The organism is Laedolimicola sp. (assembly GCF_051972735.1).
GTDB lineage: Bacteria > Bacillota > Clostridia > Lachnospirales > Lachnospiraceae > Laedolimicola > Laedolimicola intestinihominis.
The window spans coordinates 115,343-166,626 of record NZ_JBOKYU010000001.1 but is presented as its reverse complement, the minus strand read 5'-3'; the positions used below and the strand labels follow the sequence as shown (position 1 = coordinate 166,626).

The 51,284-nt window shown below is 49.7% G+C and carries 51 protein-coding genes and 1 tRNA gene; 44 read left to right on the top strand and 8 right to left on the bottom strand.

Going from position 1 to position 51,284, the window contains the following annotated elements; all coding sequences use genetic code 11:
- The first annotated feature begins 230 nt into the window (after positions 1-230).
- From ACTRC3_RS00770 to ACTRC3_RS00720, 11 genes are all read left to right on the top strand, one after another.
- Positions 231-302, top strand: a tRNA-Gln gene (locus ACTRC3_RS00770).
- 130 nt (positions 303-432) lie between these two features.
- Positions 433-1,032, top strand: a complete 600-nt coding sequence (locus ACTRC3_RS00765) for a TetR/AcrR family transcriptional regulator (protein ID WP_440320816.1) — start codon at positions 433-435, stop codon at positions 1,030-1,032.
- Positions 1,033-1,177: 145 nt separating this feature from the next.
- Positions 1,178-1,423 carry a hypothetical protein gene (locus ACTRC3_RS00760; protein ID WP_440320815.1) on the top strand — a complete coding sequence of 82 codons (246 nt, stop codon included), beginning with the start codon at positions 1,178-1,180 and terminating at the stop codon, positions 1,421-1,423.
- Between the two features lie 12 nt (positions 1,424-1,435).
- Complete coding sequence (locus tag ACTRC3_RS00755; protein ID WP_440320814.1) at positions 1,436-2,806, top strand: right-handed parallel beta-helix repeat-containing protein; 1,371 nt, start codon at positions 1,436-1,438, stop codon at positions 2,804-2,806.
- A 190-nt stretch (positions 2,807-2,996) separates the two neighbouring features.
- On the top strand, positions 2,997-5,009 hold the full coding sequence (locus tag ACTRC3_RS00750; RefSeq protein ID WP_440320812.1) for a hypothetical protein: 2,013 nt from the start codon (positions 2,997-2,999) through the stop codon (positions 5,007-5,009).
- A 312-nt stretch (positions 5,010-5,321) separates the two neighbouring features.
- The gene (locus ACTRC3_RS00745; RefSeq protein WP_440320811.1) at positions 5,322-6,422 is read left to right on the top strand and encodes a TRAP transporter substrate-binding protein; all 1,101 of its coding nucleotides are present in this window, start codon (positions 5,322-5,324) and stop codon (positions 6,420-6,422) included.
- Between the two features lie 99 nt (positions 6,423-6,521).
- Positions 6,522-7,121 carry a TRAP transporter small permease gene (locus ACTRC3_RS00740; RefSeq protein ID WP_440320809.1) on the top strand — a complete coding sequence of 200 codons (600 nt, stop codon included), beginning with the start codon at positions 6,522-6,524 and terminating at the stop codon, positions 7,119-7,121.
- A gap of 17 nt (positions 7,122-7,138) precedes the next feature.
- Complete coding sequence (locus tag ACTRC3_RS00735) at positions 7,139-8,416, top strand: TRAP transporter large permease (RefSeq protein ID WP_440320808.1); 1,278 nt, start codon at positions 7,139-7,141, stop codon at positions 8,414-8,416.
- A 45-nt stretch (positions 8,417-8,461) separates the two neighbouring features.
- The gene (locus ACTRC3_RS00730) at positions 8,462-9,571 is read left to right on the top strand and encodes a mandelate racemase/muconate lactonizing enzyme family protein (RefSeq protein ID WP_178039982.1); all 1,110 of its coding nucleotides are present in this window, start codon (positions 8,462-8,464) and stop codon (positions 9,569-9,571) included.
- A gap of 3 nt (positions 9,572-9,574) precedes the next feature.
- The gene (locus ACTRC3_RS00725) at positions 9,575-10,483 is read left to right on the top strand and encodes a dihydrodipicolinate synthase family protein (RefSeq protein WP_440320806.1); all 909 of its coding nucleotides are present in this window, start codon (positions 9,575-9,577) and stop codon (positions 10,481-10,483) included.
- A gap of 6 nt (positions 10,484-10,489) precedes the next feature.
- Positions 10,490-11,320, top strand: a complete 831-nt coding sequence (locus ACTRC3_RS00720) for an SDR family oxidoreductase (RefSeq protein WP_178039980.1) — start codon at positions 10,490-10,492, stop codon at positions 11,318-11,320.
- Between the two features lie 68 nt (positions 11,321-11,388).
- On the opposite strand, the gene ACTRC3_RS00715 is transcribed toward ACTRC3_RS00720, so the two are convergent.
- The 5 genes from ACTRC3_RS00715 to ACTRC3_RS00695 form a co-directional block, all read right to left on the bottom strand.
- The gene (locus ACTRC3_RS00715; RefSeq protein WP_440320804.1) at positions 11,389-12,138 is read right to left on the bottom strand and encodes a FadR/GntR family transcriptional regulator; all 750 of its coding nucleotides are present in this window, start codon (positions 12,136-12,138) and stop codon (positions 11,389-11,391) included.
- A 94-nt stretch (positions 12,139-12,232) separates the two neighbouring features.
- Positions 12,233-13,072, bottom strand: a complete 840-nt coding sequence (locus ACTRC3_RS00710) for an energy-coupling factor ABC transporter ATP-binding protein (protein WP_440320802.1) — start codon at positions 13,070-13,072, stop codon at positions 12,233-12,235.
- Positions 13,073-13,104: 32 nt separating this feature from the next.
- Positions 13,105-13,881, bottom strand: coding sequence for a cobalt ECF transporter T component CbiQ (gene cbiQ, locus ACTRC3_RS00705; RefSeq protein WP_440320800.1), 777 nt, complete (start codon positions 13,879-13,881; stop codon positions 13,105-13,107).
- Complete coding sequence (locus ACTRC3_RS00700; protein WP_440320798.1) at positions 13,878-14,177, bottom strand: energy-coupling factor ABC transporter substrate-binding protein; 300 nt, start codon at positions 14,175-14,177, stop codon at positions 13,878-13,880. The genes cbiQ and ACTRC3_RS00700 overlap by 4 nt, the downstream gene beginning before the upstream one ends.
- Entirely contained in the window at positions 14,178-14,924 is a 747-nt protein-coding gene (locus ACTRC3_RS00695) for an energy-coupling factor ABC transporter permease (RefSeq protein WP_440320797.1), read from the bottom strand.
- 187 nt (positions 14,925-15,111) lie between these two features.
- Between ACTRC3_RS00695 and ACTRC3_RS00690 the strand changes: the two genes are divergently transcribed.
- From ACTRC3_RS00690 to ACTRC3_RS00680, 3 genes are all read left to right on the top strand, one after another.
- Positions 15,112-15,813, top strand: coding sequence for an acyl-[acyl-carrier-protein] thioesterase (locus tag ACTRC3_RS00690; RefSeq protein ID WP_440320795.1), 702 nt, complete (start codon positions 15,112-15,114; stop codon positions 15,811-15,813).
- A gap of 39 nt (positions 15,814-15,852) precedes the next feature.
- Positions 15,853-16,689: a CvfB family protein gene (locus tag ACTRC3_RS00685; RefSeq protein WP_440320794.1), complete on the top strand. Its 837-nt coding sequence runs from the start codon at positions 15,853-15,855 to the stop codon at positions 16,687-16,689.
- A gap of 94 nt (positions 16,690-16,783) precedes the next feature.
- A complete protein-coding gene (locus tag ACTRC3_RS00680; protein ID WP_178039972.1) occupies positions 16,784-17,017 on the top strand; it encodes a polya polymerase in 234 nt (77 codons plus the stop codon).
- A gap of 186 nt (positions 17,018-17,203) precedes the next feature.
- On the opposite strand, the gene ACTRC3_RS00675 is transcribed toward ACTRC3_RS00680, so the two are convergent.
- On the bottom strand, positions 17,204-17,974 hold the full coding sequence (locus ACTRC3_RS00675; RefSeq protein ID WP_349164370.1) for a type III pantothenate kinase: 771 nt from the start codon (positions 17,972-17,974) through the stop codon (positions 17,204-17,206).
- A 33-nt stretch (positions 17,975-18,007) separates the two neighbouring features.
- A complete protein-coding gene (locus ACTRC3_RS00670) occupies positions 18,008-18,616 on the bottom strand; it encodes an ECF transporter S component (protein WP_178039970.1) in 609 nt (202 codons plus the stop codon).
- Between the two features lie 173 nt (positions 18,617-18,789).
- On the opposite strand from ACTRC3_RS00670, the gene coaBC reads away from it, so the two are divergent.
- The 29 genes from coaBC to ACTRC3_RS00525 all read left to right on the top strand — a co-directional run bounded on the left by coaBC (position 18,790) and on the right by ACTRC3_RS00525 (position 48,625).
- Positions 18,790-20,001, top strand: a complete 1,212-nt coding sequence (gene coaBC / locus ACTRC3_RS00665) for a bifunctional phosphopantothenoylcysteine decarboxylase/phosphopantothenate--cysteine ligase CoaBC (protein ID WP_440320791.1) — start codon at positions 18,790-18,792, stop codon at positions 19,999-20,001.
- 10 nt (positions 20,002-20,011) lie between these two features.
- A complete protein-coding gene (locus ACTRC3_RS00660) occupies positions 20,012-23,494 on the top strand; it encodes a DNA polymerase III subunit alpha (RefSeq protein ID WP_440320789.1) in 3,483 nt (1,160 codons plus the stop codon).
- Between the two features lie 83 nt (positions 23,495-23,577).
- Entirely contained in the window at positions 23,578-24,558 is a 981-nt protein-coding gene (pfkA, locus tag ACTRC3_RS00655; RefSeq protein ID WP_178037974.1) for a 6-phosphofructokinase, read from the top strand.
- A gap of 14 nt (positions 24,559-24,572) precedes the next feature.
- Positions 24,573-25,358, top strand: coding sequence for a TrmH family RNA methyltransferase (locus tag ACTRC3_RS00650; RefSeq protein WP_440320787.1), 786 nt, complete (start codon positions 24,573-24,575; stop codon positions 25,356-25,358).
- Between the two features lie 418 nt (positions 25,359-25,776).
- Positions 25,777-26,796, top strand: coding sequence for a cell wall hydrolase (locus ACTRC3_RS00645; RefSeq protein ID WP_349164375.1), 1,020 nt, complete (start codon positions 25,777-25,779; stop codon positions 26,794-26,796).
- Between the two features lie 178 nt (positions 26,797-26,974).
- A complete protein-coding gene (locus tag ACTRC3_RS00640) occupies positions 26,975-27,415 on the top strand; it encodes an NfeD family protein (protein ID WP_440320785.1) in 441 nt (146 codons plus the stop codon).
- 56 nt (positions 27,416-27,471) lie between these two features.
- The gene (locus ACTRC3_RS00635; RefSeq protein ID WP_435391121.1) at positions 27,472-28,353 is read left to right on the top strand and encodes an SPFH domain-containing protein; all 882 of its coding nucleotides are present in this window, start codon (positions 27,472-27,474) and stop codon (positions 28,351-28,353) included.
- 149 nt (positions 28,354-28,502) lie between these two features.
- Entirely contained in the window at positions 28,503-29,492 is a 990-nt protein-coding gene (gene argF, locus ACTRC3_RS00630) for an ornithine carbamoyltransferase (protein ID WP_178037979.1), read from the top strand.
- A 2-nt stretch (positions 29,493-29,494) separates the two neighbouring features.
- A complete protein-coding gene (locus tag ACTRC3_RS00625; RefSeq protein WP_178037980.1) occupies positions 29,495-29,779 on the top strand; it encodes a hypothetical protein in 285 nt (94 codons plus the stop codon).
- On the top strand, positions 29,779-30,759 hold the full coding sequence (locus ACTRC3_RS00620; RefSeq protein WP_440320821.1) for a biotin--[acetyl-CoA-carboxylase] ligase: 981 nt from the start codon (positions 29,779-29,781) through the stop codon (positions 30,757-30,759). Before ACTRC3_RS00625 ends, ACTRC3_RS00620 begins: the two co-directional genes overlap by 1 nt.
- Before the next feature lie 13 nt (positions 30,760-30,772).
- Positions 30,773-31,111 carry a DUF6145 family protein gene (locus ACTRC3_RS00615; protein WP_440320783.1) on the top strand — a complete coding sequence of 113 codons (339 nt, stop codon included), beginning with the start codon at positions 30,773-30,775 and terminating at the stop codon, positions 31,109-31,111.
- Positions 31,104-31,895 carry a prolipoprotein diacylglyceryl transferase gene (locus tag ACTRC3_RS00610; protein WP_440320781.1) on the top strand — a complete coding sequence of 264 codons (792 nt, stop codon included), beginning with the start codon at positions 31,104-31,106 and terminating at the stop codon, positions 31,893-31,895. Before ACTRC3_RS00615 ends, ACTRC3_RS00610 begins: the two co-directional genes overlap by 8 nt.
- Positions 31,888-32,160: a hypothetical protein gene (locus tag ACTRC3_RS00605; RefSeq protein WP_440320779.1), complete on the top strand. Its 273-nt coding sequence runs from the start codon at positions 31,888-31,890 to the stop codon at positions 32,158-32,160. Before ACTRC3_RS00610 ends, ACTRC3_RS00605 begins: the two co-directional genes overlap by 8 nt.
- Before the next feature lie 50 nt (positions 32,161-32,210).
- Complete coding sequence (gene dusB, locus ACTRC3_RS00600; protein WP_440320777.1) at positions 32,211-33,170, top strand: tRNA dihydrouridine synthase DusB; 960 nt, start codon at positions 32,211-32,213, stop codon at positions 33,168-33,170.
- A 194-nt stretch (positions 33,171-33,364) separates the two neighbouring features.
- A complete protein-coding gene (greA, locus tag ACTRC3_RS00595; protein WP_158362491.1) occupies positions 33,365-33,847 on the top strand; it encodes a transcription elongation factor GreA in 483 nt (160 codons plus the stop codon).
- Between the two features lie 24 nt (positions 33,848-33,871).
- Positions 33,872-35,833 (top strand): lysine--tRNA ligase, encoded by a 1,962-nt coding sequence (gene lysS, locus ACTRC3_RS00590; protein ID WP_440320774.1) that lies wholly within the window; start codon positions 33,872-33,874, stop codon positions 35,831-35,833.
- A gap of 304 nt (positions 35,834-36,137) precedes the next feature.
- Positions 36,138-36,458 carry a helix-turn-helix domain-containing protein gene (locus ACTRC3_RS00585; protein ID WP_440320772.1) on the top strand — a complete coding sequence of 107 codons (321 nt, stop codon included), beginning with the start codon at positions 36,138-36,140 and terminating at the stop codon, positions 36,456-36,458.
- Between the two features lie 2 nt (positions 36,459-36,460).
- A complete protein-coding gene (locus ACTRC3_RS00580) occupies positions 36,461-37,579 on the top strand; it encodes an AAA family ATPase (protein WP_440320770.1) in 1,119 nt (372 codons plus the stop codon).
- Entirely contained in the window at positions 37,576-38,304 is a 729-nt protein-coding gene (locus ACTRC3_RS00575; RefSeq protein WP_440320768.1) for a DUF3226 domain-containing protein, read from the top strand. The genes ACTRC3_RS00580 and ACTRC3_RS00575 overlap by 4 nt, the downstream gene beginning before the upstream one ends.
- A 156-nt stretch (positions 38,305-38,460) precedes the next feature.
- A complete protein-coding gene (locus tag ACTRC3_RS00570) occupies positions 38,461-39,075 on the top strand; it encodes a class I SAM-dependent methyltransferase (RefSeq protein ID WP_440320766.1) in 615 nt (204 codons plus the stop codon).
- Positions 39,045-41,546, top strand: coding sequence for a DEAD/DEAH box helicase family protein (locus tag ACTRC3_RS00565; protein ID WP_440320764.1), 2,502 nt, complete (start codon positions 39,045-39,047; stop codon positions 41,544-41,546). The genes ACTRC3_RS00570 and ACTRC3_RS00565 overlap by 31 nt, the downstream gene beginning before the upstream one ends.
- Complete coding sequence (locus tag ACTRC3_RS00560) at positions 41,547-41,933, top strand: DUF1810 domain-containing protein (RefSeq protein WP_440320762.1); 387 nt, start codon at positions 41,547-41,549, stop codon at positions 41,931-41,933. It begins immediately after the preceding gene.
- A gap of 32 nt (positions 41,934-41,965) precedes the next feature.
- Positions 41,966-42,256, top strand: a complete 291-nt coding sequence (locus ACTRC3_RS00555; protein ID WP_440320760.1) for a DUF1016 N-terminal domain-containing protein — start codon at positions 41,966-41,968, stop codon at positions 42,254-42,256.
- 99 nt (positions 42,257-42,355) lie between these two features.
- The gene (gene cyaB / locus ACTRC3_RS00550) at positions 42,356-42,922 is read left to right on the top strand and encodes a class IV adenylate cyclase (protein WP_349164753.1); all 567 of its coding nucleotides are present in this window, start codon (positions 42,356-42,358) and stop codon (positions 42,920-42,922) included.
- A 172-nt stretch (positions 42,923-43,094) separates the two neighbouring features.
- Entirely contained in the window at positions 43,095-44,150 is a 1,056-nt protein-coding gene (gene rsmH, locus ACTRC3_RS00545; RefSeq protein WP_440320757.1) for a 16S rRNA (cytosine(1402)-N(4))-methyltransferase RsmH, read from the top strand.
- Between the two features lie 174 nt (positions 44,151-44,324).
- Positions 44,325-45,182 (top strand): NifB/NifX family molybdenum-iron cluster-binding protein, encoded by an 858-nt coding sequence (locus tag ACTRC3_RS00540; RefSeq protein ID WP_440320755.1) that lies wholly within the window; start codon positions 44,325-44,327, stop codon positions 45,180-45,182.
- Between the two features lie 107 nt (positions 45,183-45,289).
- Complete coding sequence (locus ACTRC3_RS00535; protein WP_440320753.1) at positions 45,290-46,474, top strand: M20 metallopeptidase family protein; 1,185 nt, start codon at positions 45,290-45,292, stop codon at positions 46,472-46,474.
- 221 nt (positions 46,475-46,695) lie between these two features.
- Complete coding sequence (locus ACTRC3_RS00530; protein WP_440320751.1) at positions 46,696-48,432, top strand: RNA polymerase sigma factor; 1,737 nt, start codon at positions 46,696-46,698, stop codon at positions 48,430-48,432.
- 10 nt (positions 48,433-48,442) lie between these two features.
- Positions 48,443-48,625 (top strand): hypothetical protein, encoded by a 183-nt coding sequence (locus ACTRC3_RS00525; protein WP_158363641.1) that lies wholly within the window; start codon positions 48,443-48,445, stop codon positions 48,623-48,625.
- Between the two features lie 129 nt (positions 48,626-48,754).
- On the opposite strand, the gene ACTRC3_RS00520 is transcribed toward ACTRC3_RS00525, so the two are convergent.
- On the bottom strand, positions 48,755-49,927 hold the full coding sequence (locus tag ACTRC3_RS00520) for an NAD(P)-dependent malic enzyme (RefSeq protein WP_440320748.1): 1,173 nt from the start codon (positions 49,925-49,927) through the stop codon (positions 48,755-48,757).
- Positions 49,928-50,123: 196 nt separating this feature from the next.
- On the opposite strand from ACTRC3_RS00520, the gene ACTRC3_RS00515 reads away from it, so the two are divergent.
- A complete protein-coding gene (locus ACTRC3_RS00515) occupies positions 50,124-51,017 on the top strand; it encodes a LysR family transcriptional regulator (protein ID WP_440320746.1) in 894 nt (297 codons plus the stop codon).
- Positions 51,018-51,284: the final 267 nt, after the last annotated feature.

The window sequence follows — 51,284 nt, the reverse complement described above, 5'->3', positions numbered from 1 at the left end:
GAAAATGATCGGCCAAAGCTTCGGGAAGCTATCGAAGAAGAAGTGAGATCCCTGGACGAACGCTACCATTGCGTCATTACATTTGACAGTGGTTTCGTGGCGGAGGAATAGTCCATCCGCCGCCCGATTTCCGGCGTTCGGCAAAAGGCTGAAAAAAAATCGAAAAAAATGAAAAAAGTGCTTGCATTCTACAAAATACTATGGTATCATAACATTCGTCGCTAAGACATAGGGCTATCGCCAAACGGTAAGGCAACGGACTCTGACTCCGTCATTTCAAGGTTCGAATCCTTGTAGCCCTGCTGAGGGAATCTCGTGAGAGATTCCCTTTTTTGATCTACGAAGAGATTGCGATATAAAAAAAGCTATGATAAAATGAAAATCTGAAGTATATCATCAGTCCATTATTTTATATAAAGGCGGAAGAAAGCTTTGCGTACAGTAAACGAAGAGGCCCGGCGGGCGAGAAAAATAGAATTGATGGAAAAGGCCTACGATTGTTATGCGGAAAATGGCCTGACGGGTGTGGGAATCAAGACAGTAGCGGAGGCCTGCGGATGTAATTCCGCTACGCTGTATCAGTATTTTGAGAATCTGGATGATCTGATTATACAGTCCACCGGATACTGTATGGCGAAGGTGGAGGATGATTTCATGGCGAAAGCGCCCACCGATCCGATGGAGTTGATGCATTTCATCGATGAGATTCCCTACTGGACAGCAAAAAAGCATGGGAAGAAATACCGGCTGATGTACCAGGTCTACACGCATCCGAAGTATATCGAACACGGCAAGCAGTTCTTCAAAGGAGTAAGCAGGCGTTATATGGAGTATGCCATAAGCCTGGAGGCGAAGCTTGGGATTCCCTGCGAGGTGCTGACGCCGCTGATCTTTATTCTGATCCGCGCCAGCGTGCATTACGCAATGTTTGAGGATGAGTATTATCTGAAGAGCCAGCTGGAGGTACTGAAGCAGAGCATCGTGATGTTTATGGAAAAATATAAAGGTAATATGGTAGAAAAAGCAGAATAGAGAATCACATGGTGGATAAGTGGTGTCTGGCCGTCAGGTCAGACACTATTTTTTCTATCTTTTCACAGAGATGCTTGTATACGGAGCTATATTATGATATTATATAACCAAACGATTAATTAATAAAAAGACCGGAGGAAAAGTGATGAAGAAACGATTTTTGAGTATTCTGCTTACACTGTGCATGGTGTTATCCCTTGTTCCCATGACGGTATTTGCGGAGGCGAACGACGGGGTCAAGATCATCAGCGAGGAAAACAATGGGGACACGCCAGTGTGTATCTGTGAGACAGCCTGCGCAGCAGAGAGTATGAATGCAGACTGTCCGGTCTGCGGCGCGGAGGGTGCCGTGGCAGAGAACTGCGGGAAATATGGCGTAGAAGAATCGTAGAAAGAGCAGAAGGTGGAGCAAAAAGAGGAACAGAAAGCAGAAAAGCCACAGGAAGAAAAGCCACAGGAAGAAAAAAAGGAAGAGCAAAAAGAAGAAGGCGCTGACGGGGAGAAGAAATCAGGGAATGCAGCGACTTTGCAGGCAGCGGAGGGCGAGGAGGCGCTCAGACCGGTGGTATCTGCGGAGCATATGCATTGCATCTGCGGTGGATATACAGATGCGGGCGATCACACAAGCCACAGCGATGTAACATTTACTCCTTGGAACGGTACAGATGCTATTACCTATACAAATGGGGAAGCGTATGTATATTTGACGAATGATGCTACGATAAACACGAATCTTGATGTGAACGAGAATACACTGTATCTGTGTCTCAATGGCAAAACGTATGCCAGCAACGGAAAAAATAAGATTACAGTGAGAAATGGACGTCTCGTGCTTTGCGACTGCGACCCGGACAGGAGTGGAGTGATTCGGGGTGCAAATACGGATGTATGGGGCGGCGGCTGTATCTATATTTATAAGAGTACACTGGATATTTTTGGTGGAAAGCTTACTGGCGGAAACGTGAACAGGGAGAATGGCGGTGGCGGTGCCATTGCCCTGGATGATTCGAAGTGTGTTTTGAATCTGTATGGCGGCGAAATCTCCGGAAATAATGGATATAAACAGGGCGGAGCAATTCTGCTGAATAATAAGGATAAGGATGGCGAGAGCGGTAAAGTAAATCTGTATGGCGGTACCATCCGTAATAACAGTGCGGAATCCGGTGGTGCTATCTATGTAAGAAGCACTGGTACCGTCACGCTTTCCGGTGCCAATATCGAGAAGAACAGTGCTGACAGGGGCGGAGCCATCTATATGAACCAAAGCGGTAAAGTAGAATTGACAGGTGGTACGATAAATGAAAATATAGCAAACATAGATGGCGGAGCTGTTTACATAAAAGATGGTACGGTTACGCTTTCAGGATCCACTGTCAGTAAGAATGAAGCCAGGTGGGGCGCGGCTGTTTATGTGAATGATGGAGGCAGTGCTGCATTATCCGGCGGAGTTATCAGCGGGAACAAGGCAAGCGAGCAGGGCGGAGCAGTCTTTCTGCGGAACGGCGGCAATATAACCCTGTCCGGAACCGAGGTTACAGGAAATAAAGCCTATAAAGGCGGAGCCATCTATGCAAACCAGGGCGGTATGATAGAGCTGTCCGGCAGTACTGTGAAGGACAATCAGGCAGATTGGGACGGAGGCGGTATCTATCTGACCGAAAACACCACAGTGAATTTCAACAGTGGAACCGTTACTGGAAATCGCGCCAGATGGGGCGGCGGCTTCTACCTGTTTGGTGGCGGAACCCTGAACCTGAGCGGTCATTTACAATGAAGGAAGGATAGAACCGAATGCGGAAAACACAGCCGAGACTGATTTCCGGGGCGAAGTAACAAACAGCGGCACCATTTCCGGCGGCACCTTCAGCAATACCGTAACAAATAAAAACACCATTGAAAATGGTACGTTTAACGATAAGGTAATCTGCGCAGGAAGCGCCGCAGACGGCAATGCAAGCGGTCCGTTGAGCGGTGGCGTGATCAAAGGCGGTACCTATGCGCAGCCCATCGAAATGAAAGCCGGTACCGTTTATACGGATGATAAGCTGGCGGTAGTCGACGGCTCCCATCTGTTGACCTATATGCTGGATGGCGCTGTCTACCTGCGTCAGGTACTGGATGATACCGTATGGCCGACACAGAAGACGGCTCCGAAAAAGACAGATGCCTATTTTGAAGGCTGGTATTATGCAGATGGTACACGCTTGGCCTATCGTAATGCTATTTCCGAGGATGGTACTGTAACGGCGCGGTATAACAGCAGTTATGACGGTACAGAAGAGCATCCTGTCCCAATCAGTTCGGTAGAAGAGCTGTATCTGTTTTGGGAAAATGTGAATCAATATGGAGAAGCTAGTCTCTGTGCGAAGCTGATGAATGATATCGTACTCAACGAGGGAACCTTCGACGCGGACGGTAATTATTCCGGCGGGACAGCGATAGAGTGGACGCCAATCGGAACTTATGAAGCTCCCTACACAGGTACATTTGATGGTGCCGGTCATACAATCCGGGGATTGTATATCAATAGTAGTGATAATGACTATCAGGGTCTTTTCGCAAAGCTGGAAAACGCCACAGTGAAAGACCTGACAGTAACAGGATACATAGAAGGGGATGATTATGTCGGCACCATCGCGGGAAAAGCGATAGGTACGACCAGTATTTCAAGCTGCAGGAGTGAATGCACGATAAAAGGTGATGATAATATTGGCGGTATTGTGGGAGAGAGCTATGATAGCGTTGTCATCCGTGATTGCTATAATGCGGGTGAGATCCGTGGAGACGGAGATATCAGCGGCATCGTAGGAAATGCCAATGACAATACAATTATCGAGAATTGTCACAATACAGGCGCGATTACCAGTGACGACGATGATATCGGTGGTATTGCAGGTGTTATCTATGATAATGTTATCGTCCGAAATTGCAGCAATACCGGTACCGTGAGCGGCGATGACGATATCGGTGGTATCGTAGGAGATATCAATGACAGTGGAGTCGTTGAACATTGTTATAATACCGGTGAGGTGAGCGGTGATGACGATATCGGCGGTATTGCTGGAGAAACCCCGACAGCAGGCGGTATACAGGATTGTTATAATCTGGGTAAAGTAACAGGTAACAGTCATACAGGCGGTGTGGCAGGACATCATAGAGGGAAAATGGAATCCTGTTATAATATGGGTACTGTCAGCGCTGCAGACGGTGAAAGCGAATATGGAGCGATTGCGGGTTATGTCTATGGGGATGATTACGATGATGAGCACTATGGCGGCAAAATAAAGAACTGCTATTATCTGAACGGCACAGCAGAAAAGGGCATCGGAGCAAACGACAATACCAGCGAAAGCGAGGTTGTGGCACCGACAGCCTATGATGCAGCCGACTTTGCCAACGGTACCGTGCTGAATCTGCTGATTGCCAACCGCACCGGAGACGAGAACCCCTGGGACACCGAGGGCTGCAAGCCCCTGACCGATGCGGCAGAGGATACGACAGAGCTTCCGGTACTGGCATGGCAGAAGCTGGCGGCACGGCATCACGGCGGGGAGGCCACCTGCAAGGACAAGGCGGTCTGCAGCGGCTGCGGAAAGGAATATGGCAGCCTGAATATGCAGAATCATATCCACCTTCAATATGTTCCGGCAAAGGCGGCGACCAAGACCGCCGAGGGCAATATCGAGTACTGGTACTGCGACGGCTGCGGCAAATATTACAGCAACGAGGCTGCTACAAAGGAAATCACAAAGGACGCTGTGATCGTAGCAAAGCTTACGGAAAAACCGGCTGACACAAAGCCATCCGGTACCAAAACGAGCCATAGTAAATCGACAGTCTCCAATTCAAAAACAACCGGCAAGAGCCCGGAAACCGGCGATACAAACGTCATTTCCTTATGGCTGGCCCTGCTGCTCCTCAGTGGCGGTGCGGCATTTGGCGCAGTGATCGGCAGCAGAAAAAAATATAACAAGTAAATAGAACGCAGAACACAGGGGAAATGTGGGAACTACCAGAAGGGACTGCCGCTTCATCATCGATAACAGGTGATGGAGCGGCAGTCCCTTTTGCCTGTACATGCATAGGAAATGTTTCCAAAAGGATTTGTTCTGTCAAAACAAAATAATTGTAGGACAATAATATAAATAAATAGACAAAATGCATAAAATCATCATAAATATATTGGCGAAAAACAACATTTACAAACAAATAAACAGAGGATATAATAAAGATACAGTAGAAATTGTCCTACAAATACGGAGAGAAAAACATTTAAAAGGAGGATAACTATGAAAAAGAAAGTTTTGGCAGCGCTTCTGGCAGCAACGATGGTAGTCGGAATGACCGCATGCGGCGGTTCCAAGGATGCGACCGCAGACGCACCGGCAGCAGACACCACCGAGGACACAGCGGCAGACGCCGCAGATACCGCCTCCACCGGAGACGCGAGCTACGTGATTAAGCTGGGTATGACCCAGGGCGACGTTCCGAGAGAGGAAAGCGCGGAGGTAACCTGGACCGAGCGGTTTAAGGAAGAGGTAGAGAAGAACAGCAACGGACAGATTAGCGTAGAGATTTATCCCTCCGGACAGCTGGGAAGCGTAGAGGAGAACCTGGCGGGACTTCTGAACGGTTCTCTGGAGATGACGGTAGCAAATATAAACTCCCTGAACAACATTTATGCTGATACCATGGTCTTAAGCTGCCCGGCTCTGTTCAAGGACGAGGCACAGTGCGACGCGGTTCTGTCCGGCGAGTGGGGACAGAAATTCTTCGGCAAGATCGGCGAGGAATCCGGTATCCATGTACTGGCAGCCTTCTGTAACGGTATGCGTTGTTTCACCACCACAAAGACTCCGCTGACTACCGTAGACAGTGCAAAGGGCATCACCTTCCGTGTAATGCAGAGCGAGGTTTGTGAGAAGATGGTATCCGCTATCGGTGCGAATCCGGTTCCCATGGCAGGCAGCGAGATGTATACAGCGCTTCAGAACGGTACTGTAGATGGACAGGAGAACCCGCCTGTAAATATTCTGAACGACAAGACTTATGAAGTACAGAAATACATGGTTCTGGACAAGCACATCGCTTCCATCGTAACCTTCGCTATCAGCGAGAAGTTCCTGGATTCTCTGCCGGAGGATCTGCAGAAGGTTGTAACCGACGCGGCAGAAACTGTTACTCCGGAGGCTTCAGAAGTTTGCAAAAAGCTGAACGACGAAGGCGTGGCAAAGCTGGAAGAGTACGGCATGGAAGTTTACACACCGACCGAGGCTGAGCTGGAAGACTGGCACTCCGCTATGAGACAGCCCTGTATTGACTACGTAACCGGTCAGGTAGGCGAGGATGTAGTAAACGGACTTTTGACAGCAATTGAGCAGGCAAACTAAAAAGAAATAAATTAGGAAACTGAAAAGCTGCCTGTTTGTATATGTAAAATATTCAGACAGGCAGCTTTATTAAAGAAGAAAGAGAGGTGCAGGAGGAGAATGAAAAAAGCTGTATGTGGAATTTATAACGGCATGAACAAGATATCCGGCGTGATACAGAAATTTCTGGAAGCTGTTGTGGTTCTGCTGGTATTGAGCTGTGCTGCGGACCTGCTTTTGCAGGTTACATATCGATTTATTCTGGTCAATTTTGTAAGCTGGTCCTGTTCGTGGACCACAGAGTACGCGCAGGACGCCTTGATTTGGATTACTTATCTGATGGTAGGCATCTGTTATAAAGAGGGAAGCATGGCTTCTGTCAATGTAATCTATGACAAACTTGGGAAAAAGGGAAAAGTAGTACTGTACTGTATTACCAGAGTCATTGTATTCATCTTTCTGGTTATGGGACTGAAATATGGATGGGACGCAATTATTTCCATGCTAACCTGGAGTTCCACCAGTCTGCATTTGCCGGGATATCTCCTTTACAGCGCACCGTTCCTGGGCTGTATTCTTATGGGATATGAGGCAGTGACCGAGACACTGGGCGTATTATGTGGAGAATTACTTCCTTTTGTGGGCCGTCCGCCGAAGGAAGAGGAGATAGAACTGACCGAACAGGAGAAAGAAGAACTTCGCTCCATCGAGGGCGAATAGAAGGGAGATGAGAAATCATGTTAGCAGCCGTTTTACTGATTATTTTTCTGCTGGTTGTAATTGTAGGCGTTCCGATTAGCTTCGCCATGGGCTTTATGACCATTTCGGCGTTCACCATCGGAAATGGAGCCATGGTTATCATCCCTCAGAAAATGTTTTCAGGTGTATACAATTTCACCTATATGTGTATCCCGCTGTTCATTTTGGCCAGCGAGATCATGAGCCGCTGCGGACTGACCATGAGCATCGTAAAATTCTGTGATACCCTGGTGGGCCACATCCGGGGCGGTCTGGCACACGTCAATATCTTGGCAAGTATGCTGTTTGCGGGAATCTCCGGATCTGCTACGGCGGATGCTTCAGGATTGGGTCGTATCGAGATGGAAATGATGACCAAAGCCGGATATACCAAGGAGTATTCCGCGGCGGTCACGGCGGCCAGCGCCATCATCGGACCGATTATCCCGCCCAGTAATATTATGATTATTTACGCGGTGTGCGCGTCCAACGTATCTGTATCGGCCATGTTCCTGGGAGGTATTATGCCCGGTATCGTGCTGGGTCTGGCTGAGATGCTGCTCTGCTACTATTTTGCGCGGAAATATAATCATCCCTGCAGAGCAAGACGTTCTTCTGCAAGAGAGGTTTTGCATTCCTTCAAGCGTTCTCTTCCGGCCCTCGGCCTGCCGATTATCATTCTGGGCGGTATCGTGAGCGGCGTATTTACCGCCACAGAGTCCAGTGCGGTAGCAGTATTCTATGCGTTAATCGTAGCTGTCTGCAAGCGTCAGATTACCTGGAAGAGTCTGGTGGAGTGCTGCAAGAATACGGCGAAAACCACAGCGAACGTTATGCTGATTATCTCCATTGCGTCAGCTATGAGCTACGCTATCACCGTACTGCGTATTCCCCAGGCCATGGTAGAAGTCTGCATGAAGTATGTAAACAGCCCGGCAGTATTCCTGCTTCTGGTGAATCTCATTCTGCTGATTCTGGGCTGCGTGCTGGATCAGAGCCCGGCGCTGCTGATGATGACCCCGATTCTGCTTCCCATCGCCATGAAATACGGCATCGACCCGGTTCACTTTGGCGTACTGTGCTGCTTCAACCTGACCGTAGGCCTGATTTCCCCGCCAATCGGCATGACGCTGTTCGTAACGGCAAATGTGGCGAAGGTAAAACTGACCGATTTGTTCAAACAAATCATACCCTTTGTACTGGTTGGCCTGGCAGTACTTATACTGATTACCTGGGTACCGGCCCTGACAACCTTTATTCCGAATTTATTTTCATAATATAAAATGACAAAAATCTATTTTTTATAATATGAGGTGACAACTATGAATGATTTAAAAATTACAGGCATTGACGTAACGCTTTGTGAGACAAGAGTAAAAGGAAATTTTGCGGATTCCACCCGAAATGTGGAGACTATCGGCTTTGCAGTGGTAGACGTGAGTACAGACCAGGGTCTGCACGGCATTGGTGTTACCTACCATGAGGTAGGCGGCGAGGCCATCCGTGATTTCATTAAATATGCGATTGAACCCAAGATGATTGGAAGAAGCCCCTTCGAAACGGAAGTGCTGTATGAGGAGAACTTCCACTATATGCGCGGCGTTGGCCGTAAGGGACTGGCCTTCTGCGCCTACAGCGCTGTGGATATCGCGCTTTGGGATCTGAAGGGCAAGGCTCTGGGTATGCCTCTGTTCCGTCTGCTTGGCGGCACCAATCCGGAAGTACCGATTTACGCGTCCGGCGGATGGACCAGCTATTCCACAGAGGAACTGGTAGCGGAAGCGAAAATGATGGTTTCCAAGGGCTACAAGAAGATTAAGCTGAAGGTCGGCGTAGAGGGCGGCAACAACCCGGATGAGGACGTAAGACGTGTGGCTGCAGTCCGCGAGGCTATCGGCCCGGACATTGGCTTTATGCTGGATGCCAACAATGTATGGCGCGCGGCGACTGCCATCCAGTTTGCTAATAAGATTCGCGAGTACAACATTGAGTTCTTCGAGGAGCCGGTATTTGCAGACGATATTCCGGGACTGGCAGAATTTAAGCGTGGCACCGACATTCCGCTGGCTACCGGCGAGCATGAGTATACCCGTTACGGCGTGCGCGACCTGTTTCTGAATCATGCGGTAGATATCCTGCAGTGCGACGCCACCCGTGTGGGCGGCTACACCGAGATGCTCCGTATCATGGCTTTGAGCCAGGCCTTTAATAAGGCATTCGCGCCTCATGGCATGGAGCATATGCATATGCATCTGGTTGCGGCTGCACCCAACGGCGTATATCTGGAGAAGTTGTTTATGTTCGACGAGGTTGTAAAGAGCGTATACCTGAATGCGCCGGAGCCGGTAAACGGTATTATGACTATTCCCGAGAAGCCGGGTCTCGGCCTGGAGTTGAACATGGATTATATCAAGGAGTGTAAGGGGAGATAGAACATGTCGAATAAAATCGAAGGAATCGCGGTTCCGATTCTGACACCGATTAATGAGGTGGAGGAAATCAACCATGAGCAGCTGGCGGCCCTCACCGACTATGTGTCGGAGGGCGGCGTAAACGCCATTTTTGTAAATGGAACAACGGGCGAATTTGCCAGATTTTCCCAGAAATCCCGCCAGGAGCTGGTGAGTACCGTGGCCAAAGCCGCAAAGGGCAGAGTGGCGGTTCTGGCCGGCGTCAGCGAGTGCGGTACCCGTCTGGTCATTGAGAATATCAAGCGGGCTGAGGAGGCGGGAGCGGACGCCATTGTGACCACCATGCCTTATTATTTCCCGACCACCAGTATCCGGGAACAGATCGAATTCACCGAGGATGTGACAGCCAGCACGAAGCTTCCGGTGCTTCTGTATAATATTCCGCCGGTGACAGGCTATTCTCTGAACGAGGAACTGTTGGATCACGTCTGCGACATTGATAACCTGTATGGTATCAAGGACAGCAGCGGAAAGGCAGAGAATTTTCTGAAGCTGAAGGAACGCTACGGCGAGAAGCTGAAGATCTTCGTGGGCGCCGAGGAATTGAATTATTTCGGCCTGAAAAATGGCGCGGACGGTCTGGTTCCGTCCCTGGCGAACCCATTTCCGAAAGTGCTGGCGGCGGCTTGGAAGGCGTCCCGAGAGGGCGACTGGGAGGCATGCAAGAAGCACTGTGACCTGGTGGATGAGATGAATAAGCTGAACCGATTCTCTGACAGCTGGATGAGTCCGAATATCTGGCGGAAAGAGGCGCTGGCCCAGATGGGGATTATGAGCGCCGCGTTTACGAAGCCCTATATTCCGGTTTCAGAGGACGACAAAAAGAAGATTGCAGAATGGATTTCCTATTATAGGACAAATTACGGAGAGTGATAGTGTATGGAAGACAAACTGTTTAGCGTAAGAGATAAAATCTGTGTAATTACCGGTGGTATGGGTCAGCTGGGGGCCCAGTATGTGAAGGCGTTCCTGAGCCGCGGCGCGAAGGTAGCCGTATTTGGCAGACATGTGGGCGAGGACAAAGTACAGAAGGTGTTTGAGAAGGACGAGTATGAGAGCCCGAACCTGAAATTTTTCCAGGTAGACATCACCAGTAAGAGTGATCTGAATAAGGCTCTGGATCAGATGGAAGAAGCTTGGGGAACTCCGGATGTACTGGTAAATAATGCCGGAATTGATACGCAGCCCAGTGCTCCGCCCGAGGTATCCGGACCCTTCGAGAACTTCCCGGAGGAGGTGTTCCGGGAGGTAGTAGATGTGAATCTGGTGGGTACCTTCCTGACCTGTCAGGCCGTGGGTGCGCGCATGGTCAAGGCCGGAAAGCCGGGTTCTATCATCAATGTGGGTTCCATCTACGGCATGGTTTCCCCGGTGCAGGATATCTACGCCTACAAGGAGAAGATGACAGGAATTCCCTTCGTCAAACCGGTGGCGTATTCCGCGGCCAAATCTGGTATCTACAACCTGACCCGTTATCTGGCGACCTACTGGGGAAAGAAAAATATCCGTGTCAATACCTTTACGCCCTCCGGCGTATGGCGTGACACCCAGGACGAGTATTTCCAGGCCAACTACTGCAGTCGGATTCCGATTGGACGGATGGCCAAAGAAGACGAGTATAACGGGGCTATCATTTTTTTGGCCTCCGATGCTTCCCGTTATATGACAGGTTCCAACCTGATTATGGACGGCGGATGGACGGCCTGGTAAAAATTGTAAAATACAAAAAACCGGAAAGCTTTTAAGCCTTCCGGTTTTTTGTATCGCTTCGTGTCTCGTTACTGGGGAGCTTCCGTCTCTTCCTTTTTTTTCTGCATCCGCTCGTATTCCGCATCGATCATAGCCAGCTGGTAATTCTGCATACCCAGCTTCACATGTTCCCGCATGGCTGTTTCGCCCAGTTCCGGGTCATGCAGGTCAAAGGCCCTGAGAATCTTGAAATGGGGCAGAATCGCTTCCTGGGGGCCATTGGGCAGACGCAGACTCTGGTAGCGGAAATCCTGGGTCCGGCTTTGGAAAAACCGGAAAATATTGATTAAGAGCTGATTTTGGGACAGCTCGATGATGGAGTCGTGAAAATTACCCTCCTGAAGCAGGATGGATTGCATATCATGTTCCTGGATGGCTTTCACAAAGGCATTGTGAATGGAATGTAGTCGGGCCAGATCCTTCTGGGAACAGCGCTCGATGGCCAGCTTGGCCGCCAGAGGCTCACAGACGGAACGAATCTCCAGATAGTCCCGGACCTCCACCTGATTTTGGTTGAACCAGAAGATAACGTCCTCCTCGTCCTGAATTTCCCCGGTGCGGCGGACGAAAGCGCCCCGCCCGGGTTCCAGGGTAATGTAGCCGGTGGAAGCGAGAATTCGCAAGGCCTCCCGGAGGCTGTTACGCCCCACGCCCAACTGCTGGCACAGCTCCTTCTCCGTCGGAAGATGCTCGCCCTTTTTTAAGTCTGAGGTGAAGAGAAACTGCTTGATCTGCTCCACTGCTTTCTGCACCACAGAACCATAATTTTCTGATTTCATATGTATCGATCCCCATCGTAAAAAATACCTTTTCTACACAAAAGTGTAGCGAAAAAGCGGGGAAATGTCAATATTTTGCGAGGAGTTCTCTACATTACAGTGCGCTGATATAGGCTTCCAGTTCCTTTAAGTTCCTGGGGATTTTCCATTCTTTCTTTAAAATTCCTTTTGCGCAGAGACTGTCGAACAGCTCCAGCACGGCAGGCTGGGTGAGGTTGGTCTCCTTGAGGGCAGAGGTGTCGGTAAAGACCTCCTCCGGCGTTCCGGATTTCAGAACCCTTCCATCCTTGAATAAAAAGATTTCATCGGCCCAGGCGAAGGCATAGTTGACGTCGTGGGTTGACATCAGTACGGTGATACCCTGGGCGGTCAGCTCGTCTACAATGTGGTTCACCATGGCGGTATGCTTGGGGTCCAGGGCTGCTGCAGGCTCGTCCAGAATGATGATATCCGGGTGCATAACCAGGATATCGGCGATGGATACCTGCTTCTTCTGGCCGCCGCTTAAGGCGTGGGTGGGCTTGTGGCGGAAGGGCGTGATTTCCAGGTAATCGATGACGCGCTCTACCTCGTCCTTTGCCTGTTCTTCGGAAACGCCCAGATTCAGAATACCAAAGGAAATTTCCTGATAAACGCTGGCGGAGAAGAGCTGGTTGTCCGGATCCTGGAAGACGATGCCTACCTTCTGGCGGAGCTTTAAAAGCCCCTGCCGGGAATAGTCATAGGGTTCGCCGTTCAGATAAAGCATTCCCTTAGAGGGACGGTGAATGCCGTTGCAGCAGAGAAAAAAGGTGGACTTTCCGGAGCCGTTGGCTCCCATAAAAGCAATCTTTTTCCCGCGGCCGATTTCCAGGGAAAGACCATTCAGGGAATGTGTTTTTTCATCATCATAGGAGAAGTACAGATTCTCCGCTTTCAAAATAATATCGTTCATGGTATCGAAATTCCTTTCCTAATATGGAAGGCTTAGAAGCAGAATTTTTCTGCCAGTAAAAAAGCGTAAAGCGCCAGCTCGAAAAGCACAATGGCTATAATTTCCTTTCCTGCGGGCGGATAGGTCTCATTGAGCACCCGGATCGTGCCGTCGTAGCAGCGGGATTCCATGGCGTCGTAGAGGGCGTTGGATTTCTTGATTGCGCGGATAAAGAGAGCCGAAGCCAGGGTGCCGAAGGATTTCAGGGAGGTCCGGTAATCCTTATTGCCCAGGCGGGAATTCTGGGCGGTGCGCAGGTTGGACGCAATCTCCAGCAACACAAAGATGTAGCGGTAAATCAGAAGCATCAGCTCAATGATAATGCGCGGACAGCGCATAACCCGCAGTACATTTAAGATATCCGGCATGGGCGTATTGAAAGAAAGAAAATACAGGCAGGATACGCTGGCCAGGGCGGTCAGGATAAGCTGTACGGCATAGAGGAGGGAAGCCCTGCTTCCGGTCAGCCAGACAGAGCCGATTTTCCAGGCAAAGAGATCAAGGGGCGTCCGGGAAAGATTCAGGACAATGGCCAGGGTGCTGAAAAACAGGAAAACCAGCGGTACGGTCATGAAGTGGAGATAACGGGAAAAGGGGATTCCACCCTTTTTTACGGTGAGAATCCCTGTAACAGCCAGCACAATGCAGGCCACGGCAATGGAACGGCTGATGACGCATGCCAGAAGCGTGAGCACTGCAAAGATAAATTTTTCTCCGGCGTTTACGTAGCGCAGCCGGGAATTATAGCAAAGCTTATCAATGACGATCATTTATTTTCCCATTTCTTACGTTCTACAAAACGGCCCATGCAGAAGGCCAGAATGCCTACGCCGATACCGGTCTGGACACAGAACAGCATGCTTTCTACTTCTCCGGGCAGCTCGCCGCCGATAAGACGCTCCAGAATGGGCTCAGCCCAGGGCTCATAGGAGGAATCCACTTCCTCGACAACCGTGCTTCCGGCATCATCGGAGCCGCCGAACTCGGCGTCCTTCAGCGCGAACAGCGGAATAAAGGCAATCAGGATGACTGCAAGGATCAGTGCGATTACGATACTCTTTTTCATTTACTTGTCCTCCTTTAAAAATCCGATGGCGCGAAGCTCCGGCTTTGCATAGGATTCCAGGGCGGAAATAATGAGAACAGTCAGGATTCCCTCAATGACTGCCAGCGGAATCTGGGTAGGAGCGAAGACCGCAAGGAATTTCAGAGAAGCGGCACCAATGGTAGTATCTGCGTGATGGGCAATCGCCAGCTGGAAAGCGGTTACACAGTAGGTAAACAGGTCGCCCAGGGCTGCAGCCAGAAATACGCTTACATTCTTGTTCAGCTTTGTCTTCTGGCAGAGCTTATAGATACCGAAGGACACGAAGGGGCCGGCAACAGCCATGGAAAAGGTGTTGGCACCCAGAGTGGTCAGTCCGCCGTGAGCCAGCAGAATCGCCTGGAATAACAGTACGATAATGCCTAAGATGCTGACAGCAGAGGGTCCGAAAAGCAGAGCGCCCAGACCGGTTCCGGTCATATGGGAGCAGCTTCCGGTTACAGACGGAATCTTCAGAGATGAGATGACAAATACAAAGGCGCCTGCCATGGCAAGCAGCGGAAGAGCCTTCCGGTCAGCCTTTAAGGTATTCTGGATGGAGCGGAAGCCTGCCAGAAGGAACGGCAGACAGACAACACCCCAGGCTACGCAGAAGCCTGCGGGAAGGTAGCCTTCCATGATGTGCATGGCATTTGCGCTGGGCGCGATTCCGAAGGCCAGAATGAAGGCTGCGGAAGCGGCAATGTAGCGTTTGGTACTTTTCTTCATAACACAAAGTTCTCCTTTAGAATAAGATAGCGTTTTTGAAACGCCGTTGTTCCAGTATATCTTACTGATAATTTTTGTCAATAATCCATAGGGGTAGGGGTATAGGAAAAGAGGAAGCGCTTGTATTTTCGCAGGTGTTTCGCTATAATAAATACGAAACGCAGACGGATAAGAAGGAGCATAACATATGTATTCATTTAAAAGCCGGGTCCGCTACAGCGAGGTGGGCGAGGATAAAAAGCTGTCGCTGAACAGTATCATTAATTATTTCCAGGACTGCAGCACCTTTCAGTCGGAGGAGCTGAATAATGGACTGGAGCGTCTGGAAAAGCTGCACCGGGTCTGGGTGCTTTCTTCCTGGCAGATCGTCATTGAGCGTTATCCGGATCTCTGCGAGGAGATCGAGACAGGCACCTGGCCCTATCATTTCAAAAATTTTATGGGCTACCGCAATTTTGTCATGCAGGACAAGGAGGGAAAGCGGCTTGCCTACGGAAATAGTCTCTGGAGCTTTCTGGATACCGATACGGGACTGCCGGTCCGGGTGCCGGAGGATATCGAGAAGGCATACGTGCTGGAGGAAAAGCTGGATATGAAGTACGCTTCCCGGAAGGTTCCCATGCCGAAGGAGGGAGAGACCGGAGAGCCGTTTCCGGTGCAGAAGCACCATCTGGACACCAACCATCATGTGAACAACGGTCAGTATATCCAGATGGCCCGGGAATATATTCCCGAGGATTTCCCGATCCATCAGCTGCGGGCGGAATATAAGAAATCAGCGGTGCTGGGGGATATGATTTACCCGGTGACGGCCCTGGAGGACGGCCGCTATACGGTGGGGCTCTGCGACGAGCTGGGCCGGCCCTACGCAGTCGTCGAATTGTCATAAGTATCATTTTAGTAAATTTCAACAGGAGGACGGAAAGACATGATTGAATTAGGAAAGAAACAGGAATTAACCGTAATAAAAAGAGTAGAGTTTGGTGTCTATCTCGGAGAGCAGGAGAGCGCGGAGGAGCGCGTGCTGCTGCCGAAGAAGCAGGTGCCGGAGGGGACGGAGATTGGTTCGAAGCTGACGGTCTTTGTGTACAAGGATTCCAAAGACCGCCTGATTTCCACTACAAATGAACCAAAGCTGGAGTTGGGCGGCCTGGCCGTCCTGAAGGTGGCTCAGGTGGGCAAAATCGGTGCTTTTCTGGACTGGGGGCTGGAGAAGGATCTGCTGCTGCCCTTCCGGGAACAGACCCGCCGGGTGCATGAGGGCCAGGAGGTCCTGGTGGCCCTCTATATCGACAAGAGCAGCCGTCTCTGCGCGACCATGAACGTGTACGAGTATCTGGAGCTTCAGTCTCCTTATAAAAAGGACGACCGCGTCAAAGGAACCGTCTACGAGATAAGCGAGGAGTTCGGCGCGTTTGTGGCTGTTGATAACCGCTACTCCGGACTGGTGCCCCGAAAGGATTTCCATGGCGGAGCGAAAATAGGCGACATTGTGGAGGCCCGGGTTACCGGCGTCCATGAGGACGGCAAGCTGAACTTAAGTCTCCGGGAAAAAGCCTACCTGCAGATGGACTCAGACGCGGAAGCTGTGCTGGCTGTCATCGACGAATTTGACGGCGTTCTGCCCTTTACAGACAAAGCGTCGCCGGAAGTGATTGAGCGGGAGCTGCATTTAAGCAAAAATGCGTTCAAAAGAGCGGTGGGAAGACTCTTAAAAGAGGGCAAAATAGAGATAACCGAGAAGAGTATCCGCCGAAAAGTATAAAAAATGTTAAATTTTATGAAAATTGAAAAATAGTGCTTTCCAAAGCCGGACTTTGCGGTTATAATAGGGAAAGAGAAGAAAGGGGTGAATTAGAATGAAAGTACAGAACATTACCGACATCGATAAATTCTTCAAGGTAGTAGACAGCTGCAAGGGTAAGGTTGAGCTGGTTACAGGTGAGGGCGACAGACTGAACCTGAAGTCAAAGCTTTCCCAGTATGTATCTATGGCGAACATCTTCTCCAACGGAGAGATTCCGGAGCTTGAGATCATCGCGTACGAGAAGGAAGACATCGACAGATTAGTTTCATTTATGATCAATGGTTAATTAAGAACGGGGTACGTGTTCCTGCGGGAACGGATACCTCGTTTTTTCTGCCCAAAAATCAGAAAAAACGAGAAAAACGAGCGAATGCCAGATAGGTGATTACTCATCTATGCAGCATTCGCTCCTTTTTATCTGATATCTGTAGCAGACTGCTTTGGACAGGCGGGGAAAAGGATGTGCCGATTTCTACGCCGGACAGTTCTTATAATACAGAATCAGCAGCCCCTTCAGAAGCAGATCGTCATCCAGTATAATCTCATGCCTGCACAGCGGTGTAATCACCCCGGCCAGCCCGCCGGTGGCTACTACGGTGCACTCCTCACCTAGCTCCTCGTTGATTCGATCAATCAGCCCGTCCATGGCTCCGGCATTTCCATAGAGGATACCGCTTTTCATGGAATCAACGGTGTTACTTCCGATGAGCCGCTTTGGCTTTTCCAGCGAGATATAAGGCAGCTGTGCCGCCTTGCCGGACAGGGCGTTCAGGGAGACAGCCACGCCGGGTAAAATCATTTTCCCGATATAAGCTTTGTCCTTATTGATGACAGAGACCGTGGTGGCAGTTCCCATGTCAATGATGATCTGGGGTACCGGATAGCTGTGTACGCCTGCTACAGCACCCACGATCAGGTCGCTGCCCTGCTGGGCAGGGTCGTCCACCGCCAGCTTAATGCCGGTTTTGATGCCGGGTCCAACCACCAGCATGCGGGCGCCGGTGAATTTCTCGGCCGCTTCCTTCAGTGTATTGGTGACAGAAGGAACGACGGAGGAAATGATGCCGCCTTTGATTTGGAAAGGCTTTATTTCATGCAGATCCAGCATTTCCCGGATAATGGTGGCATATTCCAGGGCCGTGGAATCCTGCTCCGTGGAAAAACGCTCCAGAAAGAGAAGCTGATCCTTAAGAAAACAGCCCATGACAATATTCGTATTTCCAATATCAATGGTCAGAATCATGTTTTCCTCCGTAAATAAATCATTTTCCGAAAATTAGTCGCGGTTAACCAGGCCAGCCTTTAAAAGCGCGAAGCCTACCGCTCCGGTAATAATTGTAGATGAAAGCATCTCGCAGACAGCATTGATTCCTACAAAGCCGCATACGAAAAGAATGATATTCTTGCCGCCGATGAGGCCCTGCATGTATTCGGTATTACCGAAGAGAACCACAAGTGCGGTCATGAAAAACAGCGTATTTAAAAATGCGGAAAAGAAGCCGGTAACGAAGCAGCTAAGACGCGCGTTCGAAGCCTTCTTTACACCGCGGAAGATATATCCCAGCAGCAGACCGTCCAGAAGACGGGGTACAAAGCGCTGGATAAAAGCCAGTACAGGGTTAATTCCGAAAAGGACGACTCCCATGGAGCTCACTCCGCCCACACCGATGCACTGTAAGAAGCTGGTCAGTCCGAATACGGCTCCCGCGGCAGCTCCGCCTGCAGGTCCCAGGGTAATGGCAGCCAGTGCGACAGGGATCACGTTGAACGAGATAGCCAGAGGCCCGATGTTCAGGTATCCCAGAGGCGTATAAGCCATCAGAAGTAAGATGCCGGTCAGCAGTCCGAGAACGGTTAGCTGCCGTGTTTTGGTAGATGTTTTCATATTCAGTTTTCCTCCTTGTTATTATTCCCCAAGCGGGGATACAATACAATTACGGGCTAATGATAGCATAGGAAATGAGCGGATTCAAGCAAATAAAAAGTTCAGGGGCCTTTGTATTGAAAAAAATGCGAAATTCCCATATAATCAAGGGGAATAAACTGGGAGGAAATACGATGACATTTGATAATAAAACCTTAAAAGGAAAGACCGCGGTGCTGGCCGTGACCGGCAGTATCGCTGCGTATAAAATTGTAAATCTGGCGCGTATGCTGAAAAAACTGGGCGCCAACGTACAGGTTTTGATGACGAAGAACGCCACGGAATTTATCACGCCGCTGACCTTCGAGCAGCTCACCGGCAATAAGTGCCTGATCGACACCTTCGACCGGAATTTCCAGTATAATGTGGAGCATGTGGCGTTGGCTAAGCAGGCGGACGTGGTGCTGGTGGCTCCGGCTTCCGCCAATGTGATCGGCAAAATCGCGAACGGCATTGCCGACGACATGCTGACCACCACAGTCATGGCCTGCCCCTGTAAGAAAATCATTTCTCCGGCCATGAATCACAACATGTACCACAACCCCATCGTCCAGGATAATATCGAAAAGCTGGCCCGCTTCGGCTACGAAATCATCCCGCCGGAGACCGGTATGCTGGCCAACGGCGACAGCGGCGACGGTCGGATGCCCGATGAAAGACTGCTGCTGGAATATATTTTAAAGGAAATCGCCTGTGAGAAGGATCTGGCGGGAAAAAAGGTGCTGGTAACCGCGGGGGCGACCCGGGAAGCCATCGACCCGGTGCGTTTTATCACCAACCATTCCACCGGGAAAATGGGCTTTGCGCTGGCTCATGCGGCCATGCTGCGTGGTGCTGATGTGACCGTCGTAGCCGGACACACCGAGGCAGAAGTCCCCCTTCTGGTGAACGTAGTGCGTGTGACTTCGGCACAGGATATGTTTGAGGCCGTGAAAGAGCGCGCGGAAGAATCCGATGTGATTATCAAGGCCGCTGCCGTGGCGGATTATACGCCGGTGACGACCGCAGACCATAAAATCAAGAAGGCCGAGGGCGGACTTTCCATTGAGCTGACCAGAACCCGGGCTATTCTGAAATATCTGGGCGGGCACAAGCGGGAAAGCCAGGTGCTCTGCGGCTTCGCCATGGAGACGGAAGATCTGCTTCAGAACGCGAAGAAGAAGCTGGAGAGTAAGAACTGTGATCTCATCTGCGCCAACAGTCTCAGAAAGGCAGGCGCGGGCTTCGGTGGGGATACGAACTGCGTGACCGTGCTGACGAAGGACGGGGAGCGTGAGCTTCCGCTGCTTTCGAAAGAAGAAACTGCCCATGAGATTTTAAACGAGATCTGTAAAAAACTGGGATAAAGGAGACTCCATGTCATTTGTACATTTACACACCCATACAGAATACAGCCTTCTGGACGGCTCCAATAAAATAAAAGAATACGTGGCCCAGGTGAAGAAGCTGGGCATGACTGCCGCAGCTATTACCGACCACGGAGCCATGTTCGGCGTCATCGACTTCTATCGGGCGGCCCGGGCGGAGGGGATCAAGCCCATCCTGGGCTGCGAGGTCTACGTAGCTCCCAACTCCCGGTTCGACAAGGAGACCACCGGCGGCGACGACCGCTATTATCATCTGGTGCTGCTGGCCGAGAACAACCAGGGCTACGCCAACCTGATGAAAATCGTGTCCCGGGGTTACGTGGAAGGCTTCTATTATAAGCCCCGTGTGGACATGGAGGTACTGCAGGAATTCCACGAGGGAATCATCGCCCTGTCTGCCTGCCTGGCAGGCGAAGTACCCCGGTACATCCAGAAGGGACTCTACGACGAGGCAAAAAAATCCGCATTAAAGTATGAAGCAGTTTTCGGAAAAGGAAATTATTTTCTGGAGTTGCAGGATCACGGCATTCCTGAGCAGAAGACGGTCAATCAGGCGTTGCTTCGCATGAGCCGGGAGCTGGATATTCCGTTGGTAGCCACCAACGACTGCCACTATACCTATGCCAGGGACGTGAAGCCCCACGACATTCTGCTCTGTATCCAGACCGGCAAAAAGCTGGCGGACGAGGATCGTATGCGCTACGAGGGCGGCCAGTATTATGTGAAGTCTCCCGAGGAGATGGATGCTCTGTTTCCTTATGCGAAGGATGCATTGGAGAATACGGGTAAAATCGCCGAGCGCTGCAATGTGGAAATCGAGTTCGGCGTCACCAAGCTGCCGAAATACGATGTGCCCGAGGGCTACACTTCCTGGGAATACCTGAACAAGCTGTGCTTCGACGGCCTGTCAGAGCGCTATCCCAATGACGACGGCACCATGCGCGACCGTCTGACCTACGAGCTTGGCGTCATTCAGAAGATGGGCTATGTAGATTATTTCCTGATCGTCTGGGACTTCATCCATTATGCCAGAGAGCACGGCATAGCGGTAGGCCCGGGGCGGGGATCCGCAGCCGGAAGCATCGTTTCCTATACCATGGGAATCACCAACATCGACCCCATGCGCTATCAGCTGCTGTTCGAGCGTTTTCTGAATCCGGAGCGTGTGTCCATGCCTGATATCGACGTGGATTTCTGCTTTGAGCGTCGTCAGGAGGTCATCGACTATGTGGTCCGCAAATACGGCAAGGACCGGGTAGTACAGATCGTAACCTTTGGTACCATGGCGGCCCGGGGCGTCATCCGGGACGTGGGCCGTGTTATGGATCTGCCGTACAATTTTGTGGATTCCATCGCGAAAATGGTGCCCCAGGAGCTGAATATCACTCTGGAAAAAGCCCTGAAAATGAATCCGGAGCTTCGGAAGAGCTACGAAAATGACCCGCAGGTGCAGGAGCTCATCGACATGTCCATGCGTCTGGAGGGACTTCCGAGACACACATCCATGCACGCGGCGGGCGTCGTTATCAGCCAGAAATCCGTGGACGAATATGTACCCCTGTCCCGGGCCTCCGACGGTTCCATCACCACTCAGTTTGTCATGACTACCCTGGAAGAGCTGGGCCTTCTGAAAATGGATTTTCTGGGCCTGCGTACCCTGACGGTCATTCAGGACGCGGCCCGTATGGCGTCCGAGCGAACCGGACAGACGATAGACATTGATAAAATAGATTATGACGACCCGGCGGTTTACGCTTCCCTTGGAACCGGTAAGACCGACGGCGTGTTCCAGCTGGAAAGCAGCGGCATGAAGGGATTCATGAAGGAACTGAAGCCAAAGAGCATGGAGGACGTCATTGCCGGAATTTCCCTGTACCGTCCGGGACCCATGGACTTCATTCCCCAGTACATCAAGGGTAAGGATCACCCGGAGAGCATCACCTACGACTGCCCTCAGTTGGAGGAGATCTTAAAGCCCACGTACGGCTGCATTGTCTACCAAGAGCAGGTTATGCAGATCGTACAGAAGCTGGCAGGTTATACCCTGGGACGAAGCGACCTGGTACGTCGTGCCATGTCCAAGAAAAAGGCTTCCGTCATGGAGAAGGAACGGCAGAATTTCGTCTTTGGAAATCCGGAGGAGGGCGTGCCGGGCTGTATCGCAAACGGCATTCCAGAGCAGACAGCCCAGAAGATTTATGATGAAATGATTGATTTTGCCAAGTATGCCTTCAACAAGTCCCACGCGGCAGCTTATGCGGTGGTGGCCTATCAGACGGCCTGGCTGAAATATTATTATCCGGTGGAATTCATGGCGGCATTGATGACCTCTGTCATTGATAACTCGGGAAAGGTATCCGAATACATCCTGACCTGCCGCCAGATGGGCATCGATATTCTGCCCCCGGATATCAACGAGGGGGAGGCCCGTTTTTCCGTGTCCGACGGCGCGATCCGTTTTGCGCTATGCGCGATCAAGAGCATTGGCCGTCCGGTGGTGGAATCCATCATTGAGGAGCGGAAGCTTGGCGGACGTTTTAAGAGCCTGACAGATTTCATTGAGCGCATGGGCGGCAAGGATGTGAATAAGCGTGTAGTGGAGAACCTGATTAAGGCGGGCGCTTTAGACAGCCTCGGCGGCAACCGGCAGCAGTTTATGATAGCCTACGCAGGGATCATGGATGGCGTGGCCCAGAGCCAGAAGAACATGATGACCGGCCAGCTTTCCCTTTTTGACCTGGTGGGCGAGGAGGAAAAGGAGAGCTTCCAGGCCAAACTGCCCGATGTGGACGAGTACCCCAAGGAGCTCATGCTTTCCTTTGAAAAAGAGGTGCTGGGCGTCTATGTCAGCGGCCATCCGCTGGAGGAATATATGGATCGCTGGAAGAAGAACATTACAGCGGTGACCACGGATTTTGCCCTGGATGAGGAGAGCGGAGCTGCGAAGGTGCATGACGGGGAATCCGTCGTCATCGGCGGCATGATTACCGGCAAAACCATCAAATACACCAAGAACAATAAGGTCATGGCCTTCCTGCAGATCGAGGATCTGCTGGGTACGGTGGAAGTAGTCGTATTTCCGAATGTGTATGAGCGAAGCGGCGAGGTACTGCAGGAGGATGCGAAGATCTTCATCAGCGGCCATGCGGACGTGGGCGACGACCGGGCGGGTAAGCTTATCTGCGACCGGATCATTCCTTTTGACGCAGGCAGAAAAGAGCTGTGGATTCAGTTCCCAAATCAGGCGTCCTGTCTGGAACGGGAGCAGGAGCTGCTGACGATGCTTGCCGACAGCGACGGAAAAGATCCGGTGGTGCTTTACGCGGCGGAAGAGAAGAGCGTGAAGCGTCTTCCTGCAGGACGAAATGTAAACGCAGATCCGGAGTTGATTGGAAAATTGGAAAAAAGTTTCGGTAAAGGAAATGTAAAAGTTGTAGAGAAACGTATTGAAAATATAAGGCGGATGAAGTAAAATCACATTCAAGGATGTTATAAAATGATTGGCAGTAACAGTCCAGGAGATGAGAACCCGGACGGACGCGAGGAGGAATCATTATGGCAAAAGAGATTAAAACCATCGGAGTACTGACAAGCGGCGGCGATGCGCCGGGTATGAACGCGGCAGTCCGCGCTGTAGTACGTAAAGCACTGGTAAACGGCAAACAGGTAAAAGGAATTCTCAAAGGCTATACCGGACTTCTGGACGAAGAGATTATAGATATGTCCGCAAATGATGTATCCAACACCATTGAGCGCGGCGGTACAATGCTGTTCACTTCCCGCTGTAAGGAATTCATGACCGAGGAAGGCCAGAAGCGCGGCGCGGAGATCTGCCGGAAGCACGGCATCGACGGCATCGTAGTCATCGGCGGAGACGGTTCCTTCCGTGGAGCCCAGAAGCTGGCGGCCTTAGGCATCAATACCATCGGCGTACCGGGCACCATCGACCTGGATATCTCCTGTACCGAGTACACCATCGGCTTCGATACAGCAGTGAATACAGCCATGGAAGCCATTGATAAGGTACGTGATACCTCTACATCCCATGAGCGCTGCAGCATCATCGAGGTTATGGGACGTAACGCAGGCTATATCGCCCTGTGGTGCGGCATCGCCAACGGCGCTGAGGATATTCTGCTTCCGGAGAATTACGACTACGACGAGCAGAAGATCATCAACAACATTATCGCCAACCGGAAGCGCGGCAAAAAGCATCACATCATTGTAAATGCCGAGGGCGTCGGACATTCCACCAGTATGGCCCGCCGCATTGAAGCGGCCACCGGCATCGAGACCAGAGCCACCATTCTGGGTCACATGCAGCGAGGCGGAAGCCCCACCTGCAAAGATCGTGTTTACGCATCCATGATGGGAGCCATGGCAGCAGACCTGCTCTGCGAGGGCAAGACCAACCGCGTAGTAGGGTACCAGCACGGACGTTTCCAGGATTTCGATATCGACGAGGCGCTTGCCATGGTAAAGGGCATCGATCCGTACCAGTATCAGGTGGCAAAAGACCTGTCCAAGCACTGTTAGGAGATATTAACTATATGATAACAAGTACGGCGAACCAGCAGGTAAAACTGCTGGTTCAGTTGAATAAAAAAAGAAAACTCCGGGACGAGCGGGGTGTATTCCTTGTAGAGGGCCCGAAAATGTTCCGGGAGGCTCCAAGGGAGCGGCTTGAGAAAGCCTATTTTTCAGAAAGCTTCTATGAAAAGCATAGAGAAGCGCTTACCAGACGGATTCAGGCGGAAAAGCTGGATTATGAGATTCTGGACGACCATGTATTCAAGACCGTCAGCGATACCCAGACGCCCCAGGGCGTGCTCTGTATCGTGCGGCAGCAGGAAAGCTCGCTTGATGCATTTTTGAAGGCGGAAAAGCCGTTGTTACTGCTCCTTGAGAACCTGCAGGATCCCGGCAATCTGGGAACAATTCTCAGGACGGCAGAGGGCGCGGGCGTGACCGGCGTGATCTTAAGCAAGGGCTGCGTGGATCTGTATAATCCGAAGACGATCCGGTCTACGATGGGTTCCGTATATCGGGTTCCGACCTTGTATACAGAAGATCTGTGCCAGACAGTGAAAGTATTGAAAAAGCACGGGATCTGCTCCTACGCAGCGCACCTGAAGGGTGCGAACTTCTACGACCAGGAGAACTACCAGAGCGGTACCGCCTTCCTCATCGGAAATGAAGGAAACGGCCTGACGGATGAATTGACCGAACAGGCAGACGCCCTGATTCGAATCCCCATGGAGGGCCAGCTGGAGTCCCTGAACGCAGGTGTGGCGTCGGCCATCCTTATGTACGAAGCCTATCGTCAGAGACGATAAATAGAAAACCAGAAGGTTCGGGCAGCCGGGGCGGCAAAAACTTTCCTAAGCGAATCCCTAGTTTGGGATGAGTCTGGAAAATTTTTGCCGCCCCGGCTGCCCGAACCTTCGTCCGTCCTATTTCAAAAGCTTCGCCTTCACCGTCGTATATTCCTATACAAAACAATATAACATATGCTAATTCGGAAAAATGGGTGACACTTGAATGACTGCACGCAATTTCATTCTTTTGGATGAGGGGAATCATAGTCGGTTTTCAGTTAGAATTGGCTAAATTATTGACAAATACGGTTTGCTCTGCTACAATACCTCTCGTAACAGAAATGTAACATTTGTAATAATAATTGTAATATGTGACATAAAAATGTTAAATATCAACAGCTCGCATCATTGCAATTAAGACTTACAGGAGGTTTTTATGAACGCAATCAGCAAAAAGATACCTCTGTTTTTGGCATTAGTTTTCGTCTGGGTTCTGGGCTGCGGCTTTGATAACCTGGAGGTTGAGACATCAGCAGGTATCGAGTCCGTTATGGCGGATCTGACAAGCGAAGATTTTGAAGCACTGCAGATAGAGGATGAGTGGGGAGAAAAGGTTCTCGCCAATGTAGAGGATTATGTGACGGTCCGTCAGGAGCCAAATGCGGATTCCAAGGCCATTGGCCGGATGTTTAAGGGTGACGGCGGCATGATCATCGAGCAGACAGAGGACGGCTGGACAAAAGTGAAGTCCGGTAACGTGGAAGGCTATGTGAGCAATGAATACCTGCATTTCGGCCAGGATGCCTACGAGGCATCCCAGGAGGCTGCCACACTGACAGCGACTTCCCTGACCGGCGGACTTCGGATTCGTTCCGAGGCAAGCACGGAAGCGAAGATTCTGAAAAACGTGGAAGAGGGCGCGAAGCTTACGGTTATCGAGCAGCAGGACGAATGGGTACAGGTGCAGTACGCGGAGGATAAGACAGGTTTCGTTTCCGCAGAGTTTGTGGATGTGAATTATGAGTTGGGCGAAGCCATGACCATGGAAGAGATCGAGAAGAAAGAGGCTGAGGAGAAGCGGGAGAAGCTGAAGCAGCAGCTCACTGCCATGCAGGCCAATGGCGACGAGGTTACCCTTCTGGCAGCCCTGATTCAGGCGGAGGCCGGCAATCAGCCCTATGAAGGCCAGGTAGCCGTAGGCGCGGTGGTCATGAACCGTGTGCGCAGCGGCCGCTACAGCAGTATTCTGGCAGCTATTTACGCGCCGGGTCAGTTTGGCGTGGTCAGCAACGGAAGCATAGGAAGATACTTAAGCAATCCGAAGGCCAGCTGTCGTCAGGCGGCGCAGGAAGCTATCAACGGTTACACCACGGTGGGAAGCTTTACGCATTTCAAGAACGCGGCTTCTCCGGTCAGCGGCGATCATATTGTGATCGGAAATCACGTATTCTACTAAAGGATAAGAAAAATCAGGCAGGGGCTGCCGCGGGAAACGCGGCGGCCCCTTTCAGAATTCTTAATAATAATTTTTCTTGTGCAAAAGGGGAAACTATAGTATGATAAGCAATAGGTAAACCCCGCAGGAAAGCAGTTTTCGGGGTTACAAATCGCAACAGAAAGGGGAGTGCGAAGCGATGGATGCCATGTATTGGCTGATATTACTGATTGTACTGGTTGTGATTGAGATTATTACGCTGGGCCTGACCACCATCTGGTTTGCCGGAGGGGCGCTGGCAGCGTTTGTTCTCGCAATGCTGGACGTCCCGCCTGTGATCCAGTGGGCAGTGTTCTGCGTGGTGTCTCTGGTGCTGCTGTTCGGAACCAGACCCTGGGCGCTCCGGTTTTTCAACAGCCAGAAACAGGAGAAGACCAATGTGGACAGCCTGATTGGAAAAACCGCTGTGGTAACAGCTGAAATTCACAATCTGGAAGGGCGTGGAGAGGTTCTTGTAAATGGCCTGACCTGGACGGCGCGGACAGAAAATGATTCCGAAGTCATTTCCGGGGATGTCCCTGTGGAAATCATAGCCGTAGAGGGCGTGAAGCTGATTGTGAGAAAGAAGAAGGAGGGCTGATTATGCCAAATTTTGTAGGAACTATTTTAGTACTGGTACTTGTATTATTTATTCTGATGATTATTGCTTCCTGCATCAAGATTGTTCCCCAGGCGCAGGCGCTGGTTATCGAACGTCTGGGCGCGTACATGGGAACCTGGGGTGTGGGAATTCATTTCAAGGCGCCGTTCATTGACCGTGTGGCGAAGCGCGTGACCTTAAAGGAGCAGGTAGTAGACTTTGCTCCCCAGCCTGTTATCACCAAGGATAACGTAACCATGCGAATCGATACAGTTGTATTTTTCCAGATTACCGATCCGAAGCTGTTCGCCTACGGCGTGGAGAATCCGATTATGGCTATCGAAAATCTGACAGCGACTACCCTTCGTAATATCATCGGAGACCTGGAGCTGGATCAGACTCTGACGTCCCGCGAGGTTATCAATACCAAGATGCGCGCGTCTCTGGACATCGCCACAGACCCCTGGGGCATCAAGGTAAACAGAGTAGAGCTTAAGAACATCATCCCGCCGGCTGCTATCCAGGACGCTATGGAGAAGCAGATGAAGGCAGAGCGAGAGCGCCGTGAGGCGATCCTTCGCGCTGAAGGTGAGAAAAAGTCTACGATTCTGGTAGCGGAAGGACAGAAGGAATCCGCGATCCTGGATGCAGAGGCAGAGAAGCAGGCAGCCATCCTTCGGGCAGAGGCGAAGAAGGAAGCGACCATCCGTGAGGCGGAAGGTCAGGCGCAGGCTATCCTGAAAGTACAGCAGGCGAACGCGGACGGCCTGAAGATGCTCAAAGAGGCATCTGCAGACAGCGCGGTACTGCAGCTGAAGAGCCTGGAGGCATTTGCCAAGGCGGCAGACGGCCAGGCTACCAAGATTATCATCCCGTCCGATATTCAGGGACTGGCCGGTATGGTGAAGGCTGTGGCAGAGGTAGCAAAGGAAAACTGATTTTTACGAAGAATAAAAGGCTGCGGTCCGAATATTTTGGGCCAGCAGCCTGATTGTTACTGTTCACTTTGTTCACAGGAACCTCTCGGAATAGTGAATGTGAACAGTAAAATAAGTATGAATTCAGACGTTGGTGGAGGACAAAAGAAATGGATTTAAAGGGACGCGATTTTCTGACATTGAAGGATTTTACTCCGGAGGAGATTGAGTATCTGGTGGATTTGGCGGCCAGCCTGAAGACCCGCAAGAAGGCCGGTATTGTAGAGCGCGATATGCGCGGCAAAAACGTGGCGCTGATTTTCGAGAAGACCAGCACCCGTACCCGCTGTGCCTTTGAAGTGGCGGCTCACGATATGGGCATGGGAACCACCTATCTGGATCCGTCAGGTTCTCAGATTGGCAAGAAAGAAAGCATCGCGGATACCGCGCGGGTCTTAAGCCGCATGTTTGACGGCATCGAGTACCGCGGTTTCGGACAGGAGATCGTAGAGGAGCTGGCGAAATACTCTGACGTACCGGTATGGAACGGCCTGACCAACGAATATCATCCCACACAGATGCTGGCAACCCTGTTGACAGTCAAGGAGCATCTGGGCCATCTGAAGGGCGTAAAGCTGGTATATATGGGAGATGCCCGCTACAATATGGGCAATTCCCTGATGATCGCCTGTGCAAAGATGGGTATGCACTTTACCGCCTGCGCGCCGAAGAATTATTTCCCGAATGCGGAGCTTGTAGCTTACTGTGAAGGCGTGGCAAAAGAGACCGGAGCGACCATTACCCTGACCGAGGACGTTATGAGCGGTACAAAGGGCGCCGACGTCATTTATACCGATGTATGGGTATCCATGGGAGAGCCCGACGAGGTATGGGAGAGCCGCATCCGCGAGCTGATGCCCTATCAGGTCAATAAAAAGGTCATGGACAATGCGGGAGCCCAGGCTATCTTCACTCATTGCCTGCCGGCGTTCCACGATTTGAAGACAAAGATTGGCAAGCAGATTCAGGAAAAATTCGGCATCACCGAGATGGAGTGTACCGACGAGGTATTCGAGTCCGCCCAGTCCGTAGTCTTTGACGAGGCGGAAAACCGTATGCACACCATCAAGGCGGTTATGGCAGCTACACTGGGGGCTTAAGCATGAAAAAAGCAAGCCATGTGAGCAGGGATCCTTATTATTACTGGAAAATGATTTCCATGGTCCTGGCCTGCGCGGTGCTGATTCTGGCTATCCTGATTTTATTTGGCAGTAAGGGGGGAATGCTGATTCCCCTCGCCTTTCTGTTGGGAGCAGTTATGTCGGCGGTGACGGGCATTATGGAACTGGCAAAAAATAAAAAGGTGACCGGCTACATCTGCTCGATTTTCGCGGGGCTGATGGCCGTGGCACTGATATTCAATATCATCTGGATGTGGTTTTTATGATAAAGGACGAGGTTTTGGCTGCACTTCGGGAGAGAGGCGGCTATGTATCCGGGCAGGAGTTGTGCGACCGGTTTTCCGTGTCCCGGACTGCCATCTGGAAGGCAGTCAGCAAATTAAAAGAAGAGGGCTATGAGATTGACAGTGTGCCGAATCGGGGGTACTGTCTTCTGACGTCGCCGGACGCCATGACCGAGGCGGAGATTCGCAGTTATCTCCATACGGAGAAGATGGGGAAGAGCCTGGTTTGCTTCGCAGATACGGATTCCACGAATATTCAGGCGAAGCTGCTGGCAGAGCAGAATGCGCCCGACGGGACATTGGTCTGCTCAGATCAGCAGACGAAGGGTCGGGGGCGCCGGGGACGTGCCTGGGATTCCCCGCCGGGAGAGGCCATCTATATGAGCCTTTTACTGCGACCGGATATCCATCCGGAGCATGCGTCCATGCTGACGCTGGTCATGGGTATGGCGGTGGCAGATGCCATCAATGAGCTGATGGGCGGCGAATCAGCCGGGATTAAATGGCCCAACGATGTGGTGCTGAAAGGCAAAAAGGTCTCCGGAACCCTGACGGAAATGAGTACGGAGATGGACTGCATCCATTATGTAGTCATCGGTACGGGCATCAATGTGAACACCCAGAAATTTCCAAAAGAACTGGATCAGGCGACGTCTCTGAGACTGGCAGCAGGCCATAATTTTCGGCGTGCGGAGCTGATCGCCCTTTGTATGAAATATTTTGAAAAATATTACGCGCTTTTTGAGCGGACGGAGGATCTGAGCCTTCTGATTGACGAATATAACCGGCTGCTGGTCAACCGGAACCGGGAAGTGCGGGTGCTGGAACCGGGCAATGAATATACGGGACTGGCTCTGGGCATAAACAGCCAGGGCGAACTTCTGGTGCGCCGGGAGAACGGCCGGGTGGATGAGATTTATGCCGGTGAGGTATCAGTGCGCGGCGTGTATGGGTATGTATAAAATGGGAGAAAATATGGAACAGGAAAATACAGTCCTCTGCGGAGCCAATTCCTACGAGGAAAAATACTTTTTTAACGAGCAGTTTGCAGCGTTGCCTGCGCCCATCAAGGACGAGCTGAAAATCATGTGCGTGCTCTTTGTAAACCAGGTAGGTGGCATCCTGCTTCTGGAATTCGCTCCGGACGGCACGCTGGTCTTCCGGGTATCCAGCCATGAGGACGATTTCTTCTTCGATGAGATCGGAAGCAGCCTGCAAATCAAGGAACTGCGGAGAGACAAGGAAGAGCTTCTGGCTTCTCTGGAAATGTTTTACCGCGTATTCTTTTTAAATGAGGAGACAGAACATGCATAATGAACTTTTGAAAATCGGACCGTTTACGGTGTATGGCTACGGCCTGATGATTGCCATCGGTATTTTCTCAGCCTACTGCCTGGCGGAATACCGGGCACGGAAAATAGGCCTTAACGATGAGAGGGTCTTCGGCATGACCATCTGGGCGGTCATCGGCGGAATTCTGGGCGGTAAGATTTTGTATTATATTACGATTTTACCTCAGATTTTCGCGGATCCGAGCCTTTTATACCGGGATTTGCTGGAGGGCTTTGTGATTTACGGCGCGCTCATCGGCGGCTTTATCGGCATCGTGCTTTACTGCCATATCTGGAAAATGAATCTGCTGTCGTATCTGGATCTGGCGCTGCCTTCCGTGGCACTGGCCCAGGGATTTGGCCGCATCGGATGCCTGCTGGCAGGCTGCTGCTACGGGCAGGAGACGGACAGCGCGTTCGCGATTACCTTCCACAATTCCGCTTACGCCCCCAACGGTGTGCCGTTGATCCCGACCCAGATTATTTCTAGCGGACTGGATTTCCTTCATTTTTTCATTTTACTTTACTTTGTAAAAAAATGGAAAAAACATGACGGGCAGGTGACGGGACTTTTCTTTATGCTTTACAGCGCCGGTCGTTTTGTGCTGGAGTATTTCCGGGGAGATCTGGAGAGGGGAAGCGTGGGCGTACTGTCCACGTCCCAGTTTATTGCCATATTTATGTTTGTGTTTGGAGCGGTCTTTTTCTTTGTCTTAAGCAAAAAGAAAGCGGCTGTGCCCACTGAGGTGAAAAAGCAGGATGAGTAAAAGTGAGAAGCGTGCCCAGACCTTCCTGTATATTGGTGTGCTGCTGGCACTGATTGCGGCGGACTGGCACTGGTATCTGGGTGAATTTGCAGGCGAGAGTTTTGTGACGGGACTGTCGTTTATGAAGGTAGTGTATGTGCTGTGGATAGGCGCTATTATCATTTGTCTGGCGGTCAGCGGCGTATTTTTCTGGAAGCTTCGGAAGCAGGAGGCGGCCTATACCCGCAAAAATAAGCGCAGGCATGAGAAAAAGCGCCGGGCGTAAGACAGAAGCCTGTCGGGCAGGATTTTATTTTATAAAAAGGAAATTTTTTCATGGGAAAGCTAAAGATAGGAAGCGTGGAGCTTCCGAATCCGGTGATACTGGCGCCGATGGCAGGGGTAAGTGACCTGCCTTTTCGTCTGTTATGCCGGGAACAGGGCGCGGGACTGGTGTGCATGGAAATGGTCAGCGCCAAGGCTATCGCCTATCACAATCGCAACACCGAGAGGCTGATGGAAATCAATGACCGGGAGCATCCGGTGTCCTTACAGCTTTTCGGCTCCGAGCCGGACCTGATGGCGGAGATTGCCGCGCAGATTGAGGACAAGCCCTTCGACATTCTGGACATCAATATGGGCTGTCCGGTGCCGAAAATCGTGGGTAACGGAGAGGGATCGGCTCTGATGAAAAACCCGAAGCTTATCGAGGAGATTATCACGAAGGTGTCCCGGGCGATCAAAAAGCCCCTGACCGTGAAATTCCGGAAGGGTTTCGACGACGATCATGTGAATGCGGTGGAGATTGCGAAGATCGCCGAGGCCAGCGGCGCGGCGGCGGTGGCGGTCCATGGCCGCACCCGGGAGCAATTCTACTCGGGAACGGCGGACTGGGAGATTATCCGGCAGGTGAAAGAGGCCGTATCCATTCCCGTTATCGGAAATGGGGATGTGGACAGCCCGGAGAAGGCAAAGGCACTGCTTGATAGCACCGGCTGCGACGGCGTCATGATTGGCCGGGCTGCCAGAGGCAATCCCTGGCTGTTTCATCGGGTGGCAGAGTATCTGGAGACCGGAAAGCTCCTGGACAAACCATCCGGGGAAGAGATCAAAGCCATGATGTTCCGCCACGCGCGGATGCAGGTAGCATGCAAGGGCGATTACACGGGCATCCGGGAGATGCGGAAACACATTTCCTGGTACACTACAGGACTGCCCGGTTCCGCAAAGCTCAGGGGAAAGATTAACAGCGTAGAGAGTCTTCAGGAAATGGAAGAGCTTTTACAGGAAATGTAAGGGAAAAGTTGCAAGGAAAAAGCCATAAGCAGCCACGGAAAGCGATTGACAATCAGCGCCTTTGAGTGTATAATATCGTGGATATTCTGAAGGTGGGTCAGTGCCGTTTGTCCCATTTTCCAGAGCATCGACAGGAATAAATGCGACAGAAAAAGATATAATGGAATAGATAAGAACCAGGAAGGATGTAAAAAATGAGCGAGAAGAAAAATTTGCTGACTTATGAGGGACTGAAAAAGCTGGAGGACGAGCTCCAGGATCTGAAGGTAGTGCAGAGAAAAGAGATCGCACAGAAGATCAAAGAGGCAAGAGAGCAGGGCGACCTGTCCGAGAACGCCGAGTACGACGCAGCCAAGGACGAGCAGCGTGACATCGAGGCCAGAATCGAGCAGATCGAGAAGATCCTGAAGAACGCAGAAGTCGTCGTAGAGGACGAGGTGGATCTGGACAAGATCAGCGTAGGCTGCGTGGTAAAGGTTCTGGATGTGGAATACGACGAGGAAGAGGAGTTCAAGCTGGTAGGTTCCTCTGAGGCAAACAGCCTGAACGGTAAGATTTCCAATGAGTCTCCGGTAGGAAAGGCTCTGATTGGCGCACGCGTAGGCGATACCATCAAGGTTGAGACACAGGCAGGAGAGATTGAATACAAGGTACTTGAGATCCAGAGATCCAAGTAATCGGCATACGAGAGGAGTACAGGAATGGGAGAACAGAAGAATCAGAACGGACAGGAGCAGGATATCAATCAGCTCTTAAAGGTACGCCGTGAGAAGCTGGCAGACCTGCAGGAGCGCGGAAAGGATCCGTTCCAGATTACAAAATTTGACGTGACACATCACAGCCAGGAGATCAAGGATGACTTTGAAGCTCTGGAGGGCAAGACCGTAACCATCGCCGGACGTATGATGTCCAAGCGTGTCATGGGTAAGGCTTCCTTCTGCAACGTGCAGGATCTGAAGGGCAATATCCAGTGCTACGTGGCCAGAGATAACGTGGGCGAGGAAGAGTATAAGGATTTCAAGAAATATGATATCGGTGATATCGTTGGCATCACCGGCGAAGTATTCCGCACTAAGACCGGCGAGATCTCCATCCATGTAAATGATGTGACACTGCTCAGCAAGAGTCTGCAGATTCTTCCGGAGAAGTTCCATGGACTGACCAATACCGACGTGCGTTATCGTCAGCGTTACACCGACCTGATCATGAACAGCGACGTGAAGGATACCTTTATCAAGCGTTCTAAGATTATCAGCAGTATCCGCCGCTATCTGGACGGTCAGGGCTTCATGGAGGTGGAGACTCCCCTTCTGGTAGCCAATGCAGGCGGCGCTGCAGCGCGTCCCTTTATCACACATTCCAACGCGCTGGACGAGGACTTCAAGCTTCGTATTTCCCTGGAGCTGTACCTGAAGCGTCTGATCGTGGGTGGTCTGGAGCGTGTATACGAGATTGGCCGTGTATTCCGTAATGAGGGTTGCGATACCCGTCACAATCCGGAGTTCACTTTGATGGAGCTCTATCAGGCATATACAGATTATCATGGCATGATGGATCTGACTGAGAACCTGTACCGTACCGTGGCTCAGGACGTGCTGGGAACCACAAAGATTGTATACAATGGCATTGAGATGGATCTGGGCAAGCCCTTTGAGCGGATTACCATGGTAGATGCTGTCAAGAAATATTCCGGCGTAGACTGGAACGAGATTCATACGCTGGAGGAGGCCCGCGCCGCAGCGAAGGAGCACAACGTAGAGTTCGAGGAGCGCCATAAGAAGGGCGATATCCTGAATCTGTTCTTCGAGGAGTTCGTAGAGGAGCATCTGCTTCAGCCGACCTTTGTCATGGATCATCCGATTGAGATCTCTCCGCTGACCAAGAAGAAGCCGGAGAATCCGGAGTATGTAGAACGTTTTGAGTTCTTCATGAACGGCTGGGAGATGGCCAACGCTTACTCCGAGCTGAATGACCCCATCGACCAGCGCGAGCGTTTTAAGGCTCAGGAAGAGCTGCTGGCACAGGGCGACGACGAAGCGAACACCACCGACGAGGACTTTCTGAACGCCCTGGAGATCGGTATGCCGCCCACAGGCGGAATCGGTTTCGGTATCGACCGTATGTGTATGCTGCTGACAGACTCCGCAGCTATCCGCGACGTGCTGCTGTTCCCGACAATGAAGACCCTGGGCGGAGCCGCATCCAAGTCCGCAGACGGTGAGACTTCAGAAGCAGCGCCCGCTGGCGACAACAATGGCTTCTTCACTCCGAACGAGAAGATCGACTTCTCTAACGTAAAGGTAGAGCCGCTGTTCGAGGAGCAGGTAGACTTCGACACCTTCAGCAAGTCTGATTTCCGTGCCGTTAAGGTAAAAGAGTGTATTGCAGTACCGAAGAGCAAGAAGCTTCTTCAGTTCACACTGGATGACGGAACAGGTACAGACCGTACAATCCTCAGCGGAATCCACGCTTACTATGAGCCGGAAGAGCTGGTTGGCAAGACTCTGATTGCGATCACCAACCTGCCGCCACGTAAGATGATGGGCATCGAGTCCTGCGGTATGCTGATTTCAGCAGTGAATAATCTGAAGAATTCTGAGAACGAAGAACTGCATCTGCTGATGGTGGATAATCATATTCCGGCGGGAGCGAAGCTGTACTAGGATAGAGATTCTGTAAAAGAATAGTGTAAAGAAAATAATGACAGTTGGTTGTATCAGTGAGGGGTGCAGCCAACTGTTTTTTTGTTTTTATAAATGAATATTAAAATAGATGTCTGGTTATAAAAAGTGGAAAGTTATGATTTATAATCTGTATATGTTATAGATAACAATAATCTTGTAAAAATAGAAAAAATATGTTATAAATAACATAAAAGAAAAAGAGTATTAAATATGTTTCCTGTGACATAATATGGAATATATAGGATAAAAAATGTCATACTTAACATAAACGGAGGTTTTGCTTATGGCAGCTCATGATATGGATTTAATTTTTGAACAGATAAATAATTTAAAGAAACCGATTATGCAAACGGAAGATGCACGTCCGGAAAAGGATGAATTACGTGAAGTACTCAATAGCGTATCAGACGAAATAAAAAGAGTCATGGATGAAAATGATTTTACGCAGGAGGATTTGTGCCGCATTACCAAGATGTCGCAGTCAAATATCAGCAAGATTCAGAATGGTAAGGTGGTTCCAAGGATAGAGACATTGCAGAAAATTGCGATGGCGACGCATACAAGGCTTGTCATAAGTTTTGAGAGTAGGGAAGAGGAGGAGTAAGGATGGCTGACATTAAACTAATCGAGATTTATCAATTCAGAGGAATCCGAAAATTAGTTGTTTCTGATTTTTCCAGAGTCAATCTTATTGTAGGTGACAACAACTGTGGAAAAACCACGTTTTTAGAGGCAATTCAATTGCTGTTCACCAACGCTCAGATGAGTTCGGTTAAAAATATCATAAAGCAGAGAACGGTATTGAATCCGAATGATACGAGCTTTTATGTATCTTTTATCAATATGTTCAATGTGAATCAGAAGGATGAGTTGCTCGACTTGGATATTTATGCTGAAAGTAATAAAGATGCCATTGAATTTGAAATAAAGGGTCATGAAAAGAAGGTATCCGGAGATGATGCACTTCAGATGTCGCTCGTGTCTGCGCGGCAAAAAATGGTGAAAGCATCCTCATTTCTGCCGGAAACAGCAAAGATATTTGAAGGAAGCATGATCAGCAAAAATAGTAAGAAAACAGTAGAAAGAGGAATTCGACTTACCTCACTGGATGGTACAATCCCTGGGCCAGTGGCTAAGAAGGAGGTTCAATATATTTCTTCCTTTGGACATTTAAGGTATGATCTTTTGAAAAATATCGTTGATAATGCGGAATATAAAAAACTGGCTATTAGCATTTTAAAACAGTTTGATGAATCGATCGTGGATATTTGCTATACAAAAACGGATGACGGGGCTTTTCTTGAATCAGTCATTACAGCAGATGGAGTTAATATGCCATTTTCTGTTTATGGTGATGGCATCAGGAAAATATTGTATATTTTGAATAAATTGTTTGACGCAACAGATTCGATACTTCTGATTGATGAGATTGAGACAGGATTGCATAAGAAGTATTATGACGAGCTGTTTCCAGTTGTTTTTGAGCTGGCTAAAAAGCTTAATGTTCAGTTATTTATTGCAACTCATAGTATGGAAGCAATTGACGCGATATTGGCTTATGGAAAATATGATGATGAAATGCAAGAGAATGATCCGATTAAGGTCATCACGCTAAAGAAAATAGACGCAAAGGATGGAAAGGGAAGTAATGTAGTTGCCAGAAATGTTACGGGTAAATATGTATATGATAATCGAAAAGCATTTGAATTCGAGGTACGCCTATGATGACAGAATTAATGCTTGTTGAAGGCGTATCAGATGTTCAGCTGATTAGTTACTACCTGCAAAATGTGTATGGATGGAAACATGAGAAAGATAATCGGCTTGGGATTAGCCCAATGGATGCCCATGATCATATAGAAAGTCTTTCTAAAGATGAGAATCAACTCGTTTTATGTGGAGTAGGAGGCAATGGGAGATTTACGCATTTTGTAGAAATACATCGTATAAATAACATGCTTGTAGAGAGCGATATTTCTTCTATCATGGTTGTAACGGATAGGGATGCGGATTCTATTTCCAAAATAGGAAGAACTATAAATAATTCTTTTGAGAATGTCACATTCAAAGCTGGAGAATGGAATAGCAATAATATAAAAGATTCTTTTGAACAGCCGAAAACGATAGATACATATCTTTTAATTGTACCTGCAGATAAAAAGGGAGCATTGGAAGATGTAATAATAGATGCGCTTAAAGATATTCCGGAAGAAAAAGAATTAATCCAGGAAGTAATCCTGTTTATCAATTCCTTAAAGGCCAAGCTTGTGCCGGATTTAAACCAAATGAATAAGGCCAATAAGGCTACGGTAGGAACCTTCTTCAGTGTAAGAAACCCCAAGCAGGCCATGCGATCCTTTGCTGCATTTGTTGCCACAATAGACTGGTCGAAATCAGAGTCCTTAAAGGAATTGTTTGGGGCGTTTGAGCGACTGGGGAGAAAACTATGATAGTAATTCGATAGTGAAAAATTGGAATTTCATAGAGAGTATTCATATTTATGGAGCCCTAGTCTTTTTGCAAAGTGTAAGATCCTTTTGCCCCTTATATAGAAATGAGATATAATGAAAATAACGTTCAACATACTTTAAAAGTGGAGAAATACCATGATTGTAAGCAATATAAAAATGGAAAAGAATCAAACTCTGGAATACTATAACAAAAATGCCGAAAAATTTGCAAAAGATACAAGGTCCGTAGAATTCACCGAAATGCAGGACAAATTTTTATCATTACTGCCATCGAATGGATATATCCTTGATTATGGCTGCGGTTCTGGAAGAGATACGAAGTATTTTCTGTCCAGAGGATTCAGGGTGGACGCTATCGATGGTTCAGTAGAATTGTGCAGGATTGCCAGTGAATATTCTGGCATAGAGGTGAAACAGATGATGTTCCAGGAACTGAATATAGAGAATCAGTATGATGGCATCTGGGCATGCTCCTCTATTCTTCATTTGCCTAAAAGTGAGCTTAAAACAGTGATAGAAAAAATGCGGACTGCTTTGAAAAAGAAGGGGTATATCTATACTTCTTTCAAATATGGAAATTATGAAGGAGAACGGAACGGGCGCTATTTTACAGATTTTACAGAAGCGGGCTTCAGAGAATTTGTAAGAGATATTTCAGAAGTGAAAATAGTAAAAGAGTGGATTACCGGGGATGCAAGACCGGGAAGAAGTGAAGAAAAATGGTTGAATTTAATTCTACAGAAGATCTGAAAATTGATTTAGAGCAATGTGACACGGATGTAATGACCGGCGATAGTGACAAAAGAATGCAGCTGTATTATCAGCTGATAAATAGTTTAAAGAAGGCGGAAAGCGTAGATATCATAGTCTCCTTCCTGATGGAATCAGGCGTGAAAATGTTACTGAGAGAATTGGAACGCGCCTTGGAGCGTGGAGCCAAAATCAGAATCCTCACAGGAAATTATCTGGGGATTACGCAGCCGTCCGCATTATATCTGATTAAAAGAAAGCTGGGAAATCAGGTCGATTTACGCTTTTATAATGACAGGAACCGCTCCTTTCATCCGAAGTCATATATTTTTCATTATGCAGATAATAGTGAGATATACATCGGCTCTTCTAACATTTCAAGGAGTGCGTTGACCTCCGGTATAGAGTGGAATTACCGATTCAGCAGTAAAAAAGATACGCTTAATTATGAAAAATTTTTTCGGACGTTTGAGGAACTATTTGAAAATCATTCGATTATTATTGATGAGGAAGAATTAAAACGATATTCAAAAAACTGGCATAAACCTGCAGTTTTCAAAGATTTGGACAGGTATGATATTTCAAGCGATGCAGACACAAAGGTTCGGATATTGTATGAACCGAGGGGAGCGCAGATAGAAGCTTTATGCGCTTTGGAGGACACAAGGGCAGAAGGCGCGAAAAGAGCTTTGGTACAGGCTGCAACGGGTGTGGGAAAAACATATCTGGCTGCGTTTGATTCTCGAAAATACGCGCGAGTTTTATTTGTTGCGCATAAAGAAGAAATTCTGAATCAGGCAGCGATTTCTTTCCGCAACGTTAGAAATTCAGATGATTATGGATTCTTTGATCAAAGAGAGAAGTGCATAAATAAATCGGTTATTTTTGCCTCAGTGGCGACCCTGGGAAAAGCAGAGTATTTGAGCGAACAGTATTTTGCCGCAGATTATTTTGATTATATTGTAATTGATGAATTTCATCACGCGGTTAATGAGCAGTACAGAAGAATTGTAGATTATTTTAAACCACAATTTCTGCTGGGACTGACAGCGACTCCGGAAAGAATGGATGGCAGAAATATTTATGAGCTTTGCGATTACAATGTACCTTATGAAATTTCGTTAAAAGACGCAATTAATAAGGGAATGCTGGTTCCGTTTCATTATTATGGCATTTATGATGATACGGATTATTCGGCTCTGCACATTGTCCGGGGTAAATACGATGAAAAGGAGTTAAATGAGACCTATATTGGAAATGTTCACAGACATGATTTGATTTATAGATATTACTGCAAGTACGGTTCTAGTCAGGCGCTGGGATTTTGCTGTTCCAAAGCACATGCGGAGGAAATGGCAGAGGAATTCAGTAAGAGAGGCATTCCATCTGTAGCAGTATACAGCAATGCGAATGGAACCTATTCGGAGGATCGGGGGAAAGCATTGGAGAAACTGAAAAATGGAGAAATTAAAGTAATTTTCTCTGTAGATATGTTTAATGAGGGGGTAGACATCACTTCCGTGGATATGGTAATGTTCCTGCGCCCGACAGAATCACCGACGGTCTTTTTGCAGCAGCTGGGAAGAGGACTGCGGAAAAGTAAAGGGAAAGAATATCTGAACGTTCTTGATTTTATAGGCAATTATGAGAAAGCCGGTCGCGTCAGATTTTTACTTGCAGGAGCAAATGAGACAGGTGAAAAGAATTATCGTGGCGCTGACAGAATACAGGTTCCAGATGATTGTTTGATTGATTTCGATATGAAATTGATTGACTTATTCTCGGAAATGGATAAAAAGAATCTTAGAATCCGAGAACAGATTCAGAAAGAATATTTCAGAATCAGAGACCTTCTCCAAAGAAGACCAACCAGAATGGATTTGATTACCTATATGGATGATGAGATTTATCAGATGGCAATTTCACATTCGAAGGATAATCCATTTAAACGGTATCTGGAATTTTTATGCACGTTAGACGATCTGGAGCCCGATGAAAAAGGATTGTATCAGGGAATCGGAAGAGAATTTATAAGTCTGATAGAGAATACGAATATGACAAGGGTTTATAAGATGCCGGTACTCATGGCATTTTATAATCACGGACATATTCGAATGGAAGTTTCAAATGAAGAGCTTTTGATAAGCTGGAAGGAATTCTTTTCAAAGGGTACGAATTGGAAGGATATTGATTCTGGCATGAGTTACGAAGAGTATTGTCAGATTTCTGATCAGGAGCATTTAAAGAAGATTTGGAATATGCCGATACACTATCTGCTAAAGTCAGGAAAGGGATTTTTGCTTAAAAAAGACAACGAAAATCTGATGTTGCGGGAAGAAATGCGAGAGATAATTAAAAATCCTGCTTTTGTGGAACAGATGGGAGACGCAATAGAATATAGGATGACGGATTATTATCGGCGGAGATATAAAGAAAAGTGTAATATAGATGAGCCTAAAATTATGGTATAGGTGAAAATTCGGCATTACGAAGAAGGAAAGGACGGATATAAACGGACGCACTGGATGTGGTATATTTTTCCACAGATAGCAGGCTTGGGAATGAGCCCTACTTCCCAGTTTTACGCTATCGCGAATCTGGAAGAGGCGAAAGCCTATTTAAAGGACCCGGTTCTCGGAGCGCATATGCTGAAATTATGCCAGGCATTGCTGGAACTGGAAAGCCAGGACGCGGCAGCGATATTCGGCTGGCCGGACGACATGAAGCTGAAATCCTGTATGACCCTGTTTGAACAGGCAGAACCGGAGCAGCCGATATTTGGGCGGATTCTGGATGAATTTTTTATGGGGGAAAGAGATCAAAAGACGATAGAGCTTTTGAAGAAAATGGAACGGTGAAATGCTCCGACTTTAATGGTCACGGGGGAAAGATGTTGCAGAGAGGTAGACTGCGAATAAATTCTAAAGAATTAACCAAGCGATATGGAAAAGGATATGATAGAAGTAATTTATACCATTGCCTAAAATTTTATAAGACTTTCCCTGAAATTGTCGACACAGCGTGTAGACAATCAGCCGCTTTACTTTCATGGTCACATTATAGAACTTTATTGCAAGTAAAAGACCCTGAAGCCCGCGCCTGGTACGAAAAAGAAGCCGCAGAACAAACGGGAGTGGAATTCACAATTTCATTTTTCGGTACTCTGATATATTGCGGATAATAGTGTATAATATGCGAAATTTCGCATTTAAAACTGTATTTCCAGGCAAGATATGAGTGTTGTAATAAAAGATATATATTAGAAAAAGGAAATAAAAAATTGGCAATCGAAGTAGAAATCAAACTGAAAATCCGGGACAGGCAGGCCCTGGCAGCGAAGCTGACCGAGTTGGGCTTCCGCCCCGGCAGGCTGCTGCGGGAGACGGACGTGTACTTCCGCGCAAAGCACCACGATTTTGCAGAGCGGGACGAGGCTCTGCGAGTGCGGGAGACGGAAGATCTGGAGACCGGGGAGAAGACGGCGCAGTTGAATTTCAAGGGGCCGAAGCTGGATGACGCCTCCATGACCAGGAGGGAAATGGAGACAAATGTTGGCGATGGCGGGACCGTCCGGGCGATTCTGGAGCAGATTGGCTTTACGCCAGTGATTCCGGTGGAAAAGGTACGGAACTATTTTCACCGGGGACGGCTGACGGCCTGTGTGGATCAGGTGACCGGGCTCGGGGAGTTTCTGGAGCTGGAGATTCTGACGGAATCCGAAGAAGGACGGAGCGCGGCACTCACCGAGATAGAAGAAGTATTGCGGCAGATCGGGCATTCTATGGAGGATACGACCCGGATTTCTTATCTGTCGCAGTTATGTTCTAAATTGGAAAATGAAATATAGTCAAATTGTCATTTTTATAAGAGCATAATGGGACAGAGAATTTATCCATATAATAAATTAGCATAAGTACCAAAAGTTTGTAGTCTCTTATTATATAAAATAAAATATATTTTATATGCACAGAAAAGGTGTAAATATAGCAATATAAATTACAAGTCAGGAGAACAAAACCATGGAAGAACACCAGATCCCCCACAAGCGCCGCGTGCGCTACAAGGGCAAATATCCGAAAAAATTTGAAGAAAAATACAAGGAGCATCAGCCTGAAAAATATCAGGATATGGTGGAGCACGTGATTCGGAAGGGCAACACGCCTGCCGGCATGCACATTTCCATTATGGTAGAGGAAATCCTGGATTTCCTGAAAATCCAGCCGGGTGAGACTGGCTTTGACGCTACTCTGGGTTATGGCGGCCATACCAGGGCTATGATGCAGTGCCTGAAGGGACAGGGTCACATGTACGCCACAGACGTGGATCCGGAGGAGTCGGCCAAGACGAAGAAGCGGCTGGAGGATCAGGGCTTCGGCGAGGATATTCTGACCATTAAGCTGCAGAATTTCTGCACCATTGATGAGATTGCGAAAGAAGTGGGCGGTTTCGATTTTGTATTGGCAGATCTGGGAGTTTCTTCCATGCAGATCGACAATCCGAAGCGCGGCTTCTCCTTCAAGGTGGACGGCCCGCTGGATCTGCGCCTGAATCAGCAGAAGGGCATCAGCGCGGCGGAGCGTCTGGACACCATTGACCGGGACGAGCTGGCAGGCATGCTCTATGAAAATTCCGACGAGCCCTACTGCGAGGAGCTGGCGAAGGCCATTACTGATGAGATCCGCCGGGGAAATCGGGTGGATACTACCACAAAGCTGAGGGAGATTATCGAGAAAACGTTGGATTTCCTGCCGGAAAAGGAGAAAAAAGAAACGGTCAAAAAGACTTGCCAGCGGGTATTCCAGGCCCTTCGTATCGACGTAAATCAGGAATTCGAGGTGCTTTATGAGTTCATGGAGAAGCTGCCGGGCGCTCTGAAGCCGGGCGGACGCGCGGCCATTCTGACCTTCCATTCCGGCGAGGACAAGCTGGTGAAGGCAGCCATGAAAGAGGGTTATCGCTCCGGCATTTACAGCAGCTATTCCAAAGACGTAGTGCGTCCATCAGCCGAGGAATGTGTGCGGAATCCCCGGGCCCGCTCCACAAAAATGCGCTGGGCCGTCCGGGCAGAGGAATAAGCAGAAAACAGTCCATTTGTGAGAAAACATATCTGTTATGTCAGGTATGAGCCTTGAAGGAAAGACAAAAGGGCGCTATACTATATAGAAACGCAGCGTGTGAAAAGCCGATAAACGGGAGCGGCAGAGAAGGAACACAGCTTGCGTATATAACAAAAACGGGAGGATTTTATCATGAAAATCGCAGTAACTTATGACAATGGCAATGTATTTCAGCATTTCGGTAAGACCGAGTCTTTCAAGGTATATGAAGTAGAGAATAATCAGGTCGTAAAAAGTGAAGTGATTGGCTCCAACGGAACCGGACACGGCGCTCTGGCAGGACTTCTGGCAGATCAGGGCATCGACGTACTGATTTGCGGCGGCATCGGCGGAGGAGCCCAGGCAGCTCTTGCAGAAGCGGGTGTGGAGCTTTGTTCCGGAGCGGAAGGTGACACGGACGCAGCTGTAGAGGCTTATCTGAAGGGAAAACTGACAAGCGCAGGCGCAACCTGTGACCACCATGATCACGAAGAGGGGCATTCCTGCGGCGATCATGAGGAAGGCGGCTGCGGCGGAGATTGCGGCAGCTCCTGCGGAGGCGGCTGTGGCCAGCCGAAGCTTACCGGACGCAATGTGGGCAAGACCTGCAGAACCCATTACAAGGGAACCTTCAACGATGGCACTCAGTTCGATTCTTCCTACGACCGGGGCGAGCCTCTGGAGTTCGTCTGTGGCGCAGGCCAGATGATCCGCGGCTTCGACGCGGCGGTGGCAGACATGGAGGTAGGCCAGGTGGTGGATATTCACCTGATGCCCGAGGAAGCCTACGGCATGCCGAATCCGGACGCCATTTTCACACTGGAAATCGCCCAGCTTCCGGGCTCTGAGGAGCTGGAGGTGGGCCAGGGCGTATACCTGACCAACCAGTTTGGCCAGCCGTTCCCGGTGAAGGTAACCGCCAAAGACGAGAAGACCATCACCTTCGACGCCAACCATGAGATGGCGGGTAAGGAGCTGAATTTCAAGATTGAGCTGGTAGAGGTAAAATAAAGCAGAACAATTCCGCTTGCTAAAGCATTGACGCATCATAAATAAGTGTATATAATTGTGCATTAAGACTTTAAAAATCGGCATGCTAAGATAGCAGGAGGTATCTTATGAGCTATTATGACAGAGCTTTGGAGATGAAGGACGAGCTGATAGCCAACCGTCGTTATCTCCATGAAAATGCAGAGGTCGGACTGACGCTTCCGAGGACAAGAGCGTACGTGGAAGAAAAACTGAGAGAATACGGAATCGAACCACAGCGTTGTGGCGAGGGCGTGACGGGACTTATCGGAAAGGGCGGCAAGGTACTGCTTCTGAGAGCGGATATGGACGCGCTTGCCATGCCGGAGGAGAGCGGACTTCCCTTCGCCTCCAAGGATCCGAACGCAGCCCATTGCTGCGGACACGACATGCATGCTACCATGCTTCTGGGCGCGGCGAAGCTGCTGAAGGAGCATGAAAATGAGTTAAAAGGAACCGTCAAGCTGATGTTCCAGCCCAGTGAGGAGACCCTGACCGGCAGCCGCAATATGCTGGAGCATGGGATCCTGGAGAACCCGAAGGTGGACGCGGCTCTGGCCTATCATGTGGGTCCGGGACAGCTTCCCATTGGAATGTTTATGTATAACGCGAATTCCACCATGATGTTTTCTAATAATGATCTGCATATTCGTGTCAGGGGAAAAGGGGGACATGGAGCCATGCCCCAGAATTGTGTGGATCCCATCAGCGTGGGTGCGCATATCGTAGTGGCGCTGCAGGAAATTATTTCCCGGGAGATGGATCCGAAGGCGTCCTGCGTTATTACCATAGGTAGCTTCCATGCGGGAACAGCTCTCAATGTGATTCCCGAGGAGGCGGTTCTTGATGGAACACTTCGCGCGGATACAAAGGAAGCGCAGAAGCAGCTGGTAAAACGGGTTCGGGAGGTTGCCGAGGCCACGGCGAAGGTCTACGGTGCGGAAGCGGAGGTGGAGATCACCGATGGCGCGCCGCCGCTTATCTGTGATAAAGAGACTACCGAAGAGTTTGTAGGTTACATGCGGGAGCTGGCGATTCCGGGTACCATGGAGCAGCCGGATGTGGCAGCCAGCGCCTCCGAGGATTTTGCCTGCATCGCGGAGCAGGTGCCATCGGCGTTCATGTATGTATCCGCCGGATTTATGGACGAACGAGGCGTGGCTTCGGCCCACAATCCCAAAGTGCAGTTCAACGAGGAGGTTCTTCCCCGTGGCGCCGCTTATCTGGCCCACTGTGCGGAGCAGTGGCTGAAACGTCATGGGAACAAACACTAAGTAGAAATAAAAACACGCAGGAAAGATGTCGGCTTCGGTCGGCATCTTTTTTTAAAACTGGGGAAAATGGAAAACAAAGTAATCAGTAGCTTGCGTGTGCCGGGCGAACCTGTTACACTGAAGAAAACAACGGAAACATGGAATCTGACGCAATGTCCCCAAAACACGTATTTTCCGCAACTATAAGTAAAAGGAAATATCGTGCGAGAGGAGGAACCCCTATGACCGACAAAAAACTTCTGCACCTGCTGGATCAAAATCCGGAAGAAGGTATGGGCCTTCTGATGGATCAATATATAGGACTTCTGTGGAGCGCCTGCCGCCTGTATCTGACGAATCCGGAGGATATCCGGGAGTGCGTACAGGAGACCTTTGCGGATTTTTACGGAAAACGGGAGCGGTTCCGGACGGAAAAGGGGACGATCAAAGCATATCTCTATGTGATTGCCAAGCGAAAGGCCATCCGGATGGCGACCCAGAACGGGAAGCAGAGTGCAGTCCCCCTGGAAATGCTGGAGGAGGCCGCGGCGGACAGCGGCGAGAATGCCATCTTGAACCGGGAGGCGCTGGAACAGGCCCTCTCGCAGCTGAAGGAGCAGGACAGCCGGATGATTCGGATGCGGTATTACGATGGCCTGACTTGCCGGGAGATCGCCGAAGCCATGCACCTGCCTGTGGAAACCGTGAAAAAAAGGCAGCAGCGAAGTCTCAGAAAGCTTCGGCTGGCATTGATGGTTCTGGCAGCACTGGGAATTTTGGGAGCCTGTGCGGCGGCTGTCATCCGGGTTCGGTTCAATCCGGTGACGGGGATCCGGGACGCGGAAGAAGAGATTTACAGAGGGACGATGCTTCCCATGGAAGTGGAGACCGAATACGGCAGAATTACGGTAGAGTATGCCATCTGGCAGGAACAATCTCTTTATGTGAAAATGACAGTCGTTCACTCGGAGGAGGACGACTGGTTTGATACCGTCCGTGAGAATATCTGGGCGGAAAGTGAGGATGGCACCCACTTGCGTGGTTCAGGTTCCAGCTGTCAGGATCTCCGGAACGGGCTTCTGATTCTGGACTGGGATTTCACTTTCTATAAACCTCAGGAGCAATTTCTTTTTCATCTGTTTGATCAGACCGTAACGTTACAGATGACAGCGCTTACGGAATACGACAGTCTGGATGCCATCGGCAAGCCCGTGACCCATAAGGGCCGTACCCTGGTAGTGAACGGCAACTGGAAGGATGAGAACACCTTGCAGCTGAACGCCTGGAGCTATGGGAAGGAACTCTGGAAGATCTGCGGTCTGGGGCATTATCCTATATTGCCGGAGGAACGGGAAAAAGAGGATTATGTACTTTGGCTGCGCGACGGCCTGGATGGCAGCGGCAGCTTCACAGCGGAGGTAAGCGCGCAGCAGGGCAGGCCCTATCAGCTGAGGATTCCGGCTGTTTCCCTGAAAGCGGAACTGGGAACGGAGGGCCCGCTTTTTGAAGTGCCCATTCCGGCGGAAAATGGCCCGGAAGCAGTGGATATTCCCTTTGAAGTGGGAGAGGATCGGTATCATATCGTAAAAGTAGAGCGAAAGGCCACGGAAGTAGAGATGGAGGATGGTTCCATCAGGTACGGCACTCAGGTACTTTTGTATGTGGAGCCGATTACCCTGGAGAAGAACACAAAATTATTTTCTATCTCCGCCAGTTGGGGACGGATGAATACAGGGATATCCTATTCCCTGAACCGGGAAAGCGGCGAGCTGGAAGCAGACGGAGAAACTGCGCCATTTTTTTCAGCTGAGGGAAGTACCTGGCCTCCGGCCATGTATTACGAGGGTGAGTACGCGGAATATCGGCAGGAGCTGATGCTGTACTACGGACCGGATGAAGAGATTCCGGAAAAGACCTGGGTTCGCATAGATAAAGTTGTAAAAAACTGGGAGCAAAAATATAGCTATACGATCAGATAAAGGAGTCACCATGAAAAGAATCAAACAAATCTTCGACGGCGAATACGGCTGCGAGGAACGTACAGCCGACGAAAAGGCTAAAGTACTGGTCATCCTGGAGGATGAAACCGGCCAGGAGAGCAGCCTGTCCGTAGAGGACGACTGGCTGAGGGCGCAGGGGCTGGAGGAAGGCTCCGCATGGCCGGAGAACTAGCCGAAGTCAAAAGAATATGGAAGAAAGCAGGACAATACGAAAAATCCGCAGGCCATCCGGTGAAAAACACCGAATCTCCTGCGGATTTTCATTGATGAGTTATATATCCAGTGAATGTAATTGCCAATATTAGATACGAGCTACGCCGCTCTTTCTTGCAGCCTCAGCTACAGCCTCAGCCACCCGATCCTTCAGTCTGGAATCGAAAGCAGCCGGCAGAATATAGTCTGCGTTCAGCTCTTCATCAGATACCAGAGAAGCGATGGCGCGTGCAGCGGCAATCTTCATCTCGTCGTTGATATCGGATGCGCGTACATCCAGAGCGCCGCGGAAGATGCCCGGGAATGCCAGTACGTTGTTGACCTGGTTCGGGAAATCGCTGCGGCCTGTGGATACCACAGCAGCGCCTGCAGCCTTTGCCTCGTCCGGGAAAATCTCCGGAGTCGGGTTTGCGCATGCGAAGATGATAGCATCCTTCGCCATGGTGGAAACCATTTCCTTGGTCAGAACGCCCGGTGCGGATACGCCGACGAATACGTCTGCGCCCTTGATCACCTCAGCCAGGGTACCCTTCTCCATGTTGCGGTTGGTGACAGCTGCGATTTCTTCCTTGATGGGGTTCAGCCCCTCACGGCCCTCGTAGATAGCGCCCTTACGGTCTGTCATAATAACATTTTTCAGACCCATGCTCATCATCAGCTTGATGATAGCGATACCGGCTGCGCCTGCGCCGGAGGTAACGATCTTTACGTCCTCGATCTTCTTGCCTACCAGCTTCAGAGCGTTCATCAGGCCTGCCAGTGTGATAACAGCAGTACCATGCTGATCGTCATGGAAAATCGGGATATCGCAGCGCTCTTTCAGCTTCTGCTCAATCTCGAAGCAGCGGGGAGCGGAGATGTCCTCCAGGTTTACGCCGCCGAAGGAGCCTGCCAGCAGAGCGACGGTATTCACGATATCGTCCACATCCTTGCTGCGCACGCAGAGCGGAATGGCGTCCACGTCACCGAAGGCCTTGAACAGGACGCATTTACCCTCCATAACCGGCATACCGGCCTCCGGTCCGATATCGCCCAGACCCAGGACTGCGGTACCGTCGGTCACTACGGCTACGGTGTTCCAGCGGCGGGTCAGCTCGTAGCTCTTATTGACGTCCTTCTGAATCTCCAGACAGGGCTGTGCGACACCCGGTGTATAAGCAAGAGAAAGAGCCTCCTTGCTGTCTACGGCAGCGCGGGGAGTAACCTCTAGCTTGCCTTTCCATTCATAGTGTAATTTCAGTGATTCTGCAGCGTAATCCATGATAAATTCTCCTTTTCTCTGATAAACGGCATCATTGGTATATCCATAATTGCGACCACTTTGTATTTTTAGCGGTACAATAATTTCTATCCGTATCATAGCGCGACTTTACAGAAAAGTAAAATATATATATAATAAGTTATTATAGGAAAAACCTATAGATTCGAAAATGTGTCAGGAAAAGGAGGCAAAGTCCATGACCATCGCCAAATTACAGCAGTTCCTTGCAGTCTGTCAGTTCCAGAGCGTCAGCCGCGCCGCGGAATTTTTGCATATTTCCCAGCCTTCCGTGTCAGGAACCATCCGGGATCTGGAAAGCGAGTTTCAGATCAACCTGTTCCGCCATGAGGGGAGGCGCCTGGTCCTGACGGCGGAGGGAAGCTTCTTACGGGAACGGGCCCAGAAGCTGATCCGCCAGTTCGACGAGCTTTCCTGGCAGATGGAGGATCTGGGAAATCAGAAAAACCGGTTCCGTATCGGGATTCCGCCTATGGCCGGGACGGTCTTTTTCCCGCAGCTCTATAAGGCGTTCCAGGCAGCGTATCCGGAAATCACTCTTTCTATTACGGAATGCGGTTCCCTCCATGCGGAAAAGCTTCTGGAGCAGGGAGAACTGGATCTGGCCATGGCCACGCTCCCGGCGGCTCCTTCTCCGGAATTTTCCTGTCAGAAGCTTGCGCGGACACAGCTGGTGCTCTGCGTCAGTCCTTCCCATCGCCTGGCCCGGGCGAAAGCAATCGATGTGACCATGCTGGAGGGGGAGCCTTTGGTACTTTTCGGAATGGATACGGCGCCCTCCAACGCAGTGCTGTCCCTTTTCGCGGAGCAGCAGCTGCGGCCCAATGTGCTGCTTTATTCCAGTCAGCTCAGCATGATTAAGCAGTTTATTTCCGATGGCACGGCAGCAGCCTTCCTGATGGACGCCCTGGCCCGTCAGGAGCCGGATCTGGTAGCGGTTCCGTTTTCCGAACCCATTTATTTTGACACGGTACTGCTGTGGAAACGGGATCAATATCTCTACAATGATGTGGAGCACTTCTTACGGTTTGCCAAAAAATTCAAATTTCAGGGAATTATTGAAAAAACATGAGGTTTCATTAAGATTCCTGAAGTTTATATTGAAGGAGAACAAGGCGATGAAGAAAAGTATAGGAAAAGAACAAATGTTCCGAATTCCCTATACTTTTTTTCATATCCGTGTTATAATTTTCAGTGACTTTAAGTATGCTAAATCCATCAGGATTTAAGCGGTGTTGTGGAGTAGAAAAAAGAGGTTTTAGTGACCTGCATTCGTAAAATGGCAAAAGTTCCTCTATTAGGCAGGAAAAAAAGCCTTCATTTTACGAATTTCTGCCTT

Excerpts from the sequence above, each read along its gene's own strand:
- argF (WP_178037979.1), top strand. The coding sequence starts at position 28,503 with ATGGATTTAAAGGGACGCGATTTTCTGACATTGAAGGATTTTACTCCG.
- ACTRC3_RS00555 (WP_440320760.1), top strand. The coding sequence starts at position 41,966 with ATGTTGCAGAGAGGTAGACTGCGAATAAATTCTAAAGAATTAACCAAG.
- ACTRC3_RS00725 (WP_440320806.1), top strand. The coding sequence starts at position 9,575 with ATGTCGAATAAAATCGAAGGAATCGCGGTTCCGATTCTGACACCGATT.
- ACTRC3_RS00605 (WP_440320779.1), top strand. The coding sequence starts at position 31,888 with ATGAGTAAAAGTGAGAAGCGTGCCCAGACCTTCCTGTATATTGGTGTG.
- ACTRC3_RS00675 (WP_349164370.1), bottom strand. The coding sequence starts at position 17,974 with ATGATTCTGACCATTGATATTGGAAATACGAATATTGTCATGGGCTGT.
- ACTRC3_RS00515 (WP_440320746.1), top strand. The coding sequence starts at position 50,124 with ATGACCATCGCCAAATTACAGCAGTTCCTTGCAGTCTGTCAGTTCCAG.
- ACTRC3_RS00745 (WP_440320811.1), top strand. The coding sequence starts at position 5,322 with ATGAAAAAGAAAGTTTTGGCAGCGCTTCTGGCAGCAACGATGGTAGTC.
- ACTRC3_RS00660 (WP_440320789.1), top strand. The coding sequence starts at position 20,012 with ATGTCATTTGTACATTTACACACCCATACAGAATACAGCCTTCTGGAC.
- ACTRC3_RS00580 (WP_440320770.1), top strand. The coding sequence starts at position 36,461 with ATGGCTGACATTAAACTAATCGAGATTTATCAATTCAGAGGAATCCGA.
- ACTRC3_RS00615 (WP_440320783.1), top strand. The coding sequence starts at position 30,773 with ATGGAACAGGAAAATACAGTCCTCTGCGGAGCCAATTCCTACGAGGAA.
- ACTRC3_RS00525 (WP_158363641.1), top strand. The coding sequence starts at position 48,443 with ATGAAAAGAATCAAACAAATCTTCGACGGCGAATACGGCTGCGAGGAA.
- ACTRC3_RS00695 (WP_440320797.1), bottom strand. The coding sequence starts at position 14,924 with ATGAAGAAAAGTACCAAACGCTACATTGCCGCTTCCGCAGCCTTCATT.
- ACTRC3_RS00735 (WP_440320808.1), top strand. The coding sequence starts at position 7,139 with ATGTTAGCAGCCGTTTTACTGATTATTTTTCTGCTGGTTGTAATTGTA.
- ACTRC3_RS00685 (WP_440320794.1), top strand. The coding sequence starts at position 15,853 with ATGATTGAATTAGGAAAGAAACAGGAATTAACCGTAATAAAAAGAGTA.
- ACTRC3_RS00640 (WP_440320785.1), top strand. The coding sequence starts at position 26,975 with ATGGATGCCATGTATTGGCTGATATTACTGATTGTACTGGTTGTGATT.
- ACTRC3_RS00730 (WP_178039982.1), top strand. The coding sequence starts at position 8,462 with ATGAATGATTTAAAAATTACAGGCATTGACGTAACGCTTTGTGAGACA.
- ACTRC3_RS00635 (WP_435391121.1), top strand. The coding sequence starts at position 27,472 with ATGATTATTGCTTCCTGCATCAAGATTGTTCCCCAGGCGCAGGCGCTG.
- ACTRC3_RS00540 (WP_440320755.1), top strand. The coding sequence starts at position 44,325 with ATGAAAATCGCAGTAACTTATGACAATGGCAATGTATTTCAGCATTTC.
- ACTRC3_RS00760 (WP_440320815.1), top strand. The coding sequence starts at position 1,178 with ATGAAGAAACGATTTTTGAGTATTCTGCTTACACTGTGCATGGTGTTA.
- ACTRC3_RS00645 (WP_349164375.1), top strand. The coding sequence starts at position 25,777 with ATGAACGCAATCAGCAAAAAGATACCTCTGTTTTTGGCATTAGTTTTC.
- ACTRC3_RS00565 (WP_440320764.1), top strand. The coding sequence starts at position 39,045 with ATGGTTGAATTTAATTCTACAGAAGATCTGAAAATTGATTTAGAGCAA.
- ACTRC3_RS00530 (WP_440320751.1), top strand. The coding sequence starts at position 46,696 with ATGACCGACAAAAAACTTCTGCACCTGCTGGATCAAAATCCGGAAGAA.
- ACTRC3_RS00670 (WP_178039970.1), bottom strand. The coding sequence starts at position 18,616 with ATGAAAACATCTACCAAAACACGGCAGCTAACCGTTCTCGGACTGCTG.
- ACTRC3_RS00625 (WP_178037980.1), top strand. The coding sequence starts at position 29,495 with ATGAAAAAAGCAAGCCATGTGAGCAGGGATCCTTATTATTACTGGAAA.
- ACTRC3_RS00575 (WP_440320768.1), top strand. The coding sequence starts at position 37,576 with ATGATGACAGAATTAATGCTTGTTGAAGGCGTATCAGATGTTCAGCTG.
- ACTRC3_RS00690 (WP_440320795.1), top strand. The coding sequence starts at position 15,112 with ATGTATTCATTTAAAAGCCGGGTCCGCTACAGCGAGGTGGGCGAGGAT.
- coaBC (WP_440320791.1), top strand. The coding sequence starts at position 18,790 with ATGACATTTGATAATAAAACCTTAAAAGGAAAGACCGCGGTGCTGGCC.
- lysS (WP_440320774.1), top strand. The coding sequence starts at position 33,872 with ATGGGAGAACAGAAGAATCAGAACGGACAGGAGCAGGATATCAATCAG.
- ACTRC3_RS00715 (WP_440320804.1), bottom strand. The coding sequence starts at position 12,138 with ATGAAATCAGAAAATTATGGTTCTGTGGTGCAGAAAGCAGTGGAGCAG.
- ACTRC3_RS00680 (WP_178039972.1), top strand. The coding sequence starts at position 16,784 with ATGAAAGTACAGAACATTACCGACATCGATAAATTCTTCAAGGTAGTA.
- greA (WP_158362491.1), top strand. The coding sequence starts at position 33,365 with ATGAGCGAGAAGAAAAATTTGCTGACTTATGAGGGACTGAAAAAGCTG.
- ACTRC3_RS00535 (WP_440320753.1), top strand. The coding sequence starts at position 45,290 with ATGAGCTATTATGACAGAGCTTTGGAGATGAAGGACGAGCTGATAGCC.
- pfkA (WP_178037974.1), top strand. The coding sequence starts at position 23,578 with ATGGCAAAAGAGATTAAAACCATCGGAGTACTGACAAGCGGCGGCGAT.
- ACTRC3_RS00650 (WP_440320787.1), top strand. The coding sequence starts at position 24,573 with ATGATAACAAGTACGGCGAACCAGCAGGTAAAACTGCTGGTTCAGTTG.
- dusB (WP_440320777.1), top strand. The coding sequence starts at position 32,211 with ATGGGAAAGCTAAAGATAGGAAGCGTGGAGCTTCCGAATCCGGTGATA.
- ACTRC3_RS00570 (WP_440320766.1), top strand. The coding sequence starts at position 38,461 with ATGATTGTAAGCAATATAAAAATGGAAAAGAATCAAACTCTGGAATAC.
- ACTRC3_RS00700 (WP_440320798.1), bottom strand. The coding sequence starts at position 14,177 with ATGAAAAAGAGTATCGTAATCGCACTGATCCTTGCAGTCATCCTGATT.
- ACTRC3_RS00740 (WP_440320809.1), top strand. The coding sequence starts at position 6,522 with ATGAAAAAAGCTGTATGTGGAATTTATAACGGCATGAACAAGATATCC.
- ACTRC3_RS00710 (WP_440320802.1), bottom strand. The coding sequence starts at position 13,072 with ATGAACGATATTATTTTGAAAGCGGAGAATCTGTACTTCTCCTATGAT.
- ACTRC3_RS00520 (WP_440320748.1), bottom strand. The coding sequence starts at position 49,927 with ATGGATTACGCTGCAGAATCACTGAAATTACACTATGAATGGAAAGGC.
- rsmH (WP_440320757.1), top strand. The coding sequence starts at position 43,095 with ATGGAAGAACACCAGATCCCCCACAAGCGCCGCGTGCGCTACAAGGGC.
- ACTRC3_RS00585 (WP_440320772.1), top strand. The coding sequence starts at position 36,138 with ATGGCAGCTCATGATATGGATTTAATTTTTGAACAGATAAATAATTTA.
- cbiQ (WP_440320800.1), bottom strand. The coding sequence starts at position 13,881 with ATGATCGTCATTGATAAGCTTTGCTATAATTCCCGGCTGCGCTACGTA.
- ACTRC3_RS00720 (WP_178039980.1), top strand. The coding sequence starts at position 10,490 with ATGGAAGACAAACTGTTTAGCGTAAGAGATAAAATCTGTGTAATTACC.
- ACTRC3_RS00610 (WP_440320781.1), top strand. The coding sequence starts at position 31,104 with ATGCATAATGAACTTTTGAAAATCGGACCGTTTACGGTGTATGGCTAC.